We start from the raw sequence: 57,671 nt of genomic DNA on the forward strand, positions 1-57,671 counted from the left end.
CATTTCTGAAGCGGGTTCAGCGAACGGCTGGCTCTTCTCTTTCAGTGTCGGGTGAATCACTAAAGCCATGCGCCCCATGCGCGCTTCGCGATTCACATAAACGTAGTTCTCTCCACGGCGATAGCCATAGGCCCGTGGGGTAATTTCATCGACTTCGAAACCCGCTTTTTCCAGTACGCGCGCTACCTCATCCGGTCGTAAATACATGCTCGATCCTCTCCTCTTTCAAAAGCTTCGCAACCTTACAACAGCATGACAGAGTGGGCATTCGGAATTTTCCCTAAAGAACACTCCCGCGTCTCGTTAATCTCAAGGTCGTCTACACTAGTATTACGTTTTTAAATCAAAGGGAGCTAAAAAATGTTTAATCGCACTGTAAAAAACGATGACATTGATATCAATCAGGACGTTAACGAACTGGCCGATTCACTGGAAGCGCTGTTGAAATCTTACGGCAGTGACGCCAAAGACGAAGTGGACTCAGCCCGCAGTCAGGCAGAGAAGCTGCTGAAACAGACCCGCTCTAAACTGAACGGCGGCAGCAACCGTGTTTCACAGGTTGCGCGTGATGCTTCCGCTCAGGTTGATACCTATGTCCATGACAAACCATGGCACGGTGTAGGTATCGGTGCCGCATTCGGTATCGTTGTCGGTGTGCTGCTGGCTTCACGCCGCTAAGCTAAGCGCTGAGAAATCCCCTGAGCCCTGCCCTGTGCGGGGCTTTTTTTTGCCTTTTTTCCGGCCAGCGACATTTACAAAAGATTTTTCCAGGCTGCAGGGCGCATCCCTGCTGGCTTTTCCTCTGTTGCGCAAATACAAATCATAAAACCCTATATCTGGTGGGCTTGACCACCAAAACCACTACATCTAGTATTTAGCTCATCAGCACGACACCTGCTGTTCGTCACAATGAAGCCCGCAACCTGTCGCGTCTGCTTTGTTTTCGGGCATCAGAACCGCACACAGAGGGAAATACGAATCATGCGCATTATTATTTACACTAAAGATAACTGTGTCCAGTGCACGGCGACCAAAAATGCGATGGACCGTCAGGGTCTCGCCTATCAGTTAATCAATCTCGACAGCGAGCCGGAAGCGATCGACAACCTGAAATCACTGGGTTACCGCCAGGTGCCGGTGGTGATGGCAGATAACGATCACTGGAGCGGCTTCCGCCCGGACAAGATCGCCACTCTGCGATCGCTTTCTGCCGTCGGGGGCTAAGCGCATGTTCCCGCTGGTCTATTTTTCCAGCCAGTCGGAAAACACCCACCGGTTTGTCACGCGCCTCGGCCTGCCCGCCTGGCGCATCCCGCTTGATGCCCGTGATCAGTTGCATATCGACCAGCCCTATATTCTGGTGGTACCCAGCTATGGCGGTGGCAGCAGTCGCGGTGCAGTGCCCGGTCAGGTGATTCAGTTTCTTAATGATGAGGCGAACCGCCGTGGTATTCGTGGCGTGATCGCAGCAGGCAACCGTAACTTCGGTGCCGGTTACTGCCTGGCGGGCAGCATCATTGCAAAAAAATGTCAGGTTCCTTGTCTTTATCGCTTCGAGCTAATGGGAACCCCTGACGATATTGCGAAAGTTAAAGCGGGAGTAACCCAATTTTGGCAACAACAGATACCCTCAACGGCGTGACGCTCGATTATCACGCCCTCAATGCCATGCTGAACCTCTACGATGCTGACGGCCGTATCCAGTTCGACAAGGATCGCGAAGCGACACGTCAGTTTTATCTGCAGCATGTGCAACCTAATACCGTCCCCTTCTCCAGCAACGCCGAGCGTTTACGCTATCTGGTGGCGGAGAGCTATTACGAAGCGGATGTGCTGAATCAGTACGATTTTGATTTTCTGCTTGAGCTGCATGAGGTGGCGGAGAAGTGGGGATTTGAGTTCAAAACTTTTCTGGGCGCCTGGAAGTACTACACCAGCTATACCCTTAAGACCTTTGATGGCAAACGCTATCTGGAAACCTTCGAACAGCGCGCCTGCATGGTGGCACTGACACTGGCTCAGGGCGATGAAACGCTGGCGCGAGCGCTGCTGGAGGAGATCCTCAGCGGCCGTTTCCAGCCCGCTACGCCGACCTTTCTGAACTGCGGCAAACAGCAGCGCGGTGAGCTGGTCTCCTGCTTCCTGCTGCGCATCGAAGACAATATGGAGTCGATTGGTCGCGCAGTGAACTCGGCATTGCAGCTGTCAAAGCGCGGCGGCGGCGTCGCCTTTTTACTGTCGAACCTGCGTGAGTCTGGTGCGCCGATTAAACGTATTGAAAATCAATCGTCGGGCGTTATCCCCGTAATGAAAATGCTGGAAGATGCTTTCTCCTATGCGAATCAGCTTGGTGCGCGTCAGGGCGCCGGCGCAGTCTGGCTTAATGCGCATCATCCCGATATTTTCCGCTTTCTGGATACCAAACGCGAAAATGCCGACGAGAAGATCCGCATCAAAACGCTGTCGCTGGGCGTGGTTATTCCTGATATCACTTTTCAGCTGGCAAAAGAGAACAGACCCATGGCGCTGTTCTCGCCCTATGATGTTGAGCGGATTTACGGTCAGGCCTTTGGCGATATCAGTATCAGCGAGAAGTATGACGAGATGCTGGCGGATGATCGCATCCGTAAAACGTATATTCAGCCACGCGACTTCTTCCAGACGCTGGCCGAGATTCAGTTTGAGTCGGGCTATCCCTATATCATGTATGAGGACAGCGTGAACCGCAGCAACCCGATTGCCGGTCGCATCAATATGAGTAATCTCTGCTCTGAGATTCTGCAGGTGAACAGCGCCAGCGAGTACCATGATGACCTGAGCTATCGCCGCATCGGCAAAGATATCTCCTGTAATCTTGGCTCCCTGAATATTGCGCATGCCATGGATTCGCGCGATCTGGCGCGCACCGTGGATGTGGCGGTTCGCGCCCTGACCTCGGTGTCGATGATGAGCGAGATTGGCTCGGTCCCGTCGGTCGCCGAAGGCAATCGCCGTTCGCACGCCATCGGGCTGGGTCAGATGAACCTGCACGGCTATCTGGCGCGGGAAGGCATCGCCTACGGCTCACCGCAAGCGCTGGATTTCACCAATCTCTACTTCTATTGCATTACCTACTATGCGCTACGCACCTCTAATCAACTGGCGCAGGAGCATCAGAAGACGTTCGACGGCTTTGCGGATTCGCAATACGCCAGCGGCGTTTACTTCGATAAATATCTGCAGCGGGAATGGCTGCCGCGCACTGAACGGGTGACGACGCTGTTTGCCGATGCCGGACTGACACTGCCGACCCAGGCGGACTGGCAGGCGCTGCGTGATGCAGTGATGCAGCACGGGCTGTTTAATCAGAACCTGCAGGCGATCCCGCCGACCGGTTCGATCTCCTACATCAATCATGCCACCTCCAGCATCCATCCGATTGTCTCCCCTATCGAGATCCGCAAAGAGGGTAAAACCGGTCGCGTCTACTATCCCGCGCCGTTTATGACCAATGAGAATCTCCACCTCTATCAGGATGCGTATCAGATTGGGCCGGAAGCGATTATTGATACCTACGCAGAAGCGACTCAGCACGTCGATCAGGGCCTGTCACTGACGCTGTTTTTCCGCGATGACGTCACGACCCGCGACATCAACAAAGCGCAGATTTACGCGTGGAAAAAAGGGATCAAAACGCTTTATTACATTCGACTGCGTCAGATGGCGCTTCAGGGCACGGAGGTTCAGGGCTGCGTCTCATGCTCCCTGTAATGAAAACGATGAAACTTAAACAAATTCAGGCGATTAACTGGAATCGCATTCAGGATGAGAAAGATCTTGAGGTGTGGAACCGTCTCACCAGCAACTTCTGGCTGCCAGAAAAGGTGCCGCTCTCTAACGATCTGCCCGCCTGGCAGACGCTGGATAAACAGCAGCAGCAACTGACCATCCGGGTCTTCACCGGCCTGACGCTGCTGGATACCATCCAGAACGTGATCGGCGCGCCGGGACTGATGGACGATGCTATTACGCCACACGAAGAGGCGGTACTGTCGAACATCAGCTTTATGGAAGCCGTCCATGCGCGCTCTTACAGTTCTATCTTCTCAACTCTGTGTAATACGCAGGATGTGGATGCCGCCTATCAGTGGAGCGAAGAGAATGTGCCGTTGCAGAACAAGGCGCGCATCATCCTTGAACACTACCAGGCGGATGATCCGCTGAAGAAGAAGATCGCCAGCGTTTTTCTGGAGTCGTTCCTGTTCTATTCCGGCTTCTGGCTGCCGATGTACTGGTCGAGCCGGGGCAAGCTGACCAACACTGCCGATCTGATTCGCCTGATTATTCGCGATGAAGCGGTGCACGGTTACTACATCGGCTACAAATATCAGCAGGCGCTGGCCACGGCTGACGATCTGCGTCGCGAAGAGCTGCAGCAGTTCGCCTATGATCTGCTGCTGGCGCTGTATGAGAATGAAGTGGCTTACACCGAGGCGCTCTATGCCGATGTCGGCTGGGTGGAAGAGGTGAAAACCTTCCTGCACTACAACGCCAACAAAGCGCTGATGAATCTGGGCTACGAGGCGCTGTTCCCGGCGGAGCTGACGGCGGTAAATCCGTCCATTCTGTCGGCGCTGTCACCCAATGCTGACGAGAACCACGACTTCTTCTCAGGTTCAGGCTCCTCCTATGTGATGGGTAAAGCGGTCGAAACCGAAGATGAAGACTGGAATTTCTGAGGGTTACCGGGTGCTGTTTTATCAGCATCCGGTTTTCACTGGCAATGGCATAGCAGCCGCGCCACCGCGACTCATCATAAGAAAAAAATATTACTGCAATACCGCCTGACTATTTCATTGTTTATTGATGTTCATCCGCCCCGTATTTTCTTTTTTTCGGCCAATTATTTCACTGAACATGGTCGTTTCAGGCGTGATTATTTTCCTGCATCGGTCCCCATTATTTCCATAATATTTCACGTTGGTGACGTCTGTTTTTCTCCCTTTCACGCAGCAAATCGACCTAAATGCCAATAAATCCCTGATTATTTCACAAAAAATTAATCCGCGCTTATCCCTTGTGAGCACTGAAGATAATCTACATCTGAATGCCCCGTGCCCGGCAAACATCCCAACTCAGGGTTGTCAGATAACGTCAGTGTGCTACGGTATGGCCTGCTTAAATTTCAGCGGGAACGACAGGTTAATATCAGATATTTCAACCAGGATTTAATGACTGCATGGCTATTAAGCTCGAAGTAAAAAATCTCTATAAAATATTTGGCGACAATCCGGATCGCGCGTTTAAATATATTGAAAAAGGTGCGACCAAAGATGTCATTCTGGAGAAGACCGGTCTCTCTCTTGGCGTAAAGAACGCCAGTCTGGCTATTGAAGAAGGCGAGATATTCGTCATCATGGGGTTATCTGGTTCAGGAAAATCGACCATGGTTCGCCTTCTCAATCGTCTGATAGAGCCGACGCGCGGCCAGGTGATTATTGATGGTGTCGATATTGCCAAAATATCGGCCAGCGAACTGCGTGACGTGCGCAGAAATAAAATCAGCATGGTATTCCAGTCATTTGCTTTGATGCCGCACATGAATGTATTAAATAACACGGCATTTGGCATGGAATTAGCGGGCGTCGCACTGGCTGAACGCCAGGAAAAAGCCCTGGAAGCGTTACGTCAGGTCGGGCTGGAGAATTATGCGCACGCTTACCCGGATGAACTTTCCGGGGGAATGCGACAGCGCGTCGGATTAGCCCGCGCGCTGGCAATCAATCCTGACATCTTATTAATGGATGAGGCCTTCTCCGCACTGGATCCGTTGATTCGTACTGAGATGCAGGATGAGCTGGTTAATTTACAAGCCAGGCATCAGCGCACCATCGTCTTTATTTCCCACGATCTGGATGAAGCGATGCGTATTGGCGATCGCATTGCCATTATGCAGGGCGGCGAAGTGATACAGGTTGGTACGCCGGATGAGATCCTGAATAACCCAGCCAACGACTATGTCCGCACCTTTTTCCGTGGCGTCGATATCAGTCACGTATTCAGCGCCAAAGATATAGCCCGTCGTAGCGCGGGAGCATTGATCCGCAAAGCGCCTGGTTTCGGTCCGCGCTCCGCCATGAAACTGCTGCAGGATGAAGACCGCGATTACGGCTACGTGCTGGAAAAGCAGAAATTTATCGGCGTGGTTTCCACCGATTCTCTGAAAGCGGCGCTGGCAGCAGGCGAAGGTATCGACAGCGCCCTGCTCGACACCCCGGCGGCGGTTCCCGCCGATACCTCATTGAGCGATTTGCTCTCTCACGTCGCGCAGGCTCCCTGTGCGGTGCCCGTGGTCGGCGAAGAAAATCACTATGTCGGTCTCATTTCCAAAAGCACGCTGTTGCGCGCGTTAGATCGTGAAGGAGCCCAGCCATGAGTCAGGACACCACCAATCCGTGGGATAGCGGCACCGCTGCCAGCACTCAGGCTGCGCCCACCAGCAGCGGCGGTGCCGATGCCTGGGGCACGCCCGATGGTAGCGCGACAACCCATGCAGCCAGCAGCAGTGACTGGCTCAACAGCGCCCCTGCACCCGCACCGGAACATTTCAGTATCATGGATCCGTTCCACAAAACCTGGATCCCGCTTGATCACTGGGTGACCACCGGTATCGACTGGGTGGTCAACCATTTCCGCCCGCTGTTTCAGGGGATCCGGGTGCCGGTTGACTATATCCTCAGCGCCTTTCAGCAGCTGTTGCTGGGAATGCCAGCACCAGTGGCAATTCTGGTGTTTGCGCTGATTGCCTGGCAGATCGCAACCCCCGCCATGGGCATTGCCACGCTGGTATCGCTGATCGCCATAGGTGCCATTGGCGCCTGGTCGCAGGCGATGGTGACGCTGGCGCTGGTGCTTACCGCGCTGATGTTCTGCATTCTCATCGGCCTGCCGCTGGGGATCTGGCTGGCCCGTAGCGAACGGGCAGCGCGTATTGTACGACCTCTGCTGGATGCAATGCAGACCACACCCGCCTTTGTCTACCTGGTGCCGATTGTGATGCTGTTTGGTATCGGCAACGTGCCGGGCGTGGTGGTAACGATTATCTTCGCCCTGCCACCGATTGTGCGTCTGACTATTCTCGGCATTAAGCAGGTACCCGCCGATCTGATCGAAGCGAGCGAATCCTTTGGTGCCAGTCCGAGACAGCTGCTATTCAAAGTGCAGTTGCCGCTGGCGATGCCCACCATTATGGCGGGCGTCAATCAGACCCTGATGCTGGCGCTGTCAATGGTGGTGATCGCCTCGATGATCGCCGTCGGCGGACTCGGTCAGATGGTCCTGCGCGGTATTGGCCGTCTTGATATGGGGCTGGCTACGGTGGGTGGCGTGGGAATTGTGATTCTTGCCATTATCCTTGATCGCCTGACCCAATCGTTTGGTCGCGATAGCCGCAGCCGCGGTAATCGTCACTGGTATCACACCGGTCCGCTGGGCCTGATCTTCTCTCCTTCGCGTAAAAAATAATCTGTCGGGCGGTGCCTGCGCGCCGCCCATCCTGACGCGACATCTTAAATAAGGAATGACTATGCGCAACAGAGCCTCTCTGCTCGCCGCCGTGGTAACCACGCTGGCCGTTTCACACGTCTCCGCTGCCGATCTGCCGGGCAAAGGTATTACGGTGCAACCTATACAGAGTACTATCGCTGAAGAGACTTTTCAGACCCTGATTGTCAGCCGCGCGCTGGAAAAACTCGGCTATCAGGTCAGCAAGCCGAGTGAAGTGGATTACAACGTTGGCTACACCTCTATCGCCGCTGGCGACGCCACCTTTACCGCGGTGAACTGGCAGCCACTGCATGACGACATGTATAAAGCTGCCGGTGGCGATCAGAAGCTGTATCGACAGGGAACCTACGTTACCGGTGCCGCCCAGGGTTATCTGATTGATAAGAAGACCGCCGAGAAATATCACATAACCAATATCGAACAGCTGAAAGATCCTAAGATCGCCAGACTGTTTGACGCCAACGGCGATGGCAAGGCGGATATGACCGGCTGTACGCCAGGCTGGGGCTGTGAAGCGGTAATTAATCATCAGAACAGCGCCTTTGGTCTCAGTGATACCGTGACCGCCAATATGGGTAACTATTCGGCGATGGTGGCGGATACGCTGGCACGCTACAAACAGGGTAAGCCGATCCTTTATTATACCTGGACGCCCTACTGGCTGAGCGATGTGCTGAAGCCGGGCCGCGATGTAGTCTGGCTGCAGGTGCCGTTCTCGTCGCTGCCTGGCGAACAGAAGGATGTCGATACTAAGCTGCCAAACGGCGCGAACTACGGTTTCCCGGTTAATACCATGCACATCGTCGCCAACAAAGCCTGGGCGGCGAAAAATCCGGCGGCGGCCCGTCTGTTTGCGGTCATGAAGCTGCCTATTACCGATATCAATGCTGAAAACTCAGCGATGCATGCCGGACAAAACTCAGAAGAGGCGATTAACCGTCATGTTGATGGCTGGATTAAAGCGCATCAGGCTGAGTTCGATAAATGGATCAGCGAGGCTCAGGCCGCCGCGCAATAACATGAAAACATGTCCACCCCAGGGTGGTTGATAAAAGTGCTGGCTCAGAGAGCATACGCCTTAAGTCGGACAGTGATTAAGGGCGGAAACATTTCTGCCCTTTTTTTATGCCTGCTATCCCGACTGGTATGGCCTGTTAATAAACATGCGTGTGAAATAGTTTTTTGAGTTATTATTAACCTCAAATGATTATTAGCGACCGATGCTGTTTATGAATGCGACTCGCCAGGGTCTGACGCCTGCTTTAGTGGTTCTGATGTCGGTAGCAACCGGCCTCTGCGTAGCCAGTAACTACTACGTTCAGCCACTGCTTAATACCATCGCTCAACAGTTTGATCTCTCTGTTAGCCTCGCCGGGTTTATTGTCACCACGGCGCAACTCGGCTATGCCTGCGGATTGCTGTTGCTGGTGCCGTTAGGCGATCGCTTTGACCGACGCAGCCTGATTGTAACGATGATCCTGCTGGCTGCGGCGGGCATGGTCATCATCGCCCTTTCGCACTCCTTCCTGTTTTTACTGCTGGGCACAGTCATGACTGGCCTGTTTTCGGTCGCTGCGCAAATCCTGGTGCCGCTGGCTGCCACACTGGCCGAGCCGGAGCGACGCGGCAAAATCGTTGGTACCGTCATGAGCGGTTTGCTGCTGGGGATTCTGCTGGCGCGCACCGTGGCAGGCGGCCTCGCACAGCTTGGCGGCTGGCGTACGGTCTACTGGACAGCCAGTTTGCTGATGGTCGTGATGGCGCTGGCGCTGTGGCGAGCGCTGCCACGTGTTAAGCAGTCCGTGCCAATGAGCTATCCACAACTGCTGGCCTCTATCTTTCGCCTGTATGCAGGTAATCGCGTGATCCGCACCCGCGCGTGGACCGGCTGTCTCGCGTTTGCCAATTTCAGCCTGCTGTGGACCTCAATGGCGTTTCTGCTTTCTGGCGCGCCTTATCACTTCTCAGAAGGTGAGATCGGCCTGCTGGGGCTGGTCGGTGCCGCAGGGGCGCTGGCCGCTCGTCAGGCGGGCTCACTGGCTGACAGGGGTAAAGCGAAGCTGACGACCCGACTCGGCCTGCTGCTCATGTTGCTCTCCTGGGCCGCTATTGCATGGGGCGCAGCGCAGCTGGTGCCGCTTATTATTGGCATTCTGCTGCTGGATCTGGCGGTGCAGGCTGTCCATATCACCAATCAAAGCGTGATCTATGCGCAGATGCCGGAGGCGCGTAACCGTCTGAATGCAGGTTACATGACCAGCTACTTTATAGGTGGTGCGGCGGGTTCGCTGCTCTCCGCCACCGCTTATCATCTGTGGGGCTGGCATGGCGTCTGTGGCGCTGGCGCACTGCTTACGCTGACTAATCTGCTGATCTGGGCAAAGGGATCGCGCTTTGAGCCGGAAATAATCAACTGAATCCTGGCCCGACAGTGCAAGGGTCTGGTCACAAATGGTTAGGTTTGTTATGGTTAGTAACAAAGCTATTCACTTCGGTTATTTTTCCTCGCGATATTATTAAATTTGCCCTCTTTTGAAAACGTCCCGGCTTAGCGCTGCCGCCGGGTGTACGGGTTTTTGACCCAGGGCCAGGGAGTGGCCTGGAATACCTTTGATGGTACAGAGTGCGGGTCTGAGAGCGATCACCTGCCAAAAAGTGACTACGCTTACCCTGTCACCATAGTTATTATACAAGTTGCAATTAGTGAGGTTTTTTTTAATGGAAAGTTCGTTTACTCCCATTGAGCAGATGCTAAACATCCGTGCCAATCGCCATAAGGATTTTCCGTTACAGGAAATTATTCTGACGCGTCTCTGTATGCATATGCAGGGTAAACTGCTGGACAACCGTAATAAGATGCTGAAAGCACAGGGGATTAATGAAACCCTGTTCATGGCGTTGATTACGCTGGATGCGCAGGAAAACCACAGCATTCAGCCTTCTGAACTCAGTTCAGCCCTTGGCTCTTCGCGCACCAATGCGACGCGCATTGCCGATGAGCTGGAGAAGCGCGGCTGGATTGAGCGTCGCGAAAGCGATCACGACCGTCGCTGCCTGCACCTGCATCTGACCGATAAAGGCATGGAGTTCCTGCGTCAGTTGCTGCCCCCTCAGCATCAGAGCCTGCAGTATCTCTGGTCGTCGCTGTCAGTCGATGAGAAATCCCAGCTGGAAGGTATTACCCGTAAGCTGCTTAATCGTCTTGATAAAATGGATGAAGATCAGCTGATCGCCTCGCTGTCCCGCTAATAGCAATAAGTGCGACACAATCACCCGTCGAAATCGTTATTTTAACTTCCTTTTTTATCTGGCCAGCGCCTAGTCGCTGGCTTTTTCGACTCGGGCGCTGGCAGAAATGGATTTCTGCTGCCCGTCTAAATGGAAAACGTGGAGAAAGTCATGAGTGCAACGGCAGAAGCACAAAGTCCGCAACCGTCAGCCAGTAAAAAGAAGAAGCGCAAAAGTGTGCTCATTGTGCTGGCGCTGATCTTTGTGCTGATTGGTATTGCCTGGGGGGTTTACTGGTTCCTGGTCCTGCGCCATTTTCAGGAGACCGATGACGCCTACGTTGCAGGTAATCAGGTGCAGGTGATGGCACAGGTTTCCGGTAGCGTGAACAAAGTCTGGTTTGAAGATACCGATTTCGTTAAAAAGGGCGATGTGCTGGTTTCACTCGATAAGACGGATGCTGAACAGGCGTTTGAAAAAGCGCAGACAGCACTGGCCACCAGCGTGCGTCAGACGCATCAGCTGATGATCAATGGCAAACAGTACCAGGCCAGCATTACGTTGCAGCAAACTGCGCTGGCGCAGGCACAGGCAGACCTGAAACGTCGTGAGCCATTGGGTGCAGCTAACCTGATTGGCCGTGAAGAGTTGCAGCACGCCCGGGACGCTGTCGCGACGGCTAAAGCGCAGCTGGATGTCGCGATTCAGCAATATAATGCTAATCAGGCGATGATCCTTAATACCTCGCTGGAGAATCAGCCAGCTGTGCAACAGAGCGCAGCTGAGTTGCGTGATGCCTGGCTGGCACTGCAGCGCACTGAGATCCGCAGCCCGATGGATGGTTTTGTCTCACGTCGCAGCGTGCAGGTCGGTTCACAAATCTCCACCAGCACCCCGCTGCTGGCTGTCGTGCCTGCAACGAATCTATGGGTCGATGCCAACTTCAAAGAGACCCAGCTGGCTGGCGTACGCATTGGTCAGCCTGCCACCGTGGTTGCCGACATTTACGGTGACGACGTCGTTTATCATGGCAAAGTCGCAGGACTGGATATGGGCACCGGCAGCGCCTTCTCTCTGCTGCCTGCACAGAATGCTACCGGTAACTGGATCAAAGTGGTTCAGCGCCTGCCGGTTCGTATCGAACTGAATCAGGAAGATATCGCCAGACATCCACTGCGCATCGGCCTCTCCACGCTGGTCAAAATCGATACCACCAGCAACGAAGGCAGTGTGCTGGCTACCAGCGTCCGCCAGCAGGCCGCTTACAGCAGCAATGCCCTGGCGATTGACCTTGCGCCGGTCAATCAGCTGATCACCGATATTGTCCGCGCCAACGCCGGATGATGACGCGGAGGCTGTAATGGCACAAAAACCGCTTGAAGGGATGCCGCTGGTCCTGATGACCGTTGCGCTGTCGCTGGCGACGTTCATGCAGGTGCTGGACTCGACCATCGCCAACGTGGCCATCCCTACGATTGCCGGGAATCTGGGCGCGTCGAACTCTCAGGGTACATGGGTAATCACCTCGTTTGGTGTCGCGAATGCGATCTCGATCCCGTTGACCGGCTGGCTGGCAAAGCGCATTGGTGAAGTGAAGTTGTTCACCTGGTCGACCATTCTGTTTGCCATCGCCTCCTGGGCGTGTGGTATGTCAGATAGCCTGGAGATGCTGATCTTTTTCCGTGTCATTCAGGGGATTGTTGCGGGTCCATTGATCCCGCTGTCGCAAAGTCTGCTGCTCAACAACTATCCGCCCGCTAAGCGCAGTCTGGCACTGTCGCTGTGGGCGATGACGGTGATCGTCGCGCCGATCTGTGGCCCGATACTGGGCGGCTGGATCAGCGATAACTATCACTGGGGCTGGATCTTTTTTATCAACGTGCCGATTGGTGTGGCCGTGGTCATACTGACGCTGCAAACTCTGCGTGGCCGGGAAACTAAAACCGAAATCCGGCGGATCGACATGGTCGGGCTGGTGCTGCTGGTCGTGGGGATCGGCTGTTTACAGGTCATGCTGGATCGCGGGAAGGAGCTCGACTGGTTTAACTCGGCCGAGATTATCGTGTTAGGGGTCGTGGCATTGATTGCGCTCACAGTCCTGCTGGTCTGGGAGCTGACGGACGATCACCCGATCATCGACCTCTCCCTGTTTAAGTCGCGCAATTTTACCATTGGCTGTCTGTCGATCAGTCTGGCGTACATGCTCTACTTCGGCTCGATAGTCCTGTTACCGCAGCTGCTGCAGGAGGTTTACGGTTATACCGCAACCTGGGCAGGCCTGGCGTCGGCACCGGTAGGCATCATACCGGTGATCCTGTCGCCGATTATTGGTCGCTTTGCGCATAAGCTCGATATGCGACGGCTGGTCACATTCAGCTTCATTATGTATGCCATCTGCTTCTACTGGCGCGCGTATACGTTTGAACCGGGGATGGACTTTGGTGCCTCAGCCTGGCCGCAGTTTATCCAGGGCTTTGCCGTAGCCTGCTTCTTTATGCCACTGACGACTATTACGCTGTCGGGACTGCCGCCGGAGCGCATGGCCGCAGCATCCAGCCTGTCGAACTTTATGCGTACGTTTGCTGGCTCGGTAGGCACGTCGATTACAACCACGATGTGGACGAATCGCGAGTCGATGCATCATAGCTATATGACCGAGTCGATTACCCCGTACAACGTTAATTCGCAGCATATGTATAGCCAGCTGGAGAGCCTGGGAATGACGCAGCAGCAGGCGTCTGCGTATATCGCGCAGCAGATTACCAATCAGGGACTGATCATTTCAGCGAATGAAATTTTCTGGGCATCGGCGGGGGTATTCCTGATCCTGCTGGTGCTGATCTGGTTTGCCCGTCCGCCGTTTGGTGCAGGCGGTGGCGGCGGTGGCGCACACTGACGTGACAAAGCAAAACGGGCCTTTCGGCCCGTTTTTTTATGCGTTCTGACGCCACCATTCTGCGAGCAGTACGCCGGTTGCGACCGAAACGTTGAGACTTTCTACGTTGCCGGTGCCGCCAATCGACAGGCTCATGTCACCCTGTTTGAACGCGGTGTCAGAAAGACCTTCACGTTCCTGACCTAACACCAGCACCATTTTCTCCGGCAGCTTAGCCTGCGCCAGCGGCGTGCCCTGATGGCTGGAGGTGGTCACGATGGTGTAACCCGCTTTACGGAACGCTTCCAGACCTTCGCTGAAAGTTGCGCCGCTGATGGCCTGAACATGCTCGGCACCGCCTTCTGCGGTGCGCACTGCTGCACCCGACTCCAGCAGTGAGGCATCGTTTACCAGCAAACCTTTTACGCCAAAGTGCGCGCAGCTGCGCATAATCGCGCCCAGGTTATGCGGGTTACTGACATCTTCCAGTGCCAGTACGCAATCTTTGGTTGTTGCCTGGCTCAGCCATTCCGAAACCGCCATACCCATACGCTTTTTGATCAGGAAGCAGACGCCACCGTGATGCTCAGTGCCTGATGCTTTGGTGATCTCTGCATCTTCTACCACGTGATAGGCTTTGCGGTTCGCCGCCAGCCAGCGCAGCGATTCACGGAAACGCGGAGTCACTTCCTGAATGAACCAGGCGCGAACAATCGCTTCCGGACGACTCTGGAACAGTGCCTGACAGGCGTTCTCACCATAAACGCGGGTTTCTTCGTTACGCTGACGACGGATCTGCTCAGGATCAACAAAGCTCTTGCCGCTGATGCCGCCATGATCGGGCTTATCACTCTCGGGCGATGCAGCACGGTCTGCTGATGGCGCGCGTGATACGGTGCGCCATGGGGAGTCGCTGCTGCCATAGGCGCCACGGCTATCATCGCCACGATCGTTGCGGCGACCTGCACCCTCGTCTGAACGGCGTGGCGCGCCACGTCCGCCTTCGTCACGGCGCGGTGAACTGCTGCGACCAGTGTCGTCGCTGCGACGCCCCGCGGAGCGACCACCTTCCTGACTGCGTTCTGTACGGGGGCCAGATGAACGACGATTATCATCCTGGCGGGCAGCAGCGTGACCACCTTTGCCTGTACGAGGATTCGGCGCACGCGCACTTTTATCGTCCTCGCCACGCACGTACATCACCTTAACCTTGCCGCTCTTGCCTTTAAATTCGTCGTTCATATCTTCCTCCTGCATTGAGAGCGCGCAGATTACCTGATGTGCTGGCGCTTAGCTATCAACTATTGAACCTATAGAGCAATCCAGATTGAGCAGGAATCCGCCCTCTTTCATAATGGACAACAATTACCAGACTGACACTTTTAAACCTCAGAGGTTCCTATGAATACGGTATGCGCTTCCTGCCAGGCAACCAATCGCGTTCCTGAAGAACGCCTTGCCGATGCGGCGAAATGCGGCCGCTGCGGAAATGCGTTGTTTGATGGCGAGGTGGTCAATGCCACCAGCGCTAACTTTGACAAATATCTGCAGGACGATCTGCCGGTGGTGATCGATTTCTGGGCGCCCTGGTGCGGTCCCTGCGTCAATTTTGCGCCCGTGTTTAAAGATGTCGCCAGCGAGCGCAGCGGGAAAGTCCGCTTTATTAAAGTGAACACCGAAGCGGAACCGGCCCTGAGCGCCCGTTTCAACATTCGCAGTATTCCTACCATCATGCTGTTTAAGAACGGCGAGCGGGTGGACATGCTGAATGGTGCCATGCCCAAGGCACCGTTTAACGAATGGCTGGATGAATCACTGTAATATTCAGAGGCCAGCCAGTCTGGCCTTTTCCTTTTCGCCTGCGCTTCGATTACACTGACGTTTTTTCCTGCCCTGAAACCTCATGTCTGATAATGCTGTTTTGCGCTTGCGCACCCAACGCCTGGCGCGTGCCACCCGTCCTTTTCTTGCGCGTGGAAATCGTGTCATTCGCTGCCAGGGTTGTCTGCTGCCAGAAGCCAACTGTCTTTGCAGTCAGATCGTTCCTGCGTCTGCCCGTAGCCGCTTCTGCCTGGTGATGTTTGATACCGAGCCGATGAAACCGAGCAATACCGGGCGTCTGATTGCCGATATTCTGCCGGATACCCAGGCGTTTGGCTGGTCACGCACCGAGCCGGATCCGCTGCTGCTGGCGGCCGTGCGCAATCCTGATTATCAGCCGCTTGTCGTCTTTCCGGCCGCCTATGCGGATCCTGGTCGCGAGGTGCTGACAACGCCACCCACCAGCGGCAAGCCGCCGCTGTTTATTATGCTGGATGGCACCTGGACCGAAGCACGCAAGATGTTCCGCAAAAGCCCCTGGCTCGACGCCCTGCCGGTGATGTCGCTGGATGTGAGCACTCCTTCGCGCTATACGCTGCGGGAGGCGCACGGCGAAGGTCAGCACTGTACCGCTGAAGTGGCCGCGGCGCTGCTGGCGCAGGCGGGCGATCGGCTGGCGGCAGAAGCACTATCTCACCATTTTGATCAGTTCCGTGCGGCCTACCTGGCAGGGAAACCGCATCACGCCGGACAGGCTTAGCCGCATCCCTCTTCTTCCGGCAGGCGAGCGCCTGGGCTGACCGATCCGAAGATCCGGATCTTCAGCCTGCGATCTGCCCGGAAGCACTGCCAGCAAAAAGCGTTTACAATCACGCAAATCCCGATCTCTGGAGGGCGAGATGAGCCAACGCGGACTGGAAGCGCTGTTACGACCTAAATCAATTGCGGTGATTGGTGCCTCGGTCACGCCCGGGCGTGCCGGATACTTTATGATGCGTAACCTGCTGGCGGGCGGTTTTAGCGGGCCGGTTTTGCCGGTGACGCCAAAATATAAAGCAGTCAGCGGCGTGCTGGCCTGGCCCACCATCGACAGCCTACCTTTCGCGCCCGACCTGGCGGTGATCTGTACCCACTCGAAACGTAACCTCGAGTTGCTGCAACAGCTCGGCGAAAAAGGCTGCAAGGCCTGCATTATCCTCTCCGCGCCCGCCAGCCAGTCGGCCGAGCTCAAAGCCTGCGCAGGTAAATGGCAGATACGTCTGCTGGGACCAAACAGTCTGGGCCTGCTGGCGCCCTGGCAGGGATTGAATGCCAGCTTCTCGCCGGTGCCAATTGAGAAAGGCCGCATCGCGTTTATCTCTCAGTCCGCCGCCGTCTCTAATACCATTCTCGACTGGGCGCAGCAGCGTAATCTCGGTTTCTCCTGGTTTATTGCGCTGGGTGACAGTCTGGATACCGATGTCGATGACCTGCTCGACTTCCTGGCGCGTGACGGCAAGACCAGCGCCATCCTGCTCTATCTTGAGCACCTCAGCGATGCGCGTCGTTTTGTTTCCGCTTCCCGCAGTGCCTCGCGGAATAAACCGATATTGATCATCAAGAGTGGTCGCAGCCGCGAAGCCCAGGCGCTGCTTGGCACCCACAGCGGCCTTGACGCCGCCTGGGATGCGGCCATTCAGCGCGCCGGGTTGCTGCGGGTCCAGGATACCCATGAGCTGTTCTCCGCCGTTGAGTCGCTAAGCCATATGCGCCCGCTGCGAGGCGACAGACTGATGATCATCAGCAATGGAGCCGCACCTGCCGCGCTGGCGCTGGATGAACTCTATGCCCGTAACGGAAAACTGGCGCAGCTCAGCGATGAGACACGTCAGCAACTGGAGGCGCTGCTACCCGCGGGTGCAGGTCGCGGTAATCCGCTGGATTTAAAAGATGACGCCACAGCGGAACGTTATACCGCCTGTGTGGAGATTCTGCTCAACAGCCATGAACTTGATGCATTAATGATTATTCATGCGCCAAGCGCGGTCGCGCCCGCAACTGAAACGGCCGCACATCTGATCGACACCATAGCCCGTCACCCGCGCGGTAAGCTGGTGACGCTGCTGACCAACTGGAGCGGCGAGTTCTCTTCCCAGGCTGCACGTCGTGCCTTTACGCAGGCGGGCATCCCGACCTGGCGCACGCCGGAAGGCACCGTCACCGCCTTTATGCATCAGGTTGAGTATCGCCGTAACCAGAAGCAGCTGCGTGAAACCCCTGCCCTGCCCACAACACTGAAGCAGGATAGCGCTCAGGCTCACCAGTTGCTGTCACAGGCGCTGTCGCGCGGCGTTACCGCGCTGGATACGCACGAAGTGCAGCCAGTATTGCAGGCATACGGACTGGCGACACTGCCGACCTGGATCGCCAGCGACAGCACATCGGCTGTGGCGATTGCCGATCAGATTGGCTATCCGGTGGCGCTGAAACTGCGTTCACCCGATATCGCCCATAAGTCGGAGGTTCAGGGTGTAATGCTCTATCTGCGCAATGCCAGCGAAGTAGAGCATGCCGCTGAGGCCATTTTTGATCGGGTCAGACAGACGCTGCCGCAGGCGCGTATTGAAGGGCTGCTGGTTCAGAGCATGGCCAGCCGTGCGGGCGCGCAGGAGTTGCGGGTCGTGGTCGAACAGGATGCCCTGTTTGGTCCAATCATTATGCTGGGCGAAGGCGGCGTTGAATGGCAGGCCGATAAACAGGCTGCGGTTGCCTTGCCTCCGCTGAATATGACACTGGCACGCTATCTGGTGATTCAGGCAATCAAGAGCGGAAAAATCCGCAGCCGTAGCGCCCTGAATCCGCTGGATATCCCCGGTTTGAGCCAGTTGCTGGTGCAGGTCTCTAACCTGGTGGTGGATTGCCCGGAGATCCAGCGACTGGATATTCATCCGCTACTGGCAGCGGGTAATGATTTTACCCTGCTGGATGTCACCCTGACGCTGGCTCCGTTCGATGGCGATAACGAAGCGCGGCTGGCAATTCGTCCTTATCCTCAGCATCTTGAGGAGCAGGTGGAATTAAAGAATGGGCAATTCTGCCTGTTCCGGCCGATCCTGCCAGAAGATGAACCTTTGCTGCGCGACTTCATTAGCCAGGTGACCAAAGAAGACCTTTACTACCGCTACTTCAGTGAAATCAATGAATTCACCCATGATGATCTCGCCAATATGACCCAGATCGATTATGACCGTGAGATGGCGATCGTAGCGGTGCGTCAGCATCAGGGACGACCTGAGATCATCGGTGTAACCCGCGCTATCTCTGATGCGGATAACATTGATGCGGAGTTTTCGGTGCTGGTCCGTTCTGACCTGAAAGGGTTAGGGATGGGCCGCCGTCTGCTGGAAAAGATGATCCGCTACACCCGACATCACGGCTTGCAACAATTGAACGGTATCACCATGCCCCATAATCGCGGCATGATTACGCTGGCCCGTAAACTTAACTTTCATGTTGATATTCAACTGGATGACGGTATTGTCAGCCTGAAATTGTCCTTACAGAATGAGATCAACCCACCTTGTAGAGAAAGGTAAAAAACGTTCGAATTGACGGAGTTGATGTTATTATTTGTGGTTATAACCCTGATTTGATGGCAAAAGGCCATGCAATGAACAGAGAAGAAGTGCACTGTGATGTTGTCTAAATTCAAACGTAACAAACACCAACAACACCTCGCACAGCTGCCTAAACTGTCACAATCCGTTGCGGATGTGTCGACACTTTATTCGCCTGCTGAGTTTCGCCAGACGTTGCTGGAGAAAATAGCGACCGCACAGACACGCATCTGTATTGTTGCGCTTTATCTGGAAAATGATGACGCCGGACGTGCCGTTATGGATGCGCTCTATAGCGCGAAGCAGGCGCGGCCAACGCTGGATATTTCGATTCTGGTCGACTGGCACCGCGCGCAACGTGGCCGAATTGGCGCAGCACGAGGCGTAACCAATGCTGACTGGTATTGCGAAATGGCCACACGCTATCCGGATATTGCCATCCCGGTTTATGGCATCCCGGTTAATACGCGTGAAGCGCTGGGCGTGCTTCATCTAAAAGGCTTCATTATTGATGATATGCTGCTCTATAGCGGTGCCAGCATCAATGATGTCTACCTGCATCAGCATGATAAGTATCGGTATGATCGCTATCAGGTTATCCGGAATCCCCAACTGACCGATACCATGTATGAGTGGATCACACTGAATCTTAAACCTGCAGAAGCCGTCAACCGGCTCGATTTTGCAGAACGCCCCTCAAGTCCTGAAATCAAAAATGAGACACGCCAGTTCCGTCAGGATCTCCGGGGTTTCAATTACCAGTTTGAAGGCAATGCCGGCAATGATGAACTGACGGTCACGCCACTGGTCGGTCTGGGCAAGCATAGCCTGCTCAATAAAACCATTTTCCATCTGATGCCCTGTGCGGAACAGAAGCTGATCATCTGTACCCCTTACTTCAACATGCCAGCCCTGCTGGTGCGTAATATCATTCATCTGCTGCGCCAGGGGAAAAAAGTCGAGATCATCGTCGGTGATAAAACCGCCAATGATTTCTACATTGCGCCTGATGAGCCATTCAAAATTATCGGCGCGCTGCCTTACCTGTATGAAATCAATCTGCGTCGTTTCATGAGCCGTCTGCACTACTATGTTACGACCGATCAGCTGGTCGTGAGACTCTGGAAGGATGGTGAAAACAGTTATCACCTTAAAGGGATGTGGGTTGATGACGAATGGCAGCTGATTACCGGTAATAACCTCAACCCGCGTGCATGGCGGCTTGATCTGGAAAATGCGGTGCTGATTCACGATCCTCATCAGGAGTTAGCGGCTCAGCGTGAGAAAGAGCTTACGTTAATCCGTCAGAACACGACGATAGTGACGCATTTCCGTGAGCTTGAAAGTATTGCCGATTACCCGGCTAAAGTGCGGAAACTGATTCGCCGTCTGCGCCGGATACGTATCGATCGCCTGATCAGCCGTATTCTTTAATCGCTGCGGCCATAGAGGCATTCATTACGCGAAGTATCCTGTTGCTGTGCTGTTGTGCAGTGGATGCGTCGATATGGCGGAAGATCAGCGAGCATGACGGGATAAAGCGGAACATGTTTTCGCTTCTGCCGCGCTGGCTGCTGCAGGCAATGAATATGGGCAGCGCCAGCCTCTTTCTGGCCGTCAAAACCAGACTATCGGCATCCTGTTTTCATTAAGTATTGGGGCGGGAAAAGAGTGATATGACAGCCGCCCGAATGGCAGCGGCTGGCGCTGGAAAGCGTTCGTGTGGGATGCCGCGGATGCAACCCGCGGCATTGCCCTGTGAAATCTGAGTCAGTCGCCTTGTTAAAGCGTAATCCCTTTGCCGCGTCTGTGCAGCAACAGCGACACCAGAAATGCTACCGCACCCATGGCTGAAACATACCAGAAGAAGGTGGTCTCAATCCCCTGCTGCTTCATCAGCAACGCCACATACTCCGCCGACCCACCGAACAGCGCATTCGCGACTGCGTATGATAGCCCGACACCCAGAGCACGCACCTGCGGCGGAAACATTTCGGCTTTAAGAATGCCGCTGATGGCGGTGTAGAAGCTGGTAATCAACAAGGCCAGCATGATTAACAGGAAAGCTACGCCAGGACTTTGCACGTTTTGCAGCAGGGTCAGAATGGGTACTGTACAGATTGCCGCCCCCGCACCAAAGATCATCATCGAAGTGCGACGACCGATTTTATCTGACAGCGCACCGATTATTGGCTGAATCAGCATGAAGACCAGCAGTGCCCCGGTCATCAGCCCGCTGGCCGTTTTTGGATCCATGCCTGATGTGTTAACCAGATACTTTTGCATGTAGGTGGTGAAGGTGTAAAAACTCAGGGAGCCGCCGGCGGTGAAACCCAGCACCATCAGGAAGGGACGGGTATGATTGCGCAGTAACCCGATGACGCTACCCGCATCACGATGTTCACGGCTGGCTTTATCTGAGGTTTCTTCCAGAGAGCGTCGTAACCACAATGCGACAACGGCGAGCAGTGCGCCGAGGAAGAACGGAATGCGCCAGCCCCAGCTGCGCAGCTCTGCATCAGTGAGCACAAATTGCAGGACCACCACGGTCAGCACCGCCGCTAACTGACCGCCAATCAGCGTGACGTACTGGAAAGAGGCATAGAATCCCTTGCGTCCTTCCAGGGCGACTTCACTCATGTAGGTTGCGCTGGTCCCATACTCCCCACCCACCGATAACCCCTGAAACATACGCGCCAGCAGCAGAATGACGGGAGCGGCTACGCCAATCGTTGCATAACCGGGCAGGCAGGCGATCACCAGTGAACCAAAACACATCATACAGACTGAAACCAGCATCGAATTTTTTCGGCCGTGCTTGTCGCCAATATAGCCAAATAACCAGCCGCCAATCGGACGCATTAAAAATCCTGCTGCAAAAACACCCGCTGTCTGCAATAACTGCGTTGTGGTGTCACCCTTTGGGAAGAAGATGTGCGCAAAGTAGAGCGAGAAGAATGAATAGACATAGAAGTCGAACCATTCAACCAGGTTGCCCGATGACGCGCCGACGATTGCCCAGATACGTTTCTTTGTATCATCCGGCTGAGTTTTATTATTGGTGGGTGTCATGCCTTACCTCTGTTCCTTGCTGATCAACAGCGTTTAAAGGAGTGAGTAAAGCATTTAAGTCTACCGAAGGTAAAGGCGGGGTAATCCGAGATTATATTTGTGAGCCATGTCGCTAATTATCGAAAAATCAGCGAGTTGCTGGCAATTATGAGGGAAAGCCGGCCGGTGATAGCGCTGCAGGAAGCGGGAAAATCATTAACAATTTTGCTAAATACAGCGTAATTCAGACGTAAAAAAGCCCCGCACTTTCGTGCGGGGCTTCTTCACTTATATAATGCCTGGCAGTTCCCTACTCTCGCATGGGGAGACCCCACACTACCATCGGCGCTACGGCGTTTCACTTCTGAGTTCGGCATGGGGTCAGGTGGGACCACCGCGCTAAAGCCGCCAGGCAAATTCTGTTCTCCGCGCCGCCCCTTAAGGCCGCGCAGATATATCCGGTACAGGCTGAAAATCGTGTCTCTCAAAAACGCCTCTGGCGTTGTAAGGTTAAGCCTCACGGGTCATTAGTACCGGTTAGCTCAACGCATCGCTGCGCTTACACACCCGGCCTATCAACGTCGTAGTCTTCAACGTCCCTTCAGGACTCTCAAGGAGTCAGGGAGAACTCATCTCGGGGCAAGTTTCGTGCTTAGATGCTTTCAGCACTTATCTTTTCCGCACTTAGCTACCGGGCAATGCCATTGGCATGACAACCCGAACACCAGTGGTGCGTTCACTCCGGTCCTCTCGTACTAGGAGCAACCCCCCTCAATTCTCCAGCGCCCACGGCAGATAGGGACCGAACTGTCTCACGACGTTCTAAACCCAGCTCGCGTACCACTTTAAACGGCGAACAGCCGTACCCTTGGGACCTACTTCAGCCCCAGGATGTGATGAGCCGACATCGAGGTGCCAAACACCGCCGTCGATATGAACTCTTGGGCGGTATCAGCCTGTTATCCCCGGAGTACCTTTTATCCGTTGAGCGATGGCCCTTCCATTCAGAACCACCGGATCACTATGACCTGCTTTCGCACCTGCTCGAGCCGTCACTCTCGCAGTCAAGCCAGCTTATGCCATTGCACTAACCTCACGATGTCCGACCGTGATTAGCTGACCTTCGTGCTCCTCCGTTACTCTTTAGGAGGAGACCGCCCCAGTCAAACTACCCACCAGACACTGTCCGCAGCCCGGATCACGGGCCTACGTTAGAACATCAAACATTAAAGGGTGGTATTTCAAGGTTGGCTCCACGCGAACTGGCGTCCGCGCTTCAAAGCCTCCCACCTATCCTACACATCAAGGCTCAATGTTCAGTGTCAAGCTGTAGTAAAGGTTCACGGGGTCTTTCCGTCTTGCCGCGGGTACACTGCATCTTCACAGCGAGTTCAATTTCACTGAGTCTCGGGTGGAGACAGCCTGGCCATCATTACGCCATTCGTGCAGGTCGGAACTTACCCGACAAGGAATTTCGCTACCTTAGGACCGTTATAGTTACGGCCGCCGTTTACCGGGGCTTCGATCAAGAGCTTCTCCTTACGGATAACCCCATCAATTAACCTTCCGGCACCGGGCAGGCGTCACACCGTATACGTCCACTTTCGTGTTTGCACAGTGCTGTGTTTTTAATAAACAGTTGCAGCCAGCTGGTATCTTCGACTGGCTTCGGCTCGGGGAGCAAGTCCCTCCACCTACGCGCCAGCGTGCCTTCTCCCGAAGTTACGGCACCATTTTGCCTAGTTCCTTCACCCGAGTTCTCTCAAGCGCCTTGGTATTCTCTACCTGACCACCTGTGTCGGTTTGGGGTACGATTCTGTGTTACCTGATGCTTAGAGGCTTTTCCTGGAAGCTGGGCATTTATCACTTCAGCACCGTAGTGCCTCGTCGTCACGCCTCAGCGTTGATAAGGGACCGGATTTACCTGGACCCTCCGCCTACACGCTTAAACCGGGACAACCGTCGCCCGGCTGATATAGCCTTCTCCGTCCCCCCTTCGCAGTAACACCGAGTACAGGAATATTAACCTGTTTCCCATCGACTACGCCTTTCGGCCTCGCCTTAGGGGTCGACTCACCCTGCTCCGATTAACGTTGAACAGGAACCCTTGGTCTTCCGGCGAGCGGGCTTTTCACCCGCTTTATCGTTACTTATGTCAGCATTCGCACTTCTGATACCTCCAGCATGCCTCACAGCACACCTTCAACGGCTTACAGAACGCTCCCCTACCCAACAACACATAGTGTCGCTGCCGCAGCTTCGGTGCATGGTTTAGCCCCGTTACATCTTCCGCGCAGGCCGACTCGACCAGTGAGCTATTACGCTTTCTTTAAATGATGGCTGCTTCTAAGCCAACATCCTGGCTGTCTGTGCCTTCCCACATCGTTTCCCACTTAACCATGACTTTGGGACCTTAGCTGGCGGTCTGGGTTGTTTCCCTCTTCACGACGGACGTTAGCACCCGCCGTGTGTCTCCCGTGATAACATTCCTCGGTATTCGCAGTTTGCATCGGGTTGGTAAGCCGGGATGGCCCCCTAGCCGAAACAGTGCTCTACCCCCGAGGATGAATTCACGAGGCGCTACCTAAATAGCTTTCGGGGAGAACCAGCTATCTCCCGGTTTGATTGGCCTTTCACCCCCAGCCACAGGTCATCCGCTAATTTTTCAACATTAGTCGGTTCGGTCCTCCAGTTAGTGTTACCCAACCTTCAACCTGCCCATGGCTAGATCACCGGGTTTCGGGTCTATACCCTGCAACTTAACGCCCAGTTAAGACTCGGTTTCCCTGCGGCTCCCCTATACGGTTAACCTTGCTACAGAATATAAGTCGCTGACCCATTATACAAAAGGTACGCAGTCACCCCCATAAAGAGGGCTCCCACTGCTTGTACGTACACGGTTTCAGGTTCTGTTTCACTCCCCTCGCCGGGGTTCTTTTCGCCTTTCCCTCACGGTACTGGTTCACTATCGGTCAGTCAGGAGTATTTAGCCTTGGAGGATGGTCCCCCCATATTCAGACAGGATACCACGTGTCCCGCCTTACTCATCGAGCTCACAGCATATGTGCTTTTGTGTACGGGAGTATCACCCTGTACCCTGCGACTTTCCAGACGCTTCCACTAACACACATGCTGATTCAGGCTCTGGGCTGCTCCCCGTTCGCTCGCCGCTACTGGGGGAATCTCGGTTGATTTCTTTTCCTCGGGGTACTTAGATGTTTCAGTTCCCCCGGTTCGCCTTGCAGCACTATGTATTCATGCTGCAATGATGCACAGAGTGCACCGGGTTTCCCCATTCGGACATCGACGGCTGTAGCGGTTCATATCACCTTACCGTCGCTTTACGCAGATTAGCACGTCCTTCATCGCCTCTGACTGCCTGGGCATCCACCGTGTACGCTTAGTCGCTTAACCTCACAACCCACAGGCGTTTTACAACGCTGCGAGCTGCAAGCATTTGAGAGACTCGAACATGTCGCGCTTTTCATTCTTATTACGGAGAATGAAAACGACACGTCGTTTCAATTTTCAGCTTGTTCCGGATTGTTAAAGAGCATAATACTTCGCAGCACACCGTTGCCGGTACGCTCTGAAGTATTCAGAAAAAACAGATAAACGGTATGGTGGAGCTAAGCGGGATCGAACCGCTGACCTCCTGCGTGCAAGGCAGGCGCTCTCCCAGCTGAGCTATAGCCCCATACAGTTACTGCAGAGACCACTACTACCACTCAACCGAGTTACATTCTTCTGACGAAGGATGTAATTTCTTTTCAGGCAAGGCATGCGGAAGGGACGTTTACCGGGGTAAACGACCGCGCGCATAACGCAGCATGAGAAGAAATTTGGTAGGCCTGAGTGGACTTGAACCACCGACCTCACCCTTATCAGGGGTGCGCTCTAACCACCTGAGCTACAAGCCTGTAGAGGTTTTTTCTGCTCGTTACTTTTTATCAGACAATCTGTGTGGACACTGCGCGGGAAGGTATCTTCAGGTAAGGAGGTGATCCAACCGCAGGTTCCCCTACGGTTACCTTGTTACGACTTCACCCCAGTCATGAATCACAAAGTGGTAAGCGCCCTCCCGAAGGTTAAGCTACCTACTTCTTTTGCAACCCACTCCCATGGTGTGACGGGCGGTGTGTACAAGGCCCGGGAACGTATTCACCGTGGCATTCTGATCCACGATTACTAGCGATTCCGACTTCACGGAGTCGAGTTGCAGACTCCGATCCGGACTACGACGCACTTTGTGAGGTCCGCTTGCTCTCGCGAGGTCGCTTCTCTTTGTATGCGCCATTGTAGCACGTGTGTAGCCCTACTCGTAAGGGCCATGATGACTTGACGTCATCCCCACCTTCCTCCGGTTTATCACCGGCAGTCTCCTTTGAGTTCCCGCCATCACGCGCTGGCAACAAAGGATAAGGGTTGCGCTCGTTGCGGGACTTAACCCAACATTTCACAACACGAGCTGACGACAGCCATGCAGCACCTGTCTCAGAGTTCCCGAAGGCACCAAAGCATCTCTGCTAAGTTCTCTGGATGTCAAGAGTAGGTAAGGTTCTTCGCGTTGCATCGAATTAAACCACATGCTCCACCGCTTGTGCGGGCCCCCGTCAATTCATTTGAGTTTTAACCTTGCGGCCGTACTCCCCAGGCGGTCGACTTAACGCGTTAGCTCCGGAAGCCACTCCTCAAGGGAACAACCTCCAAGTCGACATCGTTTACGGCGTGGACTACCAGGGTATCTAATCCTGTTTGCTCCCCACGCTTTCGCACCTGAGCGTCAGTCTTTGTCCAGGGGGCCGCCTTCGCCACCGGTATTCCTCCAGATCTCTACGCATTTCACCGCTACACCTGGAATTCTACCCCCCTCTACAAGACTCAAGCCTGCCAGTTTCAAATGCAGTTCCCAGGTTAAGCCCGGGGATTTCACATCTGACTTAACAGACCGCCTGCGTGCGCTTTACGCCCAGTAATTCCGATTAACGCTTGCACCCTCCGTATTACCGCGGCTGCTGGCACGGAGTTAGCCGGTGCTTCTTCTGCGGGTAACGTCAATCGATGCGGTTATTAACCACATCGCCTTCCTCCCCGCTGAAAGTACTTTACAACCCGAAGGCCTTCTTCATACACGCGGCATGGCTGCATCAGGCTTGCGCCCATTGTGCAATATTCCCCACTGCTGCCTCCCGTAGGAGTCTGGACCGTGTCTCAGTTCCAGTGTGGCTGGTCATCCTCTCAGACCAGCTAGGGATCGTCGCCTAGGTGGGCCATTACCCCGCCTACTAGCTAATCCCATCTGGGTTCATCCGATAGTGAGAGGCCCGAAGGTCCCCCTCTTTGGTCTTGCGACGTTATGCGGTATTAGCCACCGTTTCCAGTGGTTATCCCCCTCTATCGGGCAGATCCCCAGACATTACTCACCCGTCCGCCACTCGTCACCCAAGAGCAAGCTCTCTGTGCTACCGTCCGACTTGCATGTGTTAGGCCTGCCGCCAGCGTTCAATCTGAGCCATGATCAAACTCTTCAATTTAAGTTTGATTTGCTTAAACAAGTTAAGCGGTGCTCATCTGTAAAACGTCATAATGAATTTCATTATGTGTTCACTCGTGAGGCTTGATATTTTTTTACGTCCGGAGACGCTGATATCAATCCTGCGAGTGCCCACACAGATTGTCTGATAAATTGTTAAAGAGCAGTGCGAACAGTGCGTTAGCGTCCTGTCGCGAGGTGGCGTATATTACGCTTTCCTCCTGCAGAGTCAACCTCTTTCTCAGAAGTTTTTCTCCGGCGGCGCAGTCTCCTGTGCCTGCTGACCCGTTTTCCGTTTCCGGTTTGCCGTGTCAGTGGAGGCGCATTATAGGGAACGGCTGAGATAGCGCAAGTGCAAATTAAGACTTTTTTTCTGACCGTTCACTTTGCAGCCAAAAAGAACAGTAAGTAAGCAAAAACCCCTTTAAAGGGTAAAAAAAACGGGCCAGAGGCCCGTTTTTCGATTCGCACTATTACTGATGTGCCGTTATGACGTCGTTAACGACATCCATTTCGATGGTTTTACCCGGCACCAGCGAACCTGCAAGGATCTGCTGAGCCAGCGGGTTCTCGATCTGCTGCTGTATCGCACGTTTCAGCGGACGCGCACCATAGACCGGGTCATACCCATTTTCCGCCAGCAGTTTGATCGCATCATCGGAGATGTGCAGCTGATAGCCACGTTCATCCAGACGTTTGTACAACCGCTGCAGCTGAATCTGCGCAATGGAGGCAATGTGTTTCTCCGCCAGCGGATGGAACACCACTACCTCATCAATACGGTTGACGAATTCAGGACGGAAATGCTGTCCGACCACACCCATCACAATATCTTTCATTTCCGGATAGCTGAGATTACCGAACCGCTCCTGGATTAAATCTGACCCCAGGTTAGAGGTCATGATCACCACGCTGTTACGGAAATCGACCGTACGGCCCTGTCCATCCGTCAGACGCCCATCATCCAGCACCTGCAGCAGAATGTTGAAGACATCAGGATGCGCCTTTTCAACTTCATCCAGCAGGATGACGGAATAAGGACGACGGCGCACCGCTTCGGTCAGATAACCGCCCTCTTCATAGCCGACGTAGCCCGGAGGTGCACCCACCAGCCGTGAGACCGAATGTTTTTCCATAAACTCGGACATGTCGATACGCACCATCGCATCGTCACTGTCGAACAGGAAATTAGCCAGCGACTTACACAGTTCGGTTTTACCTACCCCGGTTGGACCCAGGAACAGGAAAGAGCCGATAGGCCGGTTAGGATCAGAGAGACCTGCACGACTACGGCGTATGGCATTCGATACCGCTTCTACCGCTTCATCCTGTCCAATGACCCGGCCATGCAGATCCTGCTCCATGCGCAGCAACTTATCACGCTCACCTTCCATCATGCGTGCCACCGGAATACCGGTCCAGCGCGCCAGTACATCGGCAATCTCCACATCTGTTACGCGGTTGCGCAGTAACTTCATGGTTTTACCTTCAGCCTGAGTCGCTGCGGCTAACTGTTTTTCCAGTGCCGGAATTTTACCGTACTGCAGCTCTGACATCTGAGCGAGATCGCCCTGGCGACGGGCCTGCTCTAAATTCAGACGCGCCTGCTCCAGTTCAGCTTTGATGTTCTGCGTGCCGGACAGCGAGGCTTTCTCTGTCTTCCACTCATCTTCCAGCTCAGCGTATTCACGCTCTTTCTGATTCAGCTCGGTTTCCAGCATTTCAAGACGCTTGATGCTGGCATCGTCCGCCTCTTTCTTCAGCGCCTGCTGCTCCAGCTTCAACTGAATGATACGGCGCTCCAGGCGATCGAGTGACTCCGGCTTGGAGTCCATCTGCATACGAATACTGGATGCCGCCTCATCAATCAGGTCAATGGCTTTATCCGGCAGCTGGCGGTCAGCAATGTAACGATGAGACAGCGTTGCTGCCGCGACAATGGCCGGGTCAGTGATCTGCACATGATGATGCAGTTCGTAACGCTCTTTCAGGCCACGCAGAATCGCGATGGTGTCTTCCACACCTGGCTCAGCCACGAAGACTTTCTGGAAACGACGCTCCAGCGCGGCATCTTTCTCGATATACTGACGATACTCATCCAGTGTGGTGGCACCCACGCAGTGCAGTTCACCACGCGCCAGCGCAGGCTTAAGCATATTGCCCGCGTCCATCGCACCGTCCGCTTTACCCGCACCGACCATAGTGTGCAGTTCGTCGATAAACAGAATGACGTTGCCTTCCTGTTTCGACAGATCGCTCAGCACCCCTTTCAGACGCTCTTCGAACTCACCGCGATATTTCGCCCCGGCGACCAGTGCACCCATATCCAGCGCCAGCACCCGACGACCTTTCAGACCCTCAGGCACTTCACCGTTAATGATGCGCTGCGCCAGCCCTTCAACAATCGCGGTTTTACCCACGCCAGGTTCACCAATCAGCACCGGGTTATTTTTGGTACGGCGCTGCAGAACCTGGATGGTGCGGCGAATCTCTTCATCACGTCCAATCACCGGATCGAGTTTGCCCTTCTCTGCACGCTCGGTCAGGTCGATAGTGTATTTCTTTAATGCCTGGCGCTGATCTTCAGCCCCCTGATCGTTCACGTTGTCTCCTCCCCGCATCTGTTCAATCGCACTGGTGATTTTTTCGCGCGTTGCGCCTGCCGCTTTAAGCAGATCGGCCAGTGAACCACGGGATTCCAGGGCAGCCAGAACAAATAATTCGGATGATATAAAGTTGTCATTGCGCTTCTGCGCCAGCTTGTCGCACAGGTTTAATACCCGGACAAGGTCAGATGAGGGTTGTACATCCCCTTCGCTGCCTTCAACTTGTGGCAGGCGATCGATGGCCTGCTCGAGCTGAGCGCGAAAAGGTGTGACGTCGACACCCGCCGAAGTCAGTAAAGGTGAAACCGATCCGCCTTCCTGTTTGAGCAACGCGCTCATCAGGTGCAGAGGTTCAATGAATTGATTGTCGTGTCCCAGAGCCAGGGACTGCGCGTCGGCGAGAGCCAGCTGAAATTTGTTAGTAAGACGATCCAGACGCATAATTCCTCCCATTACAGGTCAAAATGCTACTGGAGATTAAATGAGGTCATCCCTCAAAATTTCAAGGTTAATGACCTGAGATTTGAGTAAAAAATACGCTAACTGGACCGTCTTATGGCGTAAGGTTATAACAGCCAGATCAAAGTTGCCATACGCCCGGTGATCCCATCACGACGAAAGGAGAAGAAATCGTCGCGTTGCGTAAAGGTACAGCGGCTATCGGCGCTGATTGAATTGACGCCCGCTGCCTGCAGCCGCATACGCGCCAGCAGCCAGATGTCCGCGTAAAACCGGTCGCCTGATGGACGGAAAGCCTGCACAGCGCGGGGATCCTGCGCCATAAAAGCCTCACGCACTTCTGCGCCAACCTCAAACGCATCCGGTCCGATGGCCGGCCCCAGCCAGACATGAATCTGCTCAGGCGGAGAACGAAACTGCGCCAGCGTATTTTCCAGTACACCGGCACAGAGCCCGCGCCAGCCTGCATGTGCTGCCGCCACTTCCGTCCCATCCTGCGAACAGAACAGTACCGGCAGACAGTCAGCGGTCATGATGGCGCAGACGACGTCGGGCTGATCGGTAATGCAGGCATCAGCACGTAATGGCATGTTTCCTCCTGCAGTCAGACGCACGACCTCCGTGCCATGAACCTGCTCCAGCCACTGCGGCATAGCGGGCAAATCCGCCTTATCCACCAGCAACTGACGGTTACGCGCCACCGCATCCGGATTATCTCCCACGTGCCCGCCGAGATTCAGCGCATCCCAGGGCGACGTGCTTACGCCACCCTGTCGCTGCGTCGAGCAGGCCCGAACGCGTGACGAGGCGGGCCATTGCGGCGTAATCAGACTCATCACCAATTCATCTGGTCTTTAAATTCTTCAGTGTCTGCTTTTAACGCCGCGATTAAATCAACCATGTCCTGTGGAAGCGCAGCATGGAATTCCATCTCAATACCACTGATTGGATGATAGAGGCGCAACATCGTGGCGTGCAGTGCCTGACGATCGAAACCGCGCAGCGTAGTAATAAATGCCTCTGATGACCCTTTTGGCGGACGCGGGCGGCCACCGTAAAGTGGATCGCCCACCAGCGGATGGCTGATGTGAGACATATGCACACGGATCTGGTGAGTACGACCCGTCTCTAGACGCAGACGCAGACGGGTATGAGCCCGGAAATGCTCCATGATGCGATAATGCGTCACCGCCGGTTTGCCCATTGGATGAACCGCCATATGGGTACGTTTGGTGGAGTGACGGCTGATAGGCTGCTCAACCGTGCCGCCCGCCGTCATATTGCCAATCGCGACCGCTTCATATTCACGGGTGATTTCGCGACGCTGCAGCGAGTCCACCAGATGCGTCTGAGCCGGAACGGTTTTCGCGACCACCATTAAACCGGTGGTGTCTTTATCCAGGCGGTGTACGATGCCGGCGCGTGGCACATCCATAATCGCAGGGTAGTGATGAAGTAAGGCGTTTAACACCGTGCCATCCGGATTACCGGCGCCAGGGTGAACCACAAAGTCACGTGGTTTGTTGATGACAATAATGTCTTCATCTTCATAAACGATGTCGAGTGGCAGATCCTGAGGTTCCCAGCGCTGTGCCTCTTCGATCTCAGCGTCAATCGCGACCAGCTCGCCGCCCAGCACTTTTTCTTTGGGGGTATCGACCATAACGCCGTTTACAGTAACGCGACGATCAAGGATCCACTCTTTTATGCGGGAACGTGAATAATCAGGGAACAATTCCGCCAAAGTCTGATCTAAACGTTGTCCGAGTTGTGACTCGGATACCGTTGCGGTGAGTTGAACTTGTTGTGCCATATACAGCTTCTTCGTTAACGTTGGGTTTTCACGGCGATGCCGTTTAATATAATGTGCTATCGTACCTGGTCATTACCGGGAGCTATACGGACAGCTTCCGCCATAACATTTGAGGATAATCACTTCGTCATGACGCGTATGAAACATCTGGTGGCTGCTGCCACACTGAGCCTGGCACTTGTTGGTTGTTCCGGCTCAAATGACGCGGTACCGGACAACCCGCCTTCTGAAATCTATGCTACAGCGCAGCAAAAGCTGCAGGACGGTAACTTTAAAGCCGCGATTAAGCAACTGGAAGCGCTGGATAATCGTTATCCGTTCGGTCCTTATTCGCAGCAGGTGCAGCTGGATTTAATCTACGCGTACTATAAAAATGCCGATCTGCCCCTGGCGCAGGCTGCCATTGCTCGCTTTATGCGTCTGAACCCCACGCATCCGAACATTGACTATGTCATCTATATGAAAGGTCTGACGGACATGGCGCTGGATGACTCCGCGCTGCAGGGCTTCTTTGGTATTGATCGTTCTGACCGCGATCCGACGCACGCTCGTGATGCTTTCCGCGACTTCTCCCAGCTGCTGCGTAATTACCCGAACAGCCAGTATGCGGCTGATGCTCAGAAACGCCTGGTCTATCTGAAAGACCGTCTGGCTAAATATGAGCTGTCAGTGGCGCAATTCTATACTAAGCGTGAGGCTTATGTCGCGGTTGTTAACCGTGTAGAAGGTATGATGCGCGATTATCCGGATACGCAGGCGACACACGATGCCCTGCCGCTGATGGAAAATGCTTACCGTAATCTGCAGCTGAACGCTGAAGCTGACAAAGTGGCGAAAATCATTGCAGTCAACAAAAGCTGATAGCCCGACAGATTTCAGCCACAAAAAAAGCAGCCTGCGATGGCTGCTTTTTTTTGCCCGAAGAACAGTCAGATTTGGATCTGATTCCAGCGAGCTAACTCATCCAGCATGCCGTGTTAATCGTTTCGCTTCAAGCCATTTCAGCGAGTTTCTCTGCCTTTCTCACAGAATGTTGTAACTGACAAAAAGTGACATTTTTTCGTGATCAAAATCTCACATTTAACGTTTTTTCGCGCTATGCTGAGAAGACCAAGACGGAAATGACAGAGAGGTAAGAATAATGATTCTGAACATTACCAGTAAACAAATGGACATCACCCCGGCAATCCGAAGCCATGTTGAAGACCGTCTCGCCAAGCTCGAAAAATGGCAAACCGACCTGATTAATCCGCATATTGTCCTGTCCAAAGAGCCCAAAGAATTCGTGGCTGATGCCACTATTAACACACCGAACGGGACTCTGGTGGCCAGCGCCAAGCACGATGATATGTATACCGCCATCAACGATTTGATTGCGAAACTCGAACGTCAGCTGAATAAAGTTCAGCATAAGTCTGAAGCCCGCCGCGCCAGTGCCAGCGTAAAAGACATTATCCCCGCCGACGAAGAGTCCTGATTTCCTTAACGCGCCTCCGGGCGCGTTTTTTATTGACAGCTTTTAAGCAGTACGGTTACTCTCAGGTCACTCACATTTCGGACATTACGATGAAACCCACTCTGTTTTTCTTCGCTTTCTTTTTTACCTTCCCCTGAACGGGAGGCTATTCGTCGTGTGAAAATGAAAGCGAAGACGAACAACGAAGCCTCCCAACCGGGAGGCTTTTTTATTGGATAGCATACAGGTGAGCCCTATGAATCCCGACAATCCCTTGCTGGCGTTACGCGATAAGATCAGCGCAGTGGATAAAAAACTTCTGACGCTGCTGGCCGAGCGTCGTCTGCTGGCAGTGGAAGTCGCACATGCAAAACTTGCCACGCATCGCCCGATTCGGGATGTGGAACGCGAACGTGCGCTGCTGGAGAATCTGATTGTACTGGGTAAAGCGCATAAACTGGATGCGCACTACATCACCCGGCTGTTCCAGCTGGTTATTGAAGATTCAGTGCTGACTCAGCAAGCACTGCTGCAGAAAAATCTCAACCATCCTCATGCGCATGCCGCCCGTATCGCATTCCTCGGCCCGAAAGGCTCTTACTCGCACCTTGCCGCACGCAACTACGCGTCACGTCATTTCGACAGCATGGTGGAGTGTGGCTGCCTGAAATTTCACGACATCATCAAGCAGGTCGAAAATGGCCTGGCTGATTACGCCGTGATGCCGATTGAGAACACCAGTTCGGGCTCGATCAATGATGTCTACGATCTGCTGCAACAGACCAGCCTCTCTATCGTGGGCGAACTGACCTTACCTATCGACCACTGCGTGCTGGTGAATGGCCCCACCGATCTGCAGCAGATTGAGACGGTGTACAGCCATCCTCAGCCCTTCCAGCAGTGCAGCCAGTTTATTAACCGTTTCCCGCACTGGAAAATTGAATATACCGAGAGTACTGCGGCAGCGATGGAGAGAGTGGCTGCGCTCAACTCACCTAAGGTGGCAGCATTAGGCAGTGAAGCCGGTGGTGAGCTCTATCAGTTGCAGGTGCTGGAACGTAATCTGGCAAACCAGCAGCAGAACCATACCCGCTTTATCGTGCTCGCCCGAAAAGCCATCGAGGTTTCAGATCAGGTGCCAGCGAAAACGACACTGATTATGGCAACCGGCCAGCAGGCGGGTGCGCTGGTTGATGCACTATTGGTGCTGCGTCAGCACAACCTGATTATGAGCAAGCTGGAGTCACGCCCGATTAATGGCAATCCGTGGGAAGAGATGTTTTACATTGATGTGCAGGGTAACCTGCAATCAGAGCGGATGCAGCAGGCTCTGCAGGAGTTACAGACCATGACCCGCTCTCTGAAGGTGCTGGGCTGCTATCCCAGCGAGAATGTGATACCCGCTGAACCCGGCGATGAAACCGTTGAATAGCAAAAAGGCATCCGCAGGGATGCCTTTTTCGTTTATGGCCGACTGTCATTGGCCGAGCGTAACAGACTCCGGCTTTCCACCAGGAAGCGTTTCGCGTGATCGCCAAACCACTGCTCGACCCGGTTAAAGCTGGCAATGAATGCCTGTTTATCGCCCTGCTCCAGCAGCGCAATCGCTTCACCAAAGCGCTGGTAATAACGTTTGATCAGCGCCAGATTACTCTCTGACGACATGATGATATCCGCGTAAAGCTGCGGATCCTGAGCAAACAACCGCCCTACCATTGCCAGCTCCAGTCGATAGATAGGCGATGAGAGTGCCAGCAGCTGATCAAGATTCACGTTTTCTTCAGCTAAATGCAGACCATAGGCAAAGGTGGCAAAGTGACGCAGTGCCTGAATAAACGCCATGTTCTGGTCATGCTCTACAGCGCTGATACGATGCAGACGCGCACCCCAGACCTGAATCTGCTCCAGGAACCACTGATACGCTTCCGGCTGTCGGCCATCACACCAGACCACCACCTGTTTTGCCAGGCTGCCGCTGTCCGGGCCAAACATCGGGTGCAGACCCAGCACCGGACCATTATGAGTGTCCAGCATCGCCTGCAGAGGCCGGTTTTTCACAGAAGCCAGGTCCACCAGAATACAATCTTCCGGCAGTGGCGGCAGCTGTGCAATAACCTGCTCGGTCAGGTGAATCGGCACACTGATGATGACCATACCGGCATCGCTGAGCAGCGTTTCAGCCTGAGGCCAGTCTTCTTTATCCAGCGTTTTAACTGTGTAGCCTGACAGGCCGAGCATTTTTTCAAACAACCGGCCCATCTGGCCTTTGCCGCCGACAATCACCACCGGGCGCAGTTCAGGACAGAGGGTTTTAAAGCCTTTGTCATTTTCGCTGGTATAGGACTCGCGCATCACACGACGCAGCACATCTTCAATCAGATCCGGGGGGACGCCGAGCGCCTCTGCCTCTTTGCGACGCGAAGCCAGCATTGACGCTTCACGCTCAGGGACATAGATAGGCAGACCGTAACGGCTCTTCACCTCCCCCACCTCAGCCACCAGCTCCAGCCGTTTAGCCAGCAGATCCAGCAGCGCCTTATCAACACTGTCAATTTGATCGCGTAACGCGGTCAGTTCAGCCACCATTGCTCTTACACCTCTTGTGACAGACGCGCCGACAGCACTCCCTGCAGATCCTGATGCATCTCACGCAGCAACGTTTCGGTCACTTCCCAGTTGATGCACGCATCGGTTACGGAAACGCCATACTTCATTTCGCTGCGCGGCTGCTCAGAAGACTGGTTACCTTCATTGATATGGCTTTCCAGCATCAAACCAATGATTGAACGGTTTCCGTCTTTGATCTGCGCAATAGCGGATTCCGCTACGCCAGGCTGACGGCTGTAGTCTTTATTCGAATTGCCATGGCTGCAATCTATCATTAAGGCTGGACGCAGTCCCGCCTTCAGCATCTCTTTTTCACACTGCGCGACATCTTCGGGACCGTAGTTCGGCGCTTTGCCACCACGAAGAATTACGTGACCATCCGGATTGCCCTGAGTCTGCAGCAGGCAGACCTGACCGGCCTGATTAATCCCGACAAAACGGTGCGGCATTGCAGCAGCACGCATCGCGTTGATTGCAGTGCCCAGACTGCCATCGGTGCCATTTTTAAAGCCAACTGGCATCGACAGGCCCGAGGCCATCTCACGGTGCGTCTGAGATTCTGTCGTCCGTGCGCCAATCGCCGACCAGCTGAACAGGTCGCCCAGGTATTGCGGGCTATTCGGATCCAGCGCTTCTGTGGCCAGCGGCAAGCCCATTTCAACCAGGTTCACCAGCAGCTGGCGCGCAATATGCAGACCCGCTTCCATATCAAACGAGTTATCCATGTAAGGATCATTGATCAGCCCTTTCCAGCCAACGGTAGTACGGGGTTTTTCAAAATAGACGCGCATCACAATATAGAGCTGATCTTTCAGCTGTTCAGAAAGCGTTTGCAGACGACGAGCATAGTCCAGTGCCACTTCGGTATCGTGAATCGAGCAGGGTCCGCACACCACCAGCAGACGCGGATCGCGGCCGGCAATAATGTCAGAGATAGTCTGGCGGGACGCCGCGACCTGATCCTGCTGTTCAGTTGTCAGTGGAAACTTCGCTTTCAGTTCTTCAGGCGTGATCAATACCTGTTCACCGGCGATATGCACATTGTTCAGCGCGTCTTTTTGCATGATGGCGATCCTTTGGCTCGATATAGCGGATAAGGGCTCCTCATTGAGGATTGCAAATACTGTATCACAGACAATACATAGCGCAAGATTATATGTACACATTTATTACCACAGGTCTGAATAAACCAACCTAGCGACAAATAAAATCATATATATCATTTATTTAAATGTAATAAATGAATTAATGACAGTCGCCTTGATGTAAAATAAAGTTTACACATGCTCTTATTGCGTTTCTGTCTGTTGCAGGCAAAATGAGAATATTATTTATTTTCAGGCTGAGTCAATTATGCACGCCTCCCCACTGAACATCTCCCTTCGACCGTTTCTGCTAAGCGACGTCTCCGCGTTTACCGCTGCGGTCAATGCTTCTCTGGACAGCCTGATCCCGTGGATGGTCTGGGCGCATCACGATTACCAGCCTCATGATGCCGAAAGCTGGATCCGCTTTACCCACTGGCAACGGATGAAGGAGGAAGCGGAAGAGTTTGCGATTGTTGATCAGCATGACCAGCTGCTGGGGGGCGCAGGAATACGCTTTGCCCGCCATCCGGGTGACACCAGCGCAATAGGTTACTGGGTTCGCAGTGACGTTCAGCGTCAGGGAATTGCCAGCCGCGCGGTGGCAAAGCTACTCCCTCTGGGGTTTTCACGACCGGAGACCCGGTTGATTGAAATTCTGGCGGCGGAGGACAATCTGGCCAGTCGAAGAGTCGCTGAAAAGTGCGGCGGGCAGTTTATTGGCTGTCGCTATGGCTTGATCGTATTAGAGGCGGGACCGGTTAATACGGCGATTTATCATTTTCACCGGCCGGACGCCGGTTGACTGCAGGCTGCAAGGATGGCACTGACATAAAAAAGGGGCTGGCAGATGCCAACCCCTTGTTTGCTATTAACTTTTAGATGTCGCGTTAGCGATACCTTAGTTAAGACGCTCTTTAATACGAGCAGACTTACCAGTACGCTCACGCAGGTAGTACAGTTTGGCTTTACGCACAGCGCCACGACGTTTAACAGCGATGCTGTCAATTACAGGTGAATGAGTCTGGAATACACGCTCAACGCCTTCGCCGTTAGAAATTTTGCGAACAGTGAATGCAGAGTGCAGACCGCGGTTACGAATAGCGATAACCACGCCCTCGAATGCCTGCAGACGTTTTTTAGAACCTTCAACGACCCATACTTTCACTTCCACGGAATCACCCGGGCGGAAGGAAGGTACGTCCTGTTTCATCTGCTCTTGTTCAATTTGCTTGATAATGTTGCTCATAATTAAATCTCATATCCTGGGTAAACTGATAGTCGGGGAAGAGCTTACTCTTCCACATCATCGTTTTGTTGCTGCTGAGATTCCCGCTGGAACTCATTCAACAACCTTGCTTGCTCTTCAGTCAGAGCCAGGTTTTCCAGAAGTTCAGGTCTTCTCAGCCAGGTACGGCCTAGCGACTGCTTCAGACGCCAGCGGCGAATATCAGCATGGTTACCTGACAGTAATACTGCCGGGACTTCCACGCCGTCTAACACTTCAGGTCGGGTATAGTGCGGACAATCCAGCAAACCTTCAGAGAACGAATCCTCATCGGCCGACGCCTGCTTGCCGAGTACGCCGGGAATAAACCGGGCGACTGCGTCAATCATCGTCATCGCTGGCAGTTCCCCGCCACTGAGAACGTAATCACCGATTGACCATTCTTCATCAATTTCGGTCTGGATTACGCGCTCATCAATCCCTTCATAACGGCCACAGACCAGAATTAACTTGTCCCGTGCCGCCAGTTCGCAAACGCCCTGTTGGTCCAGTTTGCGACCCTGAGGTGAAAGATATATCACCCTGGCCCCTTCACCTGCCGCTGCTTTCGCTGCGGAGATGGCATCCCGTAAGGGTTGTACCATCATCAGCATTCCCGGTCCGCCGCCGTAAGGACGATCATCCACGGTACGGTGCCGGTCGTGAGTGAAATCACGAGGACTCCAGCTCTGAATGCTGAGCAGACCGTTTTTTACAGCCCGGCCAGTTACCCCGTAATCGGTAATAGCGCGAAACATTTCTGGAAACAGGCTAATAACACCAATCCACATTGTATTCGCCGTTACGTTACCGTTCGATTCGGAGATCAAAAACCAGGATCCCAATCTACCTCAATGACGCCAGTAGAGAGATCGACTTTCCTGATAACCTGTTCATCAAGAAACGGAATTAACCGCTCCTGAGCACCGAACGCATCCTTCAGGTTTGCCTTAACGACGAGAACGTCGTTCGAGCCGGTTTCCATCATATCGATGACTTTACCCATCTCGTAGCCTTCAAGGTTAACGACCTGGCAGCCCATAAGGTCTTTCCAGTAGTAGTCGCCCTCTTCCAGCGATGGCAACTGCGTCGAGTCAACCTGAATTTCGCAATTGGTTAACTGAGCCGCCGCATCCCGATCTTCAATGCCTTTGACTTTGATGATCAGGTCCTGATTGTGGTGCTTCCAACCTTCCAGTTCGACCTGCTGCCATTTACCGGCGCGCTGGATGAACCAGGGTTGGTAGTTGAAGATGCTTTCAGCGTCTTCAGTGGAGGAAAACACTTTGAGCCAGCCGCGAATACCGTAGGCGGCTCCCATCTTACCCAACACAATTGGGTTAACAGGAGGCTGTGCGGCAAGTTGTCTGCTCATGCTCACCACCGTGACAGATTAAGCTGCTTTCTTAGCTTCTTTGACCAGCGCGTTAACGCGGTCAGAAAGCGTTGCGCCCTGGCCAACCCAGTGCTCGATACGATCCAGATCAAGACGCAGACCTTCAGCCTGACCAGATGCGATCGGGTTGAAGAAACCAACGCGCTCGATGAAACGACCGTTGCGTGCATTGCGGCTGTCAGTGACGACGACCTGATAGAACGGACGCTTTTTAGCGCCGTGACGTGCCAAACGAATTGTTACCATAACATCCTCTTCAGTTAATAAAACACCCGGCCCCCATCGAGGAACGGGGTCCGGGTGCTGTATAAAAAGCCCGAAAATTTTACTCATTTTGGCGAAAAAAGCAACCCAAACCGTGCCTTTTCGGGCTTTTTTGTGGAACGCTTTAGCGGCCAGGGAAACCTGGCGGCATCATACCCTTCATGCCGCGCATCATTTTCGCCATACCGCCCTTCTTCATTTTCTTCATCATACGCTGCATGTCGTCGAACTGCTTTAATAAGCGGTTAACGTCCTGCACCTGCATACCGGAACCGGTAGCAATACGGCGCTTGCGCGAGCCTTTGATGATTTCTGGTTTCTCACGCTCTTTGCGCGTCATCGAGTTGATGATGGCTTCCATGCGCACCAGCACTTTGTCATCCATCTGCGACTTTACGTTATCTGGCAGCTGTCCCATACCCGGCAGTTTACCCATCAGGCTGGCCATGCCGCCCATGTTGCGCATCTGCTTTAGCTGCTCAAGGAAGTCATTGAGATCAAAACCGTCGCCGGTTTTCAGCTTCTTAGCCAGTTTCTCCGCCTGATCGCGGTCAACTTTGCTTTCGATGTCTTCAATCAGGGAGAGTACGTCACCCATGCCCAGGATACGCGAAGCAATACGCTCCGGGTAGAATGGCTCAAGCGCTTCGGTCTTTTCACCGACGCCCATGAATTTGATCGGTTTGCCGGTGATATGGCGAATTGACAGCGCCGCACCACCGCGTGCATCACCGTCAACCTTGGTCAGAATAACACCGGTCAGCGGCAGCGCTTCATTAAAGGCTTTTGCCGTGTTTGCGGCATCCTGACCGGTCATGGCATCGACCACAAACAGGGTTTCTACCGGCTTGATCGCCGCATGAACCTGTTTGATTTCGTCCATCATTGCTTCGTCAACGTGCAGACGGCCGGCGGTATCCACCAGCAGCACATCGTAGAACTTCAGACGAGCTTCACGCAGCGCATTGTTGACGATATCGACCGGCTTCTGGCTGAGATCGGACGGACAGAAATCCACGCCAACCTGCTGTGCCAGCGTTTCCAGCTGTTTAATTGCCGCCGGACGATAGACGTCGGCAGAAACCACTAAAACTTTCTTCTTGTGCTTCTCGCGCAGGAATTTACCCAGCTTAGCAACACTGGTGGTTTTACCGGCACCCTGCAGGCCCGCCATCAGCACCACGGCTGGTGGCTGTGCTGCCAGGTCGAGTGCGTTGTTCTCTGCACCCATCGCCGCAACGAGTTCGTTACGTACGATTTTGATAAACTCCTGACCTGGCGTCAGACTTTTATTCACATCATGACCGACCGCGCTCTCTTTCACACGGTTGATGAAGTCACGCACCACCGGCAACGCAACGTCAGCCTCAAGCAGTGCCATGCGCACTTCACGCAGGGTCTCTTTGATGTTCTCTTCAGTCAGCCTTCCGCGGCCGCTGATATTTCGCAGGGTTTGCGACAAACGATCGGTTAAATTATCAAACATGGTCTCTCACTAAAAAAAAGATCGCGAGGCGCCTGATCGGCAGAATGCGGCGGATTATAACACGAAGCCTCGGCGATCTCTGCAATTGCCCCTCAGATCGTTTGGAGCCTGCTTCGGCTGGCGCTATACTGCCTTTTTCCTTATCTGACTGAACCTGAAAGGATCTATGTTCGTTTTCGCGATAGTGGCGCTATTCGCCTACTCCTTAAGTCTTGCCCTGATCATTCCCAGCCTGTTGAAACGTAACGGCGGCTGGCGGCGAATGGCGATGCTCTCTGCCTGTGTGGCGCTGGTGACACACGCGGTGGCCTTGCAGCAACGCATATTTGCTATTGATAGCGGACAGAACTTAAGCCTGCTTAACATTGGTTCACTGGTCAGCCTGTTGATTTGCGCCATCATGACCATTGTGGCGTCACGCAACCGTGGCTGGCTACTGCTGCCGATTGTTTATAGCTTCGCGCTGATCAATCTGGCCTTTGCCACCTTTGTCCCCAATGCGTTCATCACGCATCTGGAAACTACGCCAGGCATGATGATCCACATCGGCCTGTCGCTGTTCGCCTACGCAACGCTGATCATCGCCGCGCTTTATGCGCTGCAGCTGGCGTGGATCGATTATCAGTTAAAAAACAAGCGACTGGCGTTCACCCAGGATATGCCGCCGCTGCTGACCATCGAACGTAAGATGTTTCACATCACCCAGGTTGGCGTCGTGCTGTTAACGCTGGTGCTCTGCACCGGTCTGTTTTATATGCAGGATCTCTTCAGCGCAGAAAACGTCGATAAAGCCGTGCTCTCGATCATCGCGTGGTTTGTTTATATCGTTTTGCTCTGGGGGCACTATCATGAAGGCTGGCGTGGTCGCCGCGTCGTCTGGTTTAACTGCAGCGGTGCGGTGCTGTTGACCATGGCTTACTTCGGCAGCCGCATCCTGCAGCATCTGCTTGTCCCTGGTTCTCGTTAAAAAGGAAGTTTTGCGTTGGAGAATGTTTCAACTACCACGCTGATTATTATTCTCTGCATCATGGTACTGGTTTCAGCTTATTTCTCAGGCTCTGAAACCGGCATGATGACACTGAATCGCTATAAACTGCGCCATCAGGCTAAAAATGGTGATCGCGCAGCTCGACGTGTCGAAAAACTGCTGCGCCGCCCGGATCGTCTGATCAGTCTGGTGCTGATTGGTAATAACCTGGTTAACATCCTTGCTTCCGCGTTAGGCACTATTGTCGGAATGCGTCTGTATGGTGATGCGGGTGTCGCCATTGCAACCGGCGTGCTGACCTTCGTGGTGCTGGTCTTCGCTGAAGTGTTACCCAAAACCGTGGCGGCTCTTTATCCGGAAAAAGTGGCCTATCCGAGCAGCTTTTTACTTACTCCGCTGCAATACATCATGCTACCGCTGGTCTGGCTGCTGAACACCATTACCCGGCTGCTGATGCGCCTGGCAGGTATTCGCTCTGACGGCTATGTTAACTCAGCGCTGAGCAAAGAGGAGTTACGCACCATTGTCTATGAGTCGCGTAGCCTGATGTCACGCCGTAACCAGGACATGCTGCTCTCCGTGCTCGACCTGGAGAAAGTCAGCGTTGACGACATTATGGTGCCGCGTAATGAGATTGTTGGTATCAACATCAACGATGACTGGAAGTCAGTCGTGCGCCAGCTAAGCCATTCACCTCATGGCCGCATTGTGCTGTTCAGAGATTCACTGGATGACTGCGTCGGCATGCTTCGTGTGCGTGAAGCCTGGCGCATGATGACGGAGAAAAAAGAGTTCACTAAAGAGACGCTGCTACGCGCCGCCGATGAAATCTACTACATCCCCGAAGGAACGCCGCTGAACACCCAGTTGGTGAAGTTCCAGCGCAATAAAGAGAAAGCGGGCGTGGTGGTGGATGAATATGGCGACATCAAAGGGCTGGTGACGATAGAGGACATTCTGGAAGAGATTGTCGGTGACTTCACTACCTCCATGTCACCGTCGCTGGCGGAAGAGGTGATGCCGCAGAATGATGGCTCCGTGCTGATTGAAGGCAGTGCCAGCGTGCGCGAAATCAATAAGGCCTTTAACTGGGATCTGCCAGAGCAGGAAGCGCGTACCATCAACGGCATGTTACTGGAAGCGCTGGAGGAGATCCCTTCTAATGCCACACGTGTTCAGATTGGCCATTACAACGTCGATATTCTGGACGTGCAGGATAATATGATTAAACAGGTGCGCATCACGCCGAAGACGCCGCTGAAAAAATCGGTCGGTTCCTGAAGCCATAAAAAAACGCCGCAATCGAAATGATGCGGCGTTTTTTTTAGCAGAGAAGCCCTGACTAGATGTGCAGTTCTTTCAGCTTTTCAGCAGGCAGTTTCAGATCGTCATTACGGTTAACGCCGATCTCATGCGCCAGCACATTGCGGGCAATCTGCTGCGCTTCATCCAGTGAGTGCAGCTTGTAGCTGCCACACTGATATTCATTCAGCTCAGGGATCTGGTTCTGATCTTTCACTTTCAGAACATCTTCCATCGCCCCTTTCCACGCTTTCGCAACGCGCTGCTCGTCTGGCGTACCAATCAGGCTCATGTAGAAGCCGGTACGGCAGCCCATTGGCGAGATATCGACGATTTCCACACCGTCACCATTCAGGTGATCACGCATGAAGCCGGCAAAGAGATGCTCCAGCGTATGAATGCCACGCTCAGTGAGGATATCAATGTTCGGACGGCAAAAACGCAGGTCAAAAACGGTAATCGTATCGCCATGCGGAGTCTTCATGGTTTTCGCAACGCGGACTGCCGGTGCGCCCATGATGGTGTGATCAACGGTAAAACTGTCCAGTAGTGGCATACGTCACCTCCTGTTCTGAGAATTTTTTTTAAAACGATGAAACTTTTCTGTTCGCCCAACGTCTGAATATATGAAAGACGCGCATTTGTTATCATCATCATCCCTGACAACAGAGATGTTAATTTGGCCACATTGATGTGGCCTTTTTCTTTTCTACCCTTCCCGGCTCGCCAGATACGCTTCAAAATCCAGCTTATCATTTGCTTCCAGCTGCTGCTGTGCAGCAACAGATTCCTGCGCCTGACGCGTGAAATCTTCTTCTGTCAGCACTTCCAGCGGTTCTTCACAGAGCATATGGCGATACTGTTCAGCCAGTGCCACGCCGGTGCCGGTTACACCATTATCCTTCATTGCCTGAAGGATGCGCGCCGAGTAGGTTAGCTCAGGATCATCAAAGGATGCTACCAGTTGATCACAAACCTGCTGATATTCCGTGCTGTCCTGATTGTGACTGTCTAAGACTTCAGCAACCCGGCGCAGGTCGGCAAACAGGGTTTTGCCCACTTCAACCAGCGAATGTTCCGCTTCTCCACAACCCACCGCAATTTTCTGATCCGGTTTACGCCCTTCGAGCACCACCCGATTCCAGTTTTTGCGGGTGCATTGCAACTCATCTGCACTCATTTCCGGTGCATCCGCCAGGGTACACCAGATCAGGAACAGATCGAGGAAGCGAACCTGATTCTCATCGACGCCGATGGCAGAGAACGGATTGATATCCAGTGAACGCACTTCAATGTATTCGATACCACCGCGCAGCAGTGCATCAGAAGGCGCTTCACCCGAGCGTGTAACACGCTTAGGCCGGATGGGCGCATAGAGCTCGTTCTCAATCTGCAGCACGTTAGTATTGAGCTGCAGCCAGTTACCGTCAGCATCTTTGGTGCCCATCGCTGCATACTCATCTGACGGCGTCTTGATCGCTTTTTTCAGCGCAGTAACATAGCCTTCCAGCGAGTTAAACGTGATGCCCAGAGCGCTCTGCGATTTATTGGTGTAGCCTAAATCGCTCAGACGCAGCGAGGTGGCATACGGCAGCCACATCGTATCTTTGTCATTGGTTTCAAATGGCAGCGCGCTCTCACGACCCTGCAGGAAACTGGAGCTGATAGCCGGTGATGCGCCAAACAGATAAGGTATCACCCAGCCGAAGCGATAGTAGTTACGAATCAACCGCAGATAACCTGCGGAGATAGTCTCTTTTCCGCTTTCCTGATCTTTCACGTCAGCCCACTCCTGCCAGAAAGAAAGTGGCAGCGAGAAGTTATAGTGAATGCCAGAGATCGTCTGCATTAACGCGCCGTAGCGGTTTTTCAGACCTTCGCGGTAAAGGGTCTTCATCTTACCGATATTGGATGTGCCATATTGCGCCAGCTCAATATTGTCAGCATCGTCAATGACGCACGGCATACTGAATGGCCACATGCGTTCATCACCCAGTTCACGGGCAACGTGACGGTGGATATCGCGCAGGAACGCCAGCATATGATCAATGCTGTGATCCACTGGCGTGATGAATTCCAGTAACGTTTCGGCAAAATCAGTGGTGATCCAGTCATGTTTCAGTGCCGAGCCCAGAGATTCCGGGTGGCCGCTTTTTGCCAGATCGCCATTTTCCTGTACACGCAGCGTTTCACGCTCGATGCCACGACCAATCCCTTTAAGGGCATTGGGATGCGCTTCCAGCCAGGATAGCGCTTTAGATACGTCCGGGATCACATTACCCCCCCGCTGTGATAATAATTTATTTTTGTTCAGCATAATGTTAACCGTAGCCCCGAATCTGTGCGAATCAATGCCACCATTGCATACCCTGTAATGTGGCAGTCGCGATAACGATATAACGCAGTGTTTTACCGACAGCGAGAAACAGTATCGCTGGCAGCCAGGCGAAACGTAACCAGCCCGCGAGAACGCAGAGCAGATCACCTATCACCGGTAGCCAGCTGAATAAAAGTGCTGCTGGTCCCAGTCGGTGCAACCACGTCATTGCTGTGTCATGCCATCGCCCCTGACGTTTTAACGGCAGCAGGCGACCAATAAGAATGTTGGTTAAACCGCCCAAGGTGTTTCCCAGTGATGCGGCTACAAGCAACCCGTAAACTGATGTCTTTTTTGCTATCAATAGTGCTATCAGTAATGCTTCAGAACTTCCCGGCAGGAGCGTCGCACTCAGAAAACTGCTGCCAAACATCGAGGCATAGGTAAGTACGTCACTCACAGTAAACGAACATCCACCACTGCCATGCCTGCCGCTTTAGCGGCCTGAATACCAAAGTCTGCATCTTCGAACACCACACAACGTGCCGGCGCCACACCCATCAACTCAGCGCAGCGCAAGAAGGTCTCAGGCTCAGGTTTATGATGCTGTACGTCGTCAGCGCCGACGACTGCCGTAAAGAGCTCACGTACGCCAAGCTGCGTCAGTAACGCCTCTGCCATGCTATGTTCACTTCCGGTCCCCACAGCCATAGGACGACGCCCGTGATACGCCTTCGCCACCTCCAGTAAAGGCAGCGGCTTAACGTTTTCCAGCAGCATCGCTTTCACAGCAGCGGTTTTTTCTGCAGCAAGAAGATGAGGGTCGTGTGACGACTGATTGGATTCAATGATGAATTGCGCAAGCCGCCAGGCGGGTGCGCCATTAAAGTCGATAATACGTGCTTCATCCAGCGTTAATCCGTAACGCTGGAGCACCTGACGCCACGCTTTTCGATGTGTCGGCTCAGTATCAAGAATCGTGCCGTCCATATCAAAAATCAGGCCGTCATATTGATCGTACATTGTCACTCCGGACATTCACCAAATGAGACATTACTTTAGCCTAATGTGGACAGGTTGTCGCCAGGGGGGATGAACAGCAAATGCTTTGAAAGCATTAGCAATTTTTGTTTTCAGATAAAGGTGATCGTGCGCGGCCAGCGATAACCGTACGAATTTTCAGCGATTTTTTAACATTACTCTGGCAGGCAAGCGGTGGCGGACGGGCGTGGGCAGTAAAATGGCGATCTCTGAGGCGGAGAAAATGTGTTACGTGTCGCTTAAGTCAGGATGATGAATCAATGGGGCAGATCAGGCAGGAAAACAGTGTGGGTAAAGCCAGAGGGTAACTGCAGGGGAGCAGTTCAGGATGCTCGTTCAGCGCTTGCTGTACAGGGTATAAAAAAGTATGTCTCTTTTGAGGTCTTAGCGATGATTACGCCAAATTCATTGAGGGAACTTAAAACTGAAGAAGATGGTGCATCCAGGAGGATTACTCAGCTTGCGCTTCGCCCTGCGGGCCGTTGCTGATGCAACGTTATCCTCCTTAGTGCGGCCGGAACGCTTATCACGTCATGACACACTGAGGCGCTGTCCATATTGCAGAAGATGGTGCATCCAGGAGGATTCGAACCTCCGACCGCTCGGTTCGTAGCCGAGTACTCTATCCAGCTGAGCTATGGATGCATTGGGGTCTATCTTTTGGGGTACAACTTTTTATGGACTAACAGAAACCAACCTGAGGATGTTACAAAGAATGGTGCATCCAGGAGGATTCGAACCTCCGACCGCTCGGTTCGTAGCCGAGTACTCTATCCAGCTGAGCTATGGATGCATAAATCTAATTCTTGTACAACGCAGGGTGCTAACTACTCACCATGAAAGGAATTGCTAATTCGCTTTATTTCTTTATTTTCGATGGTGCATCCAGGAGGATTCGAACCTCCGACCGCTCGGTTCGTAGCCGAGTACTCTATCCAGCTGAGCTATGGATGCATCGAAAATGGCGGTGAGGGAGGGATTCGAACCCTCGATACAGCTTTTGACCGTATACTCCCTTAGCAGGGGAGCGCCTTCAGCCTCTCGGCCACCTCACCTTACGCTTTCTTTCGAACCGTGCGTCTGAACTTGTTTCTGCTCATCGGCACTGCGTGGCGCACATATTACTTTCCCGGACTTTTAAGTCAAACAATTTTTCCGAAACTTTGTTTGATTGAGCAAATCACACACAATTGGGGCAAAATGAAGACAAAAAGAGTGAATTATCAACAATGAGAGAGGATGACGTTAACTAAACAGGGAGAAAGCGGGAGAGAAGAAAAGAGAGGATTTTTAGACAAAGCGGTAGCGCCTCGCACAGGTGCGAGACGCTGAATCCGTTAAACGCTGGTTTGTTGCGTTTTTTCAGCCTGGATGCGTTGATAGATCTCTTCGCGATGCACAGACACTTCTTTCGGTGCGTTAACCCCAATACGTACCTGGTTACCTTTAACACCCAGCACCGTTACAGTTACCTCATCACCGATCATGAGGGTTTCACCAACTCGACGAGTTAGAATAAGCATTCTTTGCTCCTTGAAAGATTAAAAGAGTCGGGCTTGTACAGGCTCCCGGCATTATCCATCATTTAACGCTGCACATTGACTATGAGAGATACACCAATGCACATCGATGCGCCAATACATTCTGCTGATAGTTAGTTTAGCCGAAATACACTACATCAGCCTGACTTTGTCATTTGCTGCTTTAGCATCGTATTAAAAAGCGCCGGAACCAGAGTTCTGACGCTTTTTACAATGCCTTGTTCTAAGTCATTAAAGGCGGCTGTTAACCCAGCTCTCAACGCCTGCCAGAGCGCCTTTCAGCCCTTTAGCATCCGTACCACCCGCTTGTGCCATATCAGGACGGCCACCACCCTTCCCGCCTACCTGCTGTGCCAGACCGGCGATCAACTCGCCCGCTTTAACACGGTCAGTCAGATCTTTGGTCACCCCGGCAATCAGCGACACCTTACCTTCGGCAACCGTCGCCAGCACGATAATCGCAGACCCGAGTTGATTCTTGAGGTCATCAACCATGGTACGCAACATCTTAGGCTCGACATTGTTGAGCTCGCTGACCAGCAGTTTCACGCCCTTAACATCGATGGCATTGCTACTCAGTGAAGCGCTCTCCTGGGCAGCTTGCTGGTCGCGCAGTTGCTGCAACTCTTTCTCCAGAGCCCGCACATGGTCAACGAGACCACGCACTTTCTCGTTCAGGTTGCTGCTGTTCGCTTTAACCAGTTGCGCAAGATCCTGCAGCTGACTGCTTTGCGCATTAACCTGTGCCAGCGCGCCTTCACCCGTAATAGCTTCGATACGACGGATACCTGCTGCCGTACCTGACTCAGCCTGAATACGGAACAGGCCGATATCACCGGTGCGTGCAGCGTGAGTACCACCACACAATTCGACTGAGAAATCACCCATGGTCAGAACGCGCACGCGCTGATCATATTTCTCGCCAAACAGTGCCATTGCACCTTTAGACTTCGCCGCATCCAGATCCATCACTTCCGTTTCAACCGGCAGGTTGCGACGAATCTGCGCATTGACGATATCTTCGACCTGACGAATCTCCTGAGGTTTCATCGCTTCGAAATGCGAGAAGTCAAAACGCAGGTATTTGTCGTTAACCAGCGAGCCTTTTTGCGCCACATGCTCACCTAAAACCTGACGCAATGCGGCATGCAATAAGTGGGTAGCAGAGTGGTTCAGACGGATGCGCGCACGACGTGCCGCATCAACCTGCGCCTCAAGACGATCACCGATACGCAACTGCCCTGCGGTCAGCTTACCGACATGACCGATTGCCTGACCATATTTTTGTGTATCCTGGACGCTAAATTCAGCATTCTTCCCTTTCAGCAGACCGGTATCGCCTACCTGACCACCTGATTCGCCATAGAATGGCGTTTCATCCAGCACGACCACGGCATCCTGACCTGCGGTCACTTCATCTACCGCTTCGCCCGCAACATAGAGCGCTTTTACCGTGGCGGCTAAATCGAGCTGGTCATAACCTTTGAATGATGAGGCGGCATCAATGCGAATAACATTGCTGTAGTCAGCACCGAAGCCACTCGCTTCACGTGCGCGCTGACGCTGCTGCTCCATCGCCTGCTCAAAGCCCGCTTCGTCGATTTTCAGATTGCGTTCGCGGCAGACGTCAGCCGTTAAGTCAGCCGGGAAGCCAAAGGTATCGTAAAGACGGAAGACGATTTCGCCATCCAGCGTGTCGCCCTGCAGTTTTTCCAGCTCTTCATCCAGCAGCGCCAGTCCGCGCTCCAGCGTTCTGGCAAACTGGTCTTCTTCGCTTTTCAGCACCTGCTCAACCTGAGCCTGCTGACGCTGCAACTCTTCGCCTGCCGCGCCCATGACCTCAATCAGTGGTGCAACCAGCTTATAGAAGAAGGCTTCTTTGGCGCCCAGCATGTTGCCATGACGCACGGCACGACGAATGATACGACGCAGCACATAGCCACGGTTCTCATTCGACGGGATCACACCATCGGCAATCAGGAAAGCACAGGAACGGATGTGGTCGGCAATAACGCGCAGCGATTTGTTGCTGAGGTCAGTTGCACCGGTAACCTGCGCAACGGCCTGAATCAGTTTCTGGAACAGGTCGATTTCATAGTTGGAGTTAACATGTTGCAGAACGGCGGAAATACGCTCAAGGCCCATTCCGGTATCAACCGACGGTTTTGGCAGCGGCAGCATGGTGCCATCTGCCTGACGGTTGAACTGCATAAAGACAATGTTCCAGATTTCAATGTAACGATCGCCATCTTCTTCCGGGCTGCCTGGTGGGCCACCCCAGATGTGATCGCCGTGATCGTAGAAAATCTCGCTACATGGACCACAAGGACCGGTATCGCCCATCTGCCAGAAGTTATCAGACGCGTATGCGCTGCCCTTGTTGTCACCGATGCGAATAATGCGCTCGCGCGGCACACCGATTTCATTCGCCCAGATATCAAAGGCTTCATCGTCGGTTTCATAGACCGTCACCCACAGACGCTCTTTTGGCAGGCTGAACCACTGCTCGCTCGTCAGCAGTTCCCAGGCAAAACCAATCGCCTCTCTCTTGAAGTAGTCACCAAAGCTGAAGTTACCCAGCATTTCAAAGAAGGTGTGATGACGTGCGGTGTAACCGACATTTTCAAGATCGTTGTGTTTACCGCCTGCGCGTACGCAGCGCTGTGACGTGGTCGCACGTGTGTAATCACGTTTGTCCTGCCCGAGGAACACATCTTTAAACTGGTTCATCCCGGCGTTGGTAAACAACAAGGTTGGATCGTTATTCGGTACGAGGGAGCTGCTGGTTACAACCTCATGTCCCTTGCTATGAAAAAAGTCGAGAAACGCTTGACGGATCTCAGCAGTGCTCTTGCTCATATATGTCCTGGAATCACGCTAACGAACGTTCCCTCTGATCGGCGCGACCACACTTTCGTGGTGCCTGATTAGTGGAACAAAAAGTGGGAATAAGATAAATTTTCTTCAGTGGGAAGTAAAATTACATCGGCTTTTAGTCATCAAAATTTCTGAAAACGGATTGGATATCTTCGGTCATAAAGCCCTTTGACTGCAGATAGCGTAGTACTTTCGCTTTCTCTTTCCACTCTGTGGGCAATGGGTGTCCGAATTTTCGTTCCGCCAGCTGAGCCGCGCACACCGCCCAGTCGACTTCCGTCTCTTCCATCGCAAGATCAATGGATTCACGGTCAATGCCTTTCTGGGCCAGTTCGAGGCGCACACGTTGCGACCCAAAACCTTTGCGGCTTCGACTCTGAATAAAACGCTCGGTAAAACGTTCGTCATTGAGCCAGCCGCTCTCCTGGCACCAATTCAGTACCTGTTCAAGCAGCGCTTCAGTGACAATTTCAGGCTCTTTTTTCTGTGCCCATGCGGAACGCTGCGCTGATTGTTGCAGCTTACGGGCTAATTCTGCACGGCTGTGATCGCGCTGGCCAAGAATACGCATCGCACGGTCCAGCAGACGGGAATAGGAGACGACATCAGGTTGGGGCTGAGAGGGTTCAGTCATACTGCGCACCTTGTACAAACAGGAGTGAGATTATGGCGACAGAACAGGACAGAGGGAAGGCAAGAAGAGTAATGGCGGGGGGAAACAACGATGGGAGAGGCTTTCGCCCCTCCCGCATCAGTGATTAGAAGTCTTCGTTCGCTTCACTTGCTGCGTTTTCTTTCTCGGCAGCCTTGTCAGCTGCTGCGAGTTTTTCATCCGCGCCGTTGAGCAACATCTCACGCAACTTCAGATCAATTTCGTTTGCCACAGCAGCATTCTCTTTCAGGAAGTTGCCGGCATTCGATTTGCCCTGACCAATCTTGTCGCCGTTATAGCTGTACCACGCACCCGCTTTTTCAATCAGCTTGTGCTTCACGCCCAGGTCGACCAGCTCACCAAAGGTATTGATACCTTCGCCATACATGATCTGGAACTCAGCCTGTTTGAATGGCGCGGCGATTTTGTTTTTCACCACTTTAACGCGGGTCTCACTGCCGACCACGTTATCGCCCTCTTTGATTGCGCCGATACGACGGATATCAAGGCGGACAGAAGCGTAGAACTTCAGCGCGTTACCACCGGTGGTGGTTTCCGGGTTACCAAACATCACACCAATTTTCATACGGATCTGGTTGATGAAGATCAGCAGGGTATTAGACTGCTTCAGGTTACCGGCCAGCTTACGCATGGCCTGGCTCATCATACGTGCCGCGAGGCCCATGTGAGAGTCACCGATTTCACCTTCAATTTCTGCTTTAGGCGTCAGAGCGGCAACGGAGTCGACGATGATGACATCAACCGCACCAGAGCGCGCCAGCGCATCACAGATTTCCAGCGCCTGCTCACCCGTATCGGGCTGAGAACAGAGCAGGTTCTCAATGTCTACGCCCAGTTTCTTGGCGTAAACCGGATCGAGCGCATGCTCAGCATCGATAAAGGCACAGGTTTTGCCTTTACGCTGCGCAGACGCGATAACCTGCAGGGTCAGCGTGGTTTTACCAGAAGACTCCGGTCCGTAGATCTCAACGATACGACCCATTGGCAGACCGCCTGCGCCTAACGCGATATCCAGCGACAGCGAACCAGTAGAGATGGTTTCCACATCCATTGAGCGGTCTTCACCCAAGCGCATGATGGAGCCTTTACCAAATTGTTTCTCAATCTGGCCAAGCGCGGCAGCTAAAGCCTTCTGTTTGTTTTCATCAATCGCCATTTCAACTCCTAATCAAGCCGGGTAAACACGCACTCAGGGTGCCTGTACTCTTTCTGTTGCCAGTAATTATACTGTATAGTCATACAGTATCAAGTTTAATTTGTCAGAAATTCGCCATACAGCGTCTGTAAGGCCCATGCTACCGACTGGCGGCGAACGGCCTCACGATCGCCGTTAAAATGTTGCTTCAACGCCAACACGTTGTCCTGTGGACCGGCAAAGCCGAACCACACCGTACCCACCGGTTTTTCTTCATTGCCGCCATCCGGGCCCGCAATACCGCTAACAGAGATCGCGTAGTCAGCATGGGCCGCCTTGCGGGCACCCTGCGCCATCTCGCGCACCACCGCTTCACTGACCGCGCCATACTGCGCCAGCGAGTCAGCCTGCACATCCACCATCTGTTGTTTTGCTTCATTGCTGTAGGTCACAAAACCGCGTTCGAACCAGGCGGAACTGCCGCTGATATCGGTAAAGACTTTAGCAATCCATCCACCCGTGCAGGATTCCGCACAGGTTACGGTGGCATTGCGTTGCTTCAGCTTCTCACCTATCTGCGCACTAAGCGCCTGCAACTGCTGATCATCCATTGCCATTTCTCCCTGGGTTATGGGTTGAAGGTGGTGCAGAAAGTCTGCTTTTTCAAGGACGCTTATCCCGATTGCACTGTTTTTGCGACCGGCTTTCCATCGTACTTACTCTTTTTTCATCGCAACCATGAAAAGACGCGGGAAAGCGAGCAGAACCTGACCATCGGCCTGAGCCGGATAGGCGGTAAGCAGACGCTGATGATAATCAGACAGAAAAGCTGTCTGTTCAGACGCATCCAGCGTCGCCAGGAAAGGCCGTAAGCCCGTCGCCTGCAGCCAGCTGATAATCGCCTGCGCATCGGCCATTACGTGATAGTAGGTGGTACGCCAGATATCCACCTCACAACCGGCCTGCACCAGCAGATTGTAGTACTCGCCTGTTGAAAGCAGCTCTGTACGTTCAACTGCACTGGCATTGATGCGTGAATGCCAGCGCTCTGTTGCCGCCACCTCGCGCATCAGTTGATGCGAGGGCTCATTAAGGTTATCAGGCATCTGGATAGCCAGCACGCCTCCGATTGCCAGCTGGCTGACAAGATGAGGAAACAGCATGGTGTGGTTGTCGAGCCATTGCAGAGAAGCGTTGGCATAAATAACCTGCTGCGGCACCTCTGCCTGCCAGCTGCGAATATCTGCCTGAACAAAACGGCAGTGCGGCAGGCGTTCGCTGGCCTGAGATAACATCGCCGCTGAACTGTCGAGTCCGGTGACCTGCGCCAGCGGCCAGGTATCGGCGAGCAGCTCGGTACTGTTGCCGGGCCCGCATCCCAGATCGGTTACCTGCTCAACCTGTTCAAGGCTAATGCGCGCCAGCAATTCGCGGGCTGGACGGGTTCGTTCCGCTTCAAATTTACGATACAGCACAGGATCCCACTCTTTCATCATGACCTCTCGCTCAGTTATCAGATGCATCCGCTTACTGAGACGGATGAAAGACGAAAAAGTGCGACACGTTGCTCACTTTTGAATCATGTGGTGGCAGAGACGGACTGGAATAATTAAGTTAAAACACTGTTTCATTTTTTAACGCCCCATCCAGGAGTTCGCTATGAGTGAAAAATCGGCTTTTGCCGGCGTCTGGTGCCCTAGCGTCACCCCGTTCAATGCGCAGGGTGAACTCGATATCGACGCGCTCGGACGACATTTTGCCCGCCTCAATGATTCCGGTCTGGATACCTTGTTGGTGATGGGCAGCATTGGTGAATTCGCCTCACTGACACAGCAGGAGCGTTTACAGCTGATCAGGGAAGCCAGGCCGTTGTCACCCCTAAAAATGGTGGCAAATGTCTCGGCGACCTGTATCCCTGACATGCTGGAACTGACTGAAGCCGCCTGGAAAAATAACTTTGACGCAGTGATGGTGCTGCCGCCCTACTATTACGGCCAGACGCAACAGCAACTGATGCACTACTTCGAGGCACTTGACGCGCAGCTTGGGGGAAAATGGTTTGCCTATAATTTTCCGGCACGCACCGGCTGCGATTTGACGCCAGCGCTGATTGCTGCGCTGGCAGCAAAGTTACCTAACTTTGTGGGTATCAAAGATACGGTGGATTGCCTGTCGCATAACCGGGCGATGATTGAGGAGACCAGCAAAGTGCGCAGTGATTTCGCCGTGCTGTCAGGCTATGACGAATACCTGCTTCCCAATCTTCTGGCGGGCGGCGCCGGGGTGATTTCAGGTCTGAATAATCTTGTACCAGAGTACTTTGCGCAGATGATGGCCGCGTGGCGAAATGGCAATCTGTCTGAGCTGACGCGTCTGCAGCAGCAGATCGGCAGGCTGATGGCAATTTACAGTATTGGTGATGATTTTGTGACGACGATTAAGACGGCCGTGGCACGTCGTTATGACTCAATGAACAGCGCCTCACGCAACTACGGGGGTGCGCTGAATGCGGAACAGTGCGCCGCGATCGATCGGCTTTTCAGCTAATAGAATAACGGGCGCATCCCTGCGCCCCGGATCTCAGTTCTTTTTCACGAACTCAGATTTCAATTTCATCTGACCAAAACCGTCAATTTTACAATCGATGTTGTGATCCCCTTCCACCAGACGGATGCTTTTCACTTTGGTACCAATCTTCAGCGATGAGGAGCTGCCCTTCACCTTGAGATCTTTAATCACCGTGACGCTGTCGCCATCTGCCAGCAGATTGCCATTGGCATCACGCACTTCCAGCGATCCGTTGCTGCTGTCACCCTCTCCTTCGGTCCAGATATGACCGCAGGAGGGGCAGTTGAGGTTATCGCCATCTTGCCAGGTGTAATCGGCGTGACAAGCTGGGCAGGCAGGTAAAGACATAACGACTCCGGAGATATCAGTGGCTGTGTGGCCTGAAAAAGGGCGTCATCATATAACCTTACAGTTAACAAGGATAGCCTTTATAACAGGCCACCCTGCCGTGCCTTGCTCACCGCCTCACCCAGCTGCCACACCGCCATCGCATAATGGGTGCTGTGGTTGTAGCGGGTAATGACATAGAAATTCGGTAAGCCGTACCAGTACTGGTAGCTGGTGCCTAAGTCGAGGCGCAGCAGACTGACCTGATCGTTTCCGTCCAGCGAGCCCTGTGGTGACAGGCCTGACGCCGCCAGCATGCTCACGCTGTAACGGGTTTTGAAGCCATCTTCCAGCATCGGTGCCTGACCGCTGGCCGGAACCGCCACATTTTCGCCGCTGCGCCAGCCGTGCTTCTGGAAGTAGTGCGCCACGCTGCCGATAGCATCCTCCGGATCCCACAGGTTTGCGTGACCGTCGCCGTTGAAGTCAACCGCATAATCATTGTAAGACGACGGCATAAACTGGCCATAGCCCATCGCCCCGGCGAAAGACCCTTTCAGCGCCAGCGGGTCATCCTGCTCTTTACGCGACATCAGAAGGAAGGTTTCCAGCTCGCTGCTGAAGTACTCGGCGCGGCGCGGATAGTTAAACGATAAGGTTGCAAGCGCATCCAGGATTCGCGTTTTCCCCATCACGCGACCCCAGCGGGTTTCCACGCCAATGATGCCGACAATAATTTCTGGCGGCACACCATAGACCTGCTGCGCACGTTGCAGCGCATCCTGATACTGGTTCCAGAACGCCACACCGTTTT

The 57,671-nt window shown here is 53.5% G+C and carries 49 protein-coding genes, 6 tRNA genes, 3 rRNA genes and 1 other annotated feature (2 of these 59 running past the window's edge); of the genes, 24 read left to right on the plus strand and 34 right to left on the minus strand.

Going from position 1 to position 57,671, the window contains the following annotated elements:
- Nucleotides 1-207: the 5' portion of a DUF2002 family protein gene (locus AC6I77_RS14670; protein ID WP_003850360.1), read on the minus strand. The gene continues 129 nt to the left of window position 1, outside the view; 207 of the gene's 336 nt are visible here — the first part of the coding sequence; the start codon lies at nucleotides 205-207; its stop codon lies off the left edge, out of view.
- Between the two features lie 153 nt (nucleotides 208-360).
- Here AC6I77_RS14670 and AC6I77_RS14675 point away from each other — a divergent pair, with 153 nt between their 5' ends.
- The 12 genes from AC6I77_RS14675 to emrB all read left to right on the plus strand — a co-directional run bounded on the left by AC6I77_RS14675 (nucleotide 361) and on the right by emrB (nucleotide 13,669).
- The gene (locus tag AC6I77_RS14675) at nucleotides 361-678 is read left to right on the plus strand and encodes a DUF883 family protein (RefSeq protein ID WP_003850361.1); all 318 of its coding nucleotides are present in this window, start codon (nucleotides 361-363) and stop codon (nucleotides 676-678) included.
- A gap of 303 nt (nucleotides 679-981) precedes the next feature.
- Complete coding sequence (nrdH, locus tag AC6I77_RS14680) at nucleotides 982-1,224, plus strand: glutaredoxin-like protein NrdH (RefSeq protein ID WP_140033120.1); 243 nt, start codon at nucleotides 982-984, stop codon at nucleotides 1,222-1,224.
- A 4-nt stretch (nucleotides 1,225-1,228) separates the two neighbouring features.
- Nucleotides 1,229-1,642 carry a class Ib ribonucleoside-diphosphate reductase assembly flavoprotein NrdI gene (gene nrdI, locus AC6I77_RS14685; RefSeq protein ID WP_003850364.1) on the plus strand — a complete coding sequence of 138 codons (414 nt, stop codon included), beginning with the start codon at nucleotides 1,229-1,231 and terminating at the stop codon, nucleotides 1,640-1,642.
- A complete protein-coding gene (gene nrdE, locus AC6I77_RS14690) occupies nucleotides 1,612-3,750 on the plus strand; it encodes a class 1b ribonucleoside-diphosphate reductase subunit alpha (protein ID WP_497817076.1) in 2,139 nt (712 codons plus the stop codon). The genes nrdI and nrdE overlap by 31 nt, the downstream gene beginning before the upstream one ends.
- An 8-nt stretch (nucleotides 3,751-3,758) precedes the next feature.
- The gene (gene nrdF, locus AC6I77_RS14695; RefSeq protein ID WP_497817077.1) at nucleotides 3,759-4,718 is read left to right on the plus strand and encodes a class 1b ribonucleoside-diphosphate reductase subunit beta; all 960 of its coding nucleotides are present in this window, start codon (nucleotides 3,759-3,761) and stop codon (nucleotides 4,716-4,718) included.
- 500 nt (nucleotides 4,719-5,218) lie between these two features.
- On the plus strand, nucleotides 5,219-6,415 hold the full coding sequence (gene proV, locus AC6I77_RS14700) for a glycine betaine/L-proline ABC transporter ATP-binding protein ProV (protein ID WP_003850372.1): 1,197 nt from the start codon (nucleotides 5,219-5,221) through the stop codon (nucleotides 6,413-6,415).
- The gene (gene proW, locus AC6I77_RS14705) at nucleotides 6,412-7,503 is read left to right on the plus strand and encodes a glycine betaine/L-proline ABC transporter permease ProW (RefSeq protein WP_003850374.1); all 1,092 of its coding nucleotides are present in this window, start codon (nucleotides 6,412-6,414) and stop codon (nucleotides 7,501-7,503) included. Before proV ends, proW begins: the two co-directional genes overlap by 4 nt.
- Before the next feature lie 61 nt (nucleotides 7,504-7,564).
- A complete protein-coding gene (gene proX, locus AC6I77_RS14710; RefSeq protein ID WP_003850376.1) occupies nucleotides 7,565-8,563 on the plus strand; it encodes a glycine betaine/L-proline ABC transporter substrate-binding protein ProX in 999 nt (332 codons plus the stop codon).
- Nucleotides 8,564-8,774: 211 nt separating this feature from the next.
- Nucleotides 8,775-9,962, plus strand: a complete 1,188-nt coding sequence (locus AC6I77_RS14715) for an MFS transporter (protein WP_154926916.1) — start codon at nucleotides 8,775-8,777, stop codon at nucleotides 9,960-9,962.
- Between the two features lie 301 nt (nucleotides 9,963-10,263).
- Nucleotides 10,264-10,794, plus strand: coding sequence for a transcriptional repressor MprA (mprA, locus tag AC6I77_RS14720; protein ID WP_003850381.1), 531 nt, complete (start codon nucleotides 10,264-10,266; stop codon nucleotides 10,792-10,794).
- Between the two features lie 150 nt (nucleotides 10,795-10,944).
- Nucleotides 10,945-12,117 (plus strand): multidrug efflux MFS transporter periplasmic adaptor subunit EmrA, encoded by a 1,173-nt coding sequence (gene emrA, locus AC6I77_RS14725; RefSeq protein WP_003850382.1) that lies wholly within the window; start codon nucleotides 10,945-10,947, stop codon nucleotides 12,115-12,117.
- A gap of 16 nt (nucleotides 12,118-12,133) precedes the next feature.
- The gene (emrB, locus tag AC6I77_RS14730) at nucleotides 12,134-13,669 is read left to right on the plus strand and encodes a multidrug efflux MFS transporter permease subunit EmrB (RefSeq protein WP_192377800.1); all 1,536 of its coding nucleotides are present in this window, start codon (nucleotides 12,134-12,136) and stop codon (nucleotides 13,667-13,669) included.
- Between the two features lie 36 nt (nucleotides 13,670-13,705).
- On the opposite strand, the gene AC6I77_RS14735 is transcribed toward emrB, so the two are convergent.
- On the minus strand, nucleotides 13,706-14,890 hold the full coding sequence (locus AC6I77_RS14735) for a tRNA/rRNA methyltransferase (RefSeq protein ID WP_003850386.1): 1,185 nt from the start codon (nucleotides 14,888-14,890) through the stop codon (nucleotides 13,706-13,708).
- 159 nt (nucleotides 14,891-15,049) lie between these two features.
- Between AC6I77_RS14735 and trxC the strand changes: the two genes are divergently transcribed.
- From trxC to pssA, 4 genes are all read left to right on the plus strand, one after another.
- A complete protein-coding gene (gene trxC / locus AC6I77_RS14740; RefSeq protein WP_008926766.1) occupies nucleotides 15,050-15,469 on the plus strand; it encodes a thioredoxin TrxC in 420 nt (139 codons plus the stop codon).
- A gap of 82 nt (nucleotides 15,470-15,551) precedes the next feature.
- Nucleotides 15,552-16,229, plus strand: coding sequence for a tRNA-uridine aminocarboxypropyltransferase (locus AC6I77_RS14745; RefSeq protein WP_003850389.1), 678 nt, complete (start codon nucleotides 15,552-15,554; stop codon nucleotides 16,227-16,229).
- Nucleotides 16,230-16,368: 139 nt separating this feature from the next.
- Nucleotides 16,369-19,044 (plus strand): bifunctional acetate--CoA ligase family protein/GNAT family N-acetyltransferase, encoded by a 2,676-nt coding sequence (locus tag AC6I77_RS14750; protein WP_078804709.1) that lies wholly within the window; start codon nucleotides 16,369-16,371, stop codon nucleotides 19,042-19,044.
- A gap of 99 nt (nucleotides 19,045-19,143) precedes the next feature.
- Nucleotides 19,144-20,499 (plus strand): CDP-diacylglycerol--serine O-phosphatidyltransferase, encoded by a 1,356-nt coding sequence (gene pssA / locus AC6I77_RS14755; protein ID WP_003850394.1) that lies wholly within the window; start codon nucleotides 19,144-19,146, stop codon nucleotides 20,497-20,499.
- A gap of 348 nt (nucleotides 20,500-20,847) precedes the next feature.
- On the opposite strand, the gene AC6I77_RS14760 is transcribed toward pssA, so the two are convergent.
- From AC6I77_RS14760 to rluD, 9 genes are all read right to left on the minus strand, one after another.
- On the minus strand, nucleotides 20,848-22,137 hold the full coding sequence (locus tag AC6I77_RS14760; protein WP_003850398.1) for an MFS family transporter: 1,290 nt from the start codon (nucleotides 22,135-22,137) through the stop codon (nucleotides 20,848-20,850).
- 276 nt (nucleotides 22,138-22,413) lie between these two features.
- Nucleotides 22,414-22,529, minus strand: a 5S ribosomal RNA gene (rrf, locus tag AC6I77_RS14765).
- A 93-nt stretch (nucleotides 22,530-22,622) separates the two neighbouring features.
- Nucleotides 22,623-25,530 (minus strand): 23S ribosomal RNA (locus AC6I77_RS14770).
- Nucleotides 25,531-25,737: 207 nt separating this feature from the next.
- Nucleotides 25,738-25,813: transfer RNA gene (locus AC6I77_RS14775), tRNA-Ala, on the minus strand.
- 146 nt (nucleotides 25,814-25,959) lie between these two features.
- A tRNA-Ile gene (locus AC6I77_RS14780) sits at nucleotides 25,960-26,036 on the minus strand.
- 73 nt (nucleotides 26,037-26,109) lie between these two features.
- A 16S ribosomal RNA gene (locus tag AC6I77_RS14785) occupies nucleotides 26,110-27,650 on the minus strand.
- The 16S, 23S and 5S rRNA genes sit together here with 2 tRNA genes alongside, the layout of an rRNA operon.
- Nucleotides 27,651-28,122: 472 nt before the next feature.
- Nucleotides 28,123-30,708 carry an ATP-dependent chaperone ClpB gene (gene clpB / locus AC6I77_RS14790; RefSeq protein ID WP_186806333.1) on the minus strand — a complete coding sequence of 862 codons (2,586 nt, stop codon included), beginning with the start codon at nucleotides 30,706-30,708 and terminating at the stop codon, nucleotides 28,123-28,125.
- A gap of 113 nt (nucleotides 30,709-30,821) precedes the next feature.
- Nucleotides 30,822-31,550, minus strand: a complete 729-nt coding sequence (gene yfiH / locus AC6I77_RS14795; RefSeq protein ID WP_105099835.1) for a purine nucleoside phosphorylase YfiH — start codon at nucleotides 31,548-31,550, stop codon at nucleotides 30,822-30,824.
- Nucleotides 31,550-32,527 (minus strand): 23S rRNA pseudouridine(1911/1915/1917) synthase RluD, encoded by a 978-nt coding sequence (gene rluD, locus AC6I77_RS14800; RefSeq protein WP_497817078.1) that lies wholly within the window; start codon nucleotides 32,525-32,527, stop codon nucleotides 31,550-31,552. The genes yfiH and rluD overlap by 1 nt, the downstream gene beginning before the upstream one ends.
- A 129-nt stretch (nucleotides 32,528-32,656) precedes the next feature.
- Between rluD and bamD the strand changes: the two genes are divergently transcribed.
- The 4 genes from bamD to pheA all read left to right on the plus strand — a co-directional run bounded on the left by bamD (nucleotide 32,657) and on the right by pheA (nucleotide 35,415).
- Nucleotides 32,657-33,388 carry an outer membrane protein assembly factor BamD gene (gene bamD / locus AC6I77_RS14805; protein ID WP_003849029.1) on the plus strand — a complete coding sequence of 244 codons (732 nt, stop codon included), beginning with the start codon at nucleotides 32,657-32,659 and terminating at the stop codon, nucleotides 33,386-33,388.
- Nucleotides 33,389-33,668: 280 nt separating this feature from the next.
- Nucleotides 33,669-34,004 (plus strand): ribosome-associated translation inhibitor RaiA, encoded by a 336-nt coding sequence (gene raiA, locus AC6I77_RS14810; RefSeq protein ID WP_003849030.1) that lies wholly within the window; start codon nucleotides 33,669-33,671, stop codon nucleotides 34,002-34,004.
- An 88-nt stretch (nucleotides 34,005-34,092) separates the two neighbouring features.
- Nucleotides 34,093-34,217, plus strand: a sequence feature (Phe leader region).
- Nucleotides 34,094-34,141, plus strand: coding sequence for a pheA operon leader peptide PheL (gene pheL / locus AC6I77_RS14815; RefSeq protein WP_197066373.1), 48 nt, complete (start codon nucleotides 34,094-34,096; stop codon nucleotides 34,139-34,141). Its footprint overlaps the feature before it by 48 nt.
- Nucleotides 34,218-34,239: 22 nt before the next feature.
- Nucleotides 34,240-35,415 carry a bifunctional chorismate mutase/prephenate dehydratase gene (gene pheA, locus AC6I77_RS14820; protein WP_008927084.1) on the plus strand — a complete coding sequence of 392 codons (1,176 nt, stop codon included), beginning with the start codon at nucleotides 34,240-34,242 and terminating at the stop codon, nucleotides 35,413-35,415.
- A 32-nt stretch (nucleotides 35,416-35,447) separates the two neighbouring features.
- On the opposite strand, the gene tyrA is transcribed toward pheA, so the two are convergent.
- Both tyrA and AC6I77_RS14830 read right to left on the minus strand, forming a co-directional pair.
- Nucleotides 35,448-36,569, minus strand: coding sequence for a bifunctional chorismate mutase/prephenate dehydrogenase (gene tyrA, locus AC6I77_RS14825; protein ID WP_497817079.1), 1,122 nt, complete (start codon nucleotides 36,567-36,569; stop codon nucleotides 35,448-35,450).
- Nucleotides 36,570-36,574: 5 nt separating this feature from the next.
- Complete coding sequence (locus tag AC6I77_RS14830; protein WP_003849031.1) at nucleotides 36,575-37,654, minus strand: 3-deoxy-7-phosphoheptulonate synthase; 1,080 nt, start codon at nucleotides 37,652-37,654, stop codon at nucleotides 36,575-36,577.
- Nucleotides 37,655-37,943: 289 nt separating this feature from the next.
- Between AC6I77_RS14830 and AC6I77_RS14835 the strand changes: the two genes are divergently transcribed.
- Nucleotides 37,944-38,480: a GNAT family N-acetyltransferase gene (locus AC6I77_RS14835; RefSeq protein ID WP_008927086.1), complete on the plus strand. Its 537-nt coding sequence runs from the start codon at nucleotides 37,944-37,946 to the stop codon at nucleotides 38,478-38,480.
- Between the two features lie 96 nt (nucleotides 38,481-38,576).
- On the opposite strand, the gene rplS is transcribed toward AC6I77_RS14835, so the two are convergent.
- The 5 genes from rplS to ffh form a co-directional block, all read right to left on the minus strand.
- Complete coding sequence (gene rplS / locus AC6I77_RS14840; RefSeq protein WP_003849035.1) at nucleotides 38,577-38,924, minus strand: 50S ribosomal protein L19; 348 nt, start codon at nucleotides 38,922-38,924, stop codon at nucleotides 38,577-38,579.
- Nucleotides 38,925-38,968: 44 nt separating this feature from the next.
- On the minus strand, nucleotides 38,969-39,733 hold the full coding sequence (gene trmD, locus AC6I77_RS14845) for a tRNA (guanosine(37)-N1)-methyltransferase TrmD (protein WP_003849037.1): 765 nt from the start codon (nucleotides 39,731-39,733) through the stop codon (nucleotides 38,969-38,971).
- 35 nt (nucleotides 39,734-39,768) lie between these two features.
- Nucleotides 39,769-40,317, minus strand: a complete 549-nt coding sequence (gene rimM, locus AC6I77_RS14850; protein ID WP_003849039.1) for a ribosome maturation factor RimM — start codon at nucleotides 40,315-40,317, stop codon at nucleotides 39,769-39,771.
- A gap of 18 nt (nucleotides 40,318-40,335) precedes the next feature.
- Nucleotides 40,336-40,584 carry a 30S ribosomal protein S16 gene (rpsP, locus tag AC6I77_RS14855; RefSeq protein ID WP_003849041.1) on the minus strand — a complete coding sequence of 83 codons (249 nt, stop codon included), beginning with the start codon at nucleotides 40,582-40,584 and terminating at the stop codon, nucleotides 40,336-40,338.
- A gap of 142 nt (nucleotides 40,585-40,726) precedes the next feature.
- Nucleotides 40,727-42,088, minus strand: a complete 1,362-nt coding sequence (gene ffh, locus AC6I77_RS14860; RefSeq protein ID WP_003849043.1) for a signal recognition particle protein — start codon at nucleotides 42,086-42,088, stop codon at nucleotides 40,727-40,729.
- 166 nt (nucleotides 42,089-42,254) lie between these two features.
- Here ffh and AC6I77_RS14865 point away from each other — a divergent pair, with 166 nt between their 5' ends.
- Nucleotides 42,255-43,055: a cytochrome C assembly family protein gene (locus AC6I77_RS14865; RefSeq protein WP_003849045.1), complete on the plus strand. Its 801-nt coding sequence runs from the start codon at nucleotides 42,255-42,257 to the stop codon at nucleotides 43,053-43,055.
- Between the two features lie 15 nt (nucleotides 43,056-43,070).
- The gene (locus AC6I77_RS14870; protein WP_039660786.1) at nucleotides 43,071-44,357 is read left to right on the plus strand and encodes an HlyC/CorC family transporter; all 1,287 of its coding nucleotides are present in this window, start codon (nucleotides 43,071-43,073) and stop codon (nucleotides 44,355-44,357) included.
- Nucleotides 44,358-44,418: 61 nt separating this feature from the next.
- Here the strand turns inward: AC6I77_RS14870 and luxS are convergent, their stop codons facing one another.
- The 14 genes from luxS to tam all read right to left on the minus strand — a co-directional run bounded on the left by luxS (nucleotide 44,419) and on the right by tam (nucleotide 55,455).
- A complete protein-coding gene (gene luxS / locus AC6I77_RS14875) occupies nucleotides 44,419-44,934 on the minus strand; it encodes an S-ribosylhomocysteine lyase (RefSeq protein WP_003849049.1) in 516 nt (171 codons plus the stop codon).
- 153 nt (nucleotides 44,935-45,087) lie between these two features.
- Nucleotides 45,088-46,695, minus strand: a complete 1,608-nt coding sequence (gshA, locus tag AC6I77_RS14880) for a glutamate--cysteine ligase (RefSeq protein WP_003849050.1) — start codon at nucleotides 46,693-46,695, stop codon at nucleotides 45,088-45,090.
- A gap of 31 nt (nucleotides 46,696-46,726) precedes the next feature.
- The gene (locus AC6I77_RS14885) at nucleotides 46,727-47,155 is read right to left on the minus strand and encodes a YqaA family protein (protein WP_008927089.1); all 429 of its coding nucleotides are present in this window, start codon (nucleotides 47,153-47,155) and stop codon (nucleotides 46,727-46,729) included.
- Complete coding sequence (gene yqaB, locus AC6I77_RS14890) at nucleotides 47,152-47,718, minus strand: fructose-1-phosphate/6-phosphogluconate phosphatase (protein WP_003849054.1); 567 nt, start codon at nucleotides 47,716-47,718, stop codon at nucleotides 47,152-47,154. Before yqaB ends, AC6I77_RS14885 begins: the two co-directional genes overlap by 4 nt.
- Nucleotides 47,719-48,304: 586 nt before the next feature.
- Nucleotides 48,305-48,381, minus strand: a tRNA-Arg gene (locus AC6I77_RS14895).
- Nucleotides 48,382-48,452: 71 nt separating this feature from the next.
- Nucleotides 48,453-48,529: transfer RNA gene (locus AC6I77_RS14900), tRNA-Arg, on the minus strand.
- An 84-nt stretch (nucleotides 48,530-48,613) separates the two neighbouring features.
- A tRNA-Arg gene (locus AC6I77_RS14905) sits at nucleotides 48,614-48,690 on the minus strand.
- A gap of 8 nt (nucleotides 48,691-48,698) precedes the next feature.
- Nucleotides 48,699-48,791 (minus strand) — tRNA-Ser (locus tag AC6I77_RS14910).
- Between the two features lie 282 nt (nucleotides 48,792-49,073).
- Nucleotides 49,074-49,259 carry a carbon storage regulator CsrA gene (csrA, locus tag AC6I77_RS14915; RefSeq protein WP_008927091.1) on the minus strand — a complete coding sequence of 62 codons (186 nt, stop codon included), beginning with the start codon at nucleotides 49,257-49,259 and terminating at the stop codon, nucleotides 49,074-49,076.
- 249 nt (nucleotides 49,260-49,508) lie between these two features.
- Nucleotides 49,509-52,136 carry an alanine--tRNA ligase gene (gene alaS, locus AC6I77_RS14920; protein WP_105099838.1) on the minus strand — a complete coding sequence of 876 codons (2,628 nt, stop codon included), beginning with the start codon at nucleotides 52,134-52,136 and terminating at the stop codon, nucleotides 49,509-49,511.
- A 133-nt stretch (nucleotides 52,137-52,269) separates the two neighbouring features.
- On the minus strand, nucleotides 52,270-52,788 hold the full coding sequence (locus tag AC6I77_RS14925) for a regulatory protein RecX (protein ID WP_008927093.1): 519 nt from the start codon (nucleotides 52,786-52,788) through the stop codon (nucleotides 52,270-52,272).
- A gap of 124 nt (nucleotides 52,789-52,912) precedes the next feature.
- Nucleotides 52,913-53,983, minus strand: coding sequence for a recombinase RecA (gene recA / locus AC6I77_RS14930; RefSeq protein ID WP_003849064.1), 1,071 nt, complete (start codon nucleotides 53,981-53,983; stop codon nucleotides 52,913-52,915).
- A 95-nt stretch (nucleotides 53,984-54,078) separates the two neighbouring features.
- Nucleotides 54,079-54,573 carry a nicotinamide-nucleotide amidase gene (gene pncC / locus AC6I77_RS14935; protein ID WP_003849065.1) on the minus strand — a complete coding sequence of 165 codons (495 nt, stop codon included), beginning with the start codon at nucleotides 54,571-54,573 and terminating at the stop codon, nucleotides 54,079-54,081.
- Between the two features lie 105 nt (nucleotides 54,574-54,678).
- On the minus strand, nucleotides 54,679-55,455 hold the full coding sequence (gene tam, locus AC6I77_RS14940; protein WP_039660782.1) for a trans-aconitate 2-methyltransferase: 777 nt from the start codon (nucleotides 55,453-55,455) through the stop codon (nucleotides 54,679-54,681).
- Between the two features lie 166 nt (nucleotides 55,456-55,621).
- On the opposite strand from tam, the gene AC6I77_RS14945 reads away from it, so the two are divergent.
- Nucleotides 55,622-56,509: a dihydrodipicolinate synthase family protein gene (locus AC6I77_RS14945; RefSeq protein WP_078804911.1), complete on the plus strand. Its 888-nt coding sequence runs from the start codon at nucleotides 55,622-55,624 to the stop codon at nucleotides 56,507-56,509.
- A gap of 33 nt (nucleotides 56,510-56,542) precedes the next feature.
- On the opposite strand, the gene AC6I77_RS14950 is transcribed toward AC6I77_RS14945, so the two are convergent.
- Both AC6I77_RS14950 and mltB read right to left on the minus strand, forming a co-directional pair.
- Nucleotides 56,543-56,878: a zinc ribbon domain-containing protein YjdM gene (locus tag AC6I77_RS14950; RefSeq protein ID WP_003849071.1), complete on the minus strand. Its 336-nt coding sequence runs from the start codon at nucleotides 56,876-56,878 to the stop codon at nucleotides 56,543-56,545.
- An 80-nt stretch (nucleotides 56,879-56,958) separates the two neighbouring features.
- Nucleotides 56,959-57,671 carry the 3' portion of a lytic murein transglycosylase B gene (gene mltB / locus AC6I77_RS14955; RefSeq protein WP_003849072.1) on the minus strand. The gene runs 370 nt beyond the window's last position, so the window shows 713 of its 1,083 coding nt (coding positions 371-1,083); the start codon falls outside the window, past its right edge; its stop codon occupies nucleotides 56,959-56,961.

This window comes from Pantoea sp. X-Soil-ISGK-259 (assembly GCF_059730705.1).

What these genes read in the sequence shown, in the direction of transcription:
- AC6I77_RS14675 (WP_003850361.1), top strand. Translation starts at nt 361, where the DNA reads ATGTTTAATCGCACTGTAAAAAACGATGACATTGATATCAATCAGGAC.
- nrdH (WP_140033120.1), top strand. Translation starts at nt 982, where the DNA reads ATGCGCATTATTATTTACACTAAAGATAACTGTGTCCAGTGCACGGCG.
- nrdI (WP_003850364.1), top strand. Translation starts at nt 1,229, where the DNA reads ATGTTCCCGCTGGTCTATTTTTCCAGCCAGTCGGAAAACACCCACCGG.
- nrdF (WP_497817077.1), top strand. Translation starts at nt 3,759, where the DNA reads ATGAAACTTAAACAAATTCAGGCGATTAACTGGAATCGCATTCAGGAT.
- proV (WP_003850372.1), top strand. Translation starts at nt 5,219, where the DNA reads ATGGCTATTAAGCTCGAAGTAAAAAATCTCTATAAAATATTTGGCGAC.
- proW (WP_003850374.1), top strand. Translation starts at nt 6,412, where the DNA reads ATGAGTCAGGACACCACCAATCCGTGGGATAGCGGCACCGCTGCCAGC.
- proX (WP_003850376.1), top strand. Translation starts at nt 7,565, where the DNA reads ATGCGCAACAGAGCCTCTCTGCTCGCCGCCGTGGTAACCACGCTGGCC.
- AC6I77_RS14715 (WP_154926916.1), top strand. Translation starts at nt 8,775, where the DNA reads ATGAATGCGACTCGCCAGGGTCTGACGCCTGCTTTAGTGGTTCTGATG.
- mprA (WP_003850381.1), top strand. Translation starts at nt 10,264, where the DNA reads ATGGAAAGTTCGTTTACTCCCATTGAGCAGATGCTAAACATCCGTGCC.
- emrA (WP_003850382.1), top strand. Translation starts at nt 10,945, where the DNA reads ATGAGTGCAACGGCAGAAGCACAAAGTCCGCAACCGTCAGCCAGTAAA.
- emrB (WP_192377800.1), top strand. Translation starts at nt 12,134, where the DNA reads ATGGCACAAAAACCGCTTGAAGGGATGCCGCTGGTCCTGATGACCGTT.
- AC6I77_RS14735 (WP_003850386.1), bottom strand. Translation starts at nt 14,890, where the DNA reads ATGAACGACGAATTTAAAGGCAAGAGCGGCAAGGTTAAGGTGATGTAC.
- trxC (WP_008926766.1), top strand. Translation starts at nt 15,050, where the DNA reads ATGAATACGGTATGCGCTTCCTGCCAGGCAACCAATCGCGTTCCTGAA.
- AC6I77_RS14745 (WP_003850389.1), top strand. Translation starts at nt 15,552, where the DNA reads ATGTCTGATAATGCTGTTTTGCGCTTGCGCACCCAACGCCTGGCGCGT.
- AC6I77_RS14750 (WP_078804709.1), top strand. Translation starts at nt 16,369, where the DNA reads ATGAGCCAACGCGGACTGGAAGCGCTGTTACGACCTAAATCAATTGCG.
- pssA (WP_003850394.1), top strand. Translation starts at nt 19,144, where the DNA reads ATGTTGTCTAAATTCAAACGTAACAAACACCAACAACACCTCGCACAG.
- AC6I77_RS14760 (WP_003850398.1), bottom strand. Translation starts at nt 22,137, where the DNA reads ATGACACCCACCAATAATAAAACTCAGCCGGATGATACAAAGAAACGT.
- clpB (WP_186806333.1), bottom strand. Translation starts at nt 30,708, where the DNA reads ATGGGAGGAATTATGCGTCTGGATCGTCTTACTAACAAATTTCAGCTG.
- yfiH (WP_105099835.1), bottom strand. Translation starts at nt 31,550, where the DNA reads ATGAGTCTGATTACGCCGCAATGGCCCGCCTCGTCACGCGTTCGGGCC.
- rluD (WP_497817078.1), bottom strand. Translation starts at nt 32,527, where the DNA reads ATGGCACAACAAGTTCAACTCACCGCAACGGTATCCGAGTCACAACTC.
- bamD (WP_003849029.1), top strand. Translation starts at nt 32,657, where the DNA reads ATGACGCGTATGAAACATCTGGTGGCTGCTGCCACACTGAGCCTGGCA.
- raiA (WP_003849030.1), top strand. Translation starts at nt 33,669, where the DNA reads ATGATTCTGAACATTACCAGTAAACAAATGGACATCACCCCGGCAATC.
- pheA (WP_008927084.1), top strand. Translation starts at nt 34,240, where the DNA reads ATGAATCCCGACAATCCCTTGCTGGCGTTACGCGATAAGATCAGCGCA.
- tyrA (WP_497817079.1), bottom strand. Translation starts at nt 36,569, where the DNA reads ATGGTGGCTGAACTGACCGCGTTACGCGATCAAATTGACAGTGTTGAT.
- AC6I77_RS14830 (WP_003849031.1), bottom strand. Translation starts at nt 37,654, where the DNA reads ATGCAAAAAGACGCGCTGAACAATGTGCATATCGCCGGTGAACAGGTA.
- AC6I77_RS14835 (WP_008927086.1), top strand. Translation starts at nt 37,944, where the DNA reads ATGCACGCCTCCCCACTGAACATCTCCCTTCGACCGTTTCTGCTAAGC.
- rplS (WP_003849035.1), bottom strand. Translation starts at nt 38,924, where the DNA reads ATGAGCAACATTATCAAGCAAATTGAACAAGAGCAGATGAAACAGGAC.
- trmD (WP_003849037.1), bottom strand. Translation starts at nt 39,733, where the DNA reads ATGTGGATTGGTGTTATTAGCCTGTTTCCAGAAATGTTTCGCGCTATT.
- rimM (WP_003849039.1), bottom strand. Translation starts at nt 40,317, where the DNA reads ATGAGCAGACAACTTGCCGCACAGCCTCCTGTTAACCCAATTGTGTTG.
- rpsP (WP_003849041.1), bottom strand. Translation starts at nt 40,584, where the DNA reads ATGGTAACAATTCGTTTGGCACGTCACGGCGCTAAAAAGCGTCCGTTC.
- ffh (WP_003849043.1), bottom strand. Translation starts at nt 42,088, where the DNA reads ATGTTTGATAATTTAACCGATCGTTTGTCGCAAACCCTGCGAAATATC.
- AC6I77_RS14865 (WP_003849045.1), top strand. Translation starts at nt 42,255, where the DNA reads ATGTTCGTTTTCGCGATAGTGGCGCTATTCGCCTACTCCTTAAGTCTT.
- luxS (WP_003849049.1), bottom strand. Translation starts at nt 44,934, where the DNA reads ATGCCACTACTGGACAGTTTTACCGTTGATCACACCATCATGGGCGCA.
- gshA (WP_003849050.1), bottom strand. Translation starts at nt 46,695, where the DNA reads ATGCTGAACAAAAATAAATTATTATCACAGCGGGGGGGTAATGTGATC.
- yqaB (WP_003849054.1), bottom strand. Translation starts at nt 47,718, where the DNA reads ATGTACGATCAATATGACGGCCTGATTTTTGATATGGACGGCACGATT.
- csrA (WP_008927091.1), bottom strand. Translation starts at nt 49,259, where the DNA reads ATGCTTATTCTAACTCGTCGAGTTGGTGAAACCCTCATGATCGGTGAT.
- alaS (WP_105099838.1), bottom strand. Translation starts at nt 52,136, where the DNA reads ATGAGCAAGAGCACTGCTGAGATCCGTCAAGCGTTTCTCGACTTTTTT.
- AC6I77_RS14925 (WP_008927093.1), bottom strand. Translation starts at nt 52,788, where the DNA reads ATGACTGAACCCTCTCAGCCCCAACCTGATGTCGTCTCCTATTCCCGT.
- recA (WP_003849064.1), bottom strand. Translation starts at nt 53,983, where the DNA reads ATGGCGATTGATGAAAACAAACAGAAGGCTTTAGCTGCCGCGCTTGGC.
- pncC (WP_003849065.1), bottom strand. Translation starts at nt 54,573, where the DNA reads ATGGATGATCAGCAGTTGCAGGCGCTTAGTGCGCAGATAGGTGAGAAG.
- tam (WP_039660782.1), bottom strand. Translation starts at nt 55,455, where the DNA reads ATGAAAGAGTGGGATCCTGTGCTGTATCGTAAATTTGAAGCGGAACGA.
- AC6I77_RS14945 (WP_078804911.1), top strand. Translation starts at nt 55,622, where the DNA reads ATGAGTGAAAAATCGGCTTTTGCCGGCGTCTGGTGCCCTAGCGTCACC.
- AC6I77_RS14950 (WP_003849071.1), bottom strand. Translation starts at nt 56,878, where the DNA reads ATGTCTTTACCTGCCTGCCCAGCTTGTCACGCCGATTACACCTGGCAA.